Raw genomic sequence first — 57,336 nt, 5'->3', positions numbered from 1 at the left:
CGGCCGGCATCAGCAGGGTGGACGGATCCGGGTCGGGCACCCGTGCGCCCGCTGCCAGGGCCCGGGTGAAGAAGGCATTGAAGCTGGGATAGGCGCGCGGGTCCGGCTCGGCCGCCTCGCCCATGTCGACCCCGAACCGGGCGATCACCGCATCGATCAGGCGCTGCTTGAGCCAGGGCGTGCGCGCGTAGGCCAGGCGTCGCGCCAGGCCGGACAGGGCCCGGTGCGGCAGGACGTGGGTGAGGGTGGTGGCCAGGCTCATGGCGCGGTGCTCTCGGTCAGCAGTTGCAGGTCGTGGGCGATGCGGTCGGCCGACAGCGGCGGATGCACGTGCCCGGCCAGGCGTCCGTCGGGGTCGATCAGCGGCAGGGTGTCGGCCGGCTCGACCGGGCAGTCGCCGCGGGTGTCGCCGCCGGCATCGCTCAGGCGCAGCCCCAGTGCGGCGGCGAAACGCTCCAGCGCCGGGCGGTCCGCCCCGGCGGCCAGGGTGTCGCGGTGGAAGCGGTGCGCGTACTCGCCGGCGCGCGAGGGGCTGTCCAGGCCCTGGGCGACCGACACGAACAGCACCTGCGGGCGCAGCGAATCGGCGATCGGCATCCATTCGTCCTGGGCGCGCGCCAGCAGCGCCAGCGGCGGCTGGCAGCGCGCATCCGCGCCGGGCATGCCCATCACCACCAGGGTCCAGTGGCCGCGCAGCTCGCCGGGCACCAGCGCGGTGCCGTCGGACTGGCGCAGGCTGAAGTCGGGCAGCGGCTGCGCCGGCACCTGCCGGGTCACCGCGTGCAGCGGCGGCGTGGGGCGCGGCGGGCGCACGAGCAGCCAGCGGCCGGCGTAGCAGGCCACGGCCGCCAGCAGCGCCACCGCCAGCACGGTCCAGGTGGAGCGGTTGAACATGTCGATTTCCGGTGCAACGGCCGCTCATGATAACGGGCGACCTCCTATAATCGTGGGCCGCCCCACGCTCGCCCACGCCATGACTGCCGCCGCGGCCACCGAACTGTCCACGATCATCGACCTGATCCGCTACGGCGCCAGCCGCTTCAATGGCGCCGGCCTGACCTTCGGCCATTCCTACGACAACGCCCTGGACGAGGCCACCCAGCTGGTGCTGCACGCGCTGCACCTGCCGCACGACCTGGGGCCGGCCTACGGCCAGGCGCGCCTGCTGGCCGAGGAGAAGGCGCAGGTGCTGGCGCTGTTCCAGCGCCGCATCGACGAGCGCGTGCCCGCCGCCTACCTGACCGGCGAGGCGTGGTTCGCCGGGCTCAACTTCAAGAGCGACCGCCGCGCGCTGGTGCCGCGCTCGCCGATCGCCGAGCTGATCGAGGCCGGCTTCGAGCCGTGGCTGGCCGGGCGCCCGGTGCAGCGCGCACTGGACCTGTGCACCGGCTCGGGCTGCATCGCGATAGCCACCGCGCACTACAACCCGGAGTGGCAGGTCGATGCGGTGGACATCAGCGACGACGCGCTGGCGCTGGCGGCGGAGAACAAGCAGCGCCTGCTCGCCCACAACGTGGAGCTGGTCAAGTCCGACCTGTTCGACGGCCTGGCCGGGCGCGTGTACGAGCTGATCGTCAGCAACCCGCCCTACGTCACCGACGCGGAGACCGACGCGCTGCCGCGCGAGTACGGCTACGAGCCCGAACTGGGCCTGCGCGCCGGCCCCGACGGCCTGGACCTGGTGCTGAAGATCCTGCGCGACGCCCCCGACCACCTGAGCGAGGACGGCCTGCTGATCTGCGAGGTCGGCGAGGCCGAGCAGGCGCTGGTGGCGCTGCTGCCGCAGGTGGACTTCGCCTGGATCGAGTTCCGCGTCGGCCAGATGGGCGTGTTCGCGGTGGAGGCCCACGAACTGCGCGCCCACCACGACCGCATCGCCGCGCTGGCCGCGGCACGCTGACCGCCATGGGCGCCAACAGCTTCGGCCGCCTGCTCACGGTCACCACCTTCGGCGAGAGCCACGGTCCGGCGATCGGCTGCGTGGTCGACGGCTGCCCGCCCGGGCTGGAGATCGCGCCGGAGGAGTTCGCCCACGACCTGGGCCGCCGCGCCACCGGCAAGAGCCGCCACACCTCGGCCCGGCGCGAGGCCGACGACGTGGAGATCCTCTCCGGCGTCTACGAGGGCCGCACCACCGGCACCCCGATCGCGCTGCTGATCCGCAACACCGACCAGCGCAGCAAGGACTACGCCGCCATCGCCCGCCAGTTCCGCCCGGGCCATGCCGACTACAGCTACTGGCAGAAGTACGGCATCCGCGACCCGCGCGGCGGCGGCCGTTCCTCCGCGCGCGAGACGACGACGCGCGTGGCCGCCGGGGTGATCGCCAAGAAGTGGCTGGCGCAGCGCTACGGCGTGACCGTGCGCGGCTACCTGTCGCAGCTGGGCGAGATCCGCCCGGCCGGCTTCGACTGGGACACGGTGGAAACCAACCCGTTCTTCTGGCCGCATGCCGCGCAGGTGGCGGAGCTGGAGGCCTACATGGACGCGCTGCGCAAGTCCGGCGACTCGGTCGGCGCGCGCGTGGAGGTGGTCGCCGACAACGTGCCGCCGGGCTGGGGCGAGCCGATCTACGGCAAGCTCGACGGCGAACTGGCGGCCGCGCTGATGAGCATCAACGCCGTGCGCGGGGTGGAGATCGGCGACGGCTTCGCCGCCGCGGCGCAGAAGGGCACCGAGCACCGCGACCTGATGACGCCGCAAGGATTCCTGTCCAACCATGCCGGCGGTATCCTCGGCGGCATCTCCACCGGCCAGCCGGTCGTTGCCTCCATCGTGCTCAAGCCCACCTCCAGCCTGCGACTGCCCGGCGCCACCGTGGACGTGGACGGCAACGCCGTGGAGGTGGTCACCACCGGCCGCCACGATCCCTGTGTGGGCATCCGCGCCACCCCGATCGCCGAGGCGATGGTGGCGCTGGTGCTGATGGACCAGGCGCTGCGCCACCGTGCCCAGTGCGGCGACGTGGGCACGGTCTCCCCGCGCATCCCGGGCGCCGCCGATGGCTGAGCCGCGGCCGCGGGTGTGGGTGAGCCAGCCGACGTTCGACGACATCGTCGCGCGGCTGGGCGAGTACTTCGAGGTCGATGCCGCCACCGAGGTGAGCCAGCACGCGCCGGCGGAGATCGCCGCCAGGCTGGCCCGGGTGGACGGGGCGCTGGTCACCCTCAACGAGAAGATCGGGCCGGCGCAGCTGGCCGGTGCCTCGCGCCTGCGCGTGGTCTCCAACCTCGGCGTGGGCTACAACAACCTGGACATCGCGGCGCTGGACGCGCGCGGCGTGCTGGCGACCAATACCCCGGGCGTGCTCACCGAAACCACCGCCGAGCTGGGATTCGCCCTGCTGATGGCGGCGGCGCGGCGGGTGGCCGAGGGCGACCGCCTGGTGCGCGCCGGCGGCTGGAGCGGCTGGTCGTTCACCCAGCTGCTGGGCACCGACCTGTACGGCAAGACCCTGGGCATCCTCGGCATGGGCCGCATCGGCCAGGCCATCGCCCGCCGCGGCCACCACGGCTTCGGCATGCCGGTGGTCTACCACAACCGCTCGCGCCTGCCGCAGGACGAGGAGGCCGCGGTCGGCGCGCGCTACATCGATTTCGACACCCTGCTGGCGCAGGCCGACCACCTGGTGCTGGTGGTGCCCTACAGCGCGCAGACCCACCACGTGATAGATGCGGTGGCGTTGGCGAAGATGAAGCCCACCGCCACCCTGGTGAACATCGCCCGCGGCGGCATCGTCGACGAGCTGGCCCTGGCCGACGCGCTGGCGCACGGGCGCCTGGCCGCGGCCGGGCTGGACGTGTTCGAGGGCGAGCCGCACGTGCGCCCGGAGCTGCTGGCCCTGTCCAACGCGGTGCTGACCCCCCACATCGGCAGCGCCAGCCTGGCCACGCGCCGGGCGATGGCCGCGATGGCGGTGGACAACCTGGTCGCCGGGCTCGGCTTCGGCCCGCACGCCGGCCATCCGCCGGCGCCGATCAACGCGGACGCGCTGGCCACCGCCGCGGCCGGCAAAGACGGCGCCAAACGATAGGGAACCTCCACGGCGGCCCCGTCCGGAGGTTCCCCGAACATGGCCCGTCCGCGTCCCGCGTTTTCCCCCTTTGCACAAGAATCCCATTCCATGAATACCCAGACCCGTCGCTTCAACGTTGCCGTCGTCGGTGCCACCGGCGCGGTCGGCGAGACCATGCTGGCCATCCTGGCCGAGCGCCAGTTCCCCATCGCCCAGATCCATGCCCTGGCCTCCGAGCGCTCGGCCGGCAGCAAGGTGGATTTCGACGGCCGCAAGCTGGTGGTCGAGGACCTGGCCACGTTCGACCCGGCCGGCATCGACATCGCCCTGTTCTCGGCCGGCGGTTCGGTCAGCAAGGAATACGCGCCGAAGTTCGCCGCGGCCGGCGCGGTGGTGATCGACAACTCCTCCACCTTCCGCTACGACGACGACGTGCCGCTGGTGGTGTCCGAGGTCAACCCGGAGGCGGCGCGCGAGCGTCCGCGCGGGATCATCGCCAACCCCAACTGCTCGACCATGCAGCTGATGCCGGTGCTGGCGCCGATCCACCGCGAATACGGCATCGAGCGCATCAACGTGGCCACCTACCAGTCGGTGTCCGGCGGTGGCCGCTCGGCGATGGAGGAGCTGGGCCGGCAGACCGCCGAGATCCTGAACTTCCAGGAGATCGCGCCGAAGAAGTTCCCGGTGCAGATCGCCTTCAATCTGATCCCGCACATCGACGAGTTCCAGCCCAACGGCTACACCAAGGAAGAGATGAAGCTGGTGTGGGAGACGCAGAAGATCCTGGGCGATACGAGCATCCAGGTGAACCCGACCGCGGTGCGCGTGCCGGTGTTCTACGGCCATTCCGAGGCGGTCAACGTCGAGACCCGGAAGAAGATCACCCCCGAGCAGGCGCGCACGCTGCTGGCCGCCGCGCCGGGCGTGGTGGTGGTGGACGAACCCAGGGCCGGCGGCTACCCGACCCCGGTCACCCATGCCTCGGGTACCGACCCGGTGTACGTGGGCCGCATCCGCGAGGACTTCTCGCACCCGCGCGCGCTGAACCTGTGGGTGGTGGCCGACAACATCCGCAAGGGCGCCGCGCTCAACGCGGTGCAGCTGGCCGAGCTGGTCGCCGCCGAGCAGGCCTGACGGCAGGGCGGCGGTGCGCGGGCAGTCGCCTGCGCGCCGCCGGCCAGCGGCTCACCGGAAGCGCGTGACCGCCGGGCGCGCGAAGCAATCCGGTTGCGTGGGCGCCGGGCGGATGTCCGAGCGCGCATCCATCGGCGGATCGCAGGTGGTGCGCGGCACCAGCTCGTAGCGTTCCTGCACGCGGCCGCCGATTCGTCCGAAGCGGGTGATGGCGAAGCCATCCAGTCCATATCCCGGCGTGCCCGGCACCTGCAGCGCGGCGAGGCGGGCGACCACGTAGCGGTCGCCGAGCACGCCGCCGGGCATGCGTACCTGCGCACCCGGGTCGCGCAGCGTCCCCGCGGCGGCCACCGGCAAGGCGTAGAACACGAATCCGTCCTCCACCGGGCTCCAGCCGGTGCCGCGGCGGCGTGCGCGCAGGAAGGTCTGCACCGCGACCGGATGCGGCGCGATGCCGGGCGCGCGGGCCAGTTCCTGGGCCAGGGCCAGCGCACTGTCGCCGGTGAGATCGTGCACGCCCCACAGCAGCAGCGTGCATCCGCCCGCATCGGCGTTCCGCGCGCGCGCGGCCAGCAGGCGCGAAAGCGCCGGCTGCGGATGGCGCCCGCTCAGCTCGGCGGGCAGCCATGCCGAGATCGGCGTGCCCGCGGCGGCGTAGTGGCCGTAGAAGTCGCGGCTCGCCAGTTCCCGGTAGGCCGGCGTGGCCGGGCCGAACTTGTAGGGCAGCATGACCGGCACCGGCTGGTGCGCGCAGCCCGGCAGGGCGGCGACGAAGCGTGCCGAGTCGCGCCAGGCCTCGTTGCGCTCCAGGCCGCGCCCGCGCAGCATCGGCAGGTTGCTGGCGACCAGCACCAGCAACGCGCATACGGCCAGCGCGCGCCAGCGCGTGCCGGTGTCGGGCGGGCCGGCCACGTCGTAGAGCCAGGCCAGCAGCAGCCAGGCGAACGGCGCGGCGACCAGCAGGTTGCGGGACGAATAGGACGGCGCGATCGCATAGCTGATCGCGATGCCGGCACCGGCGATGCCGGCCAGCACCCAGACCGCCAGCAGGCCCGCGCGGCGGCGCGCATCCGGTCCGGCCGGCGCCCGGCCGCGGCGGACGGCGCGCCAGACCAGGGCCAGCAGCAGGGCCGCCACCGCGAACCGGCTGCCGTTGGAGAGCAGGCTGCGCAGCGCGATGGCGGTCTGCTGGCGGAAGAAGCGCGCGCCGAGCCCGAACCACAGGTCGTGCAGGTCCTGGGTGGTGGAGTGCAGCAGCAGGCGCACGTAGGCCAGGTTGACGGCGAGCACGACCAGCCCGGCCAGGACCACGCCCGCGCGCATGCGCCAGCCCGGCTGGGTCAGCAGCAGCCAGGCCAGCACCATGCCGGTGACCAGCAGCAGGTAGGCATGCACCAGGCTGGCGAACAGGCCCAGCACCGCCAGGGCCAGCAGCCACGGCCAGCGGCGGCTGCCGTCGCGGCGCCGGTCCAGCGCCAGGGTCAAGCCGAGCAGGCCGGCCGAGCACGACATCGCCAGCGCGTAGCTGCGCGCGTTCTGCGCGTTCTCGAACCAGAACAGCGACAGCGCGCCGACCGCCAGGGCGAAGGCGACCGCGGTCGGGGTGAAGCGCCGCCGCAGCGCCAGCGCGGTGGTGGCGATGGCCGCCACCGCGCACAGCGCGCTGGGCAGGCGCAGCCAGGCCTCGCCGAGGCCGCCGATCCGGCTCCAGCCGTACAGCAGGAAGTAGTACAGCGGCGGATGGGTATCGGTCAGCGCGCGCTGCAGGACCTCGCCCAGGCCGCCGTCGTGGTGGATGAGGTGGACGGTGAACAGCTCGTCCGTCCAGAAGTTGCTGCGTCCCAGGCCGACGAAGGCGAAGGCGACGGCGGCCAGGACCAGGATCCAGAAGGCCGCCGCCGGCCAGCGCGCGGTACGTGCGGGCTCAGTCGTTGCGGGGCGGGCGCGGCGGCACGGCGACGGTGCCGGCAGCGCCGGCCGGGGCCTGCCGGTCGCGCCAGGTGGTGCGCCTGGCCAGATGGTAATTCCATACCCCGGCCAGGATCGCGCCGCCGGCCCCGGCGGCCAGGGAACCGACCCCGGCGCCGGCCAGCGCCAGCGCCACGGCCTCGCTGATGATCGCCCCGCTCAGGCAGGCGGCATAGAACATCGCCAGGCCCTGCAGGGCGTCCAGGCCGTGCAGCCTGCGGTCGCGGAAGGTGAGCAGGTTGTTGAGCAGGAAGTTGCAGGTCATCGCCAGCCAGATCGCCAGCATCTGGCCCAGCCACAGCGGCCATCCCAGCCCCCGGGTCGCCAGCGCGAGCGTGGCCACGTGCGCGACCAGCCCGCTCATGCCCACCGCGAAGAACATCGCCATGCGCGCGGACACCAGGCCGCGGCTGGCCTTCTCCACCAGCTGCGCGCCCAGGTCGAGCACCACCTTCAGGTCGAGCTTGGAGCGCCCGCCGTGGCGTTCGCGCAGGCAGGCGGGGACCTGGGCCAGGCGCGGCGCCTGCGCGCCGCCGGCCAGCACGTCGATCAGGATCTTGAAGCCGGGCGTCTTCAGGCGCGGGCGCACCTGCTCGAACCAGGCCCGGGTCATCAGGAAGCAGCCGCTCATCGGGTCGGCGATGCGGATGCCGAGCAGCCAGCGCGTGGCCAGCACCGCGACGCGGCTGCCCAGGTGGCGGACGCGCCCCAGCCCGGATTCGGCCGACTGCAGGTAGCGGCTGGCGACGACCACGTCGCACCCGCCCTCGCGCTGGGCCTGGAGCATGCGCGCCAGCAACGCCGGGTCGTGCTGGCCGTCGCCGTCCATCAGCGCCAGCAGGCGTCCGCGCGCGGCCTCCCAGCCGCGGGTGGCGGCGGTGCCCAGCCCGCGCTCGTTCCAGCGCTTGACCAGGCGCACCCCGGGATGCGCCTGCGCGTAGGCCAGCACCCGGTCGCCGGTGCGCATGTCGGTGGAGTCGTCGACGACGATGATCTCGCGCGCGCAGCCGGGCAGCGCCGCGTCGATCTCGGCGAGAACGCCGGCGATGGCCTCGTGCTCGTTGAGGGTGCAGATGACGATGGAAATTTCCGGGTCGTCGTCCGGCCGGGGGGAGGACGCATCTCGCATCGTGGCTCCGCTGTCCGTGGGGAAAGGCGGGCATCCGGGCGGCGTCCGGGATCGGGCGCGGCCGGCTGCCAGGGCCTGCGCATGCTAGGAACGCGGTTCGACCTGGCTATGCGCGCACTGACACGGGGCTGACACAGGACGGGACACGGCGACGCGCGTTGGGCATCGATACAGGCTGGCGCGCCGCCGGCCGGCATGCGTGGCGAGCGCTGCGTGGAACGGCGGCGAACGGCTATATTGGCGGGATGAGAACAAGGGACAGGCGCGTCCGGCGCGCGATCCAGGGGTTGGGGGCATTGACGCTGGCGCTGTGCAGCGGGGCGTCGCTCGCGCTCGGCCTGGGCGACATCCGCGTGCTGTCACGGCCGGGCCAGCCGTTGCTGGCCGAGATCCCGGTCATTTCCAACGAGCCGGGCGAACTGGACGATGCCCGGGTGGCGCTGGCCAGTCCCGACACCTTCGCCCGGGTCGGCCTGGAGCGGCCGCAGGGCCTGGTCGAGAACCTGCACTTCGAGTTCGCCCAGGACCGGCAGGGGCACGCGGTCATCCGCGTGACCAGCGCCGCGCCGGTGGACGCGCCGGCGCTGAGCTTCCTGATCGAGGTCGACTGGGGCCAGGGGCGGCTGGTGCGCGAGTACTCGGCGCTGGTGGACGCGCCGCAGTCGGCGGTGACTTCCGCGGCCGCGATCCAGGCGCCGCAGGCCCTGCCTTCGGACCGTATCGCCGCACCGCCGGAAGACCTGCCCGGGCCGGCATCGGCATCGGCGCCATCGGCCGTGCCGGACGAGGACACCGCCGCGCCGCCGCCGCCGCCGGCACCGCGGCCGGCCCGCGTCGCCATCGGGGCCGGTGCGGACGGCGCCCTGCCGCCGGTGCGCGCGGGCCAGACCCTGTCGGAGATCGCGCTCGGGCTGGCGCGCGGCAGCGGCCACGGCCTGGACCAGACGATGATGGCGCTGCTGCAGGCCAATCCGCAGGCCTTCATCGGCGGCAACATCAACCGCCTGCGCCAGGGCGCGATCCTGCGCACCCCGCGCCAGGACGAACTGGCGCGCATCGGTGCGGCCGAGGCCCGGGCGATGGTGCGCGAGCAGGCGGCGCAGTGGCGCCAGGCCCGTGCCGCCATCCCGCAACCGGCGGTCGACGGCAACGCCGCCCCGGCCGCCGCCGCGGCGGGCACGACGGCGGCCGGTGCGCGGCTGGAAATCGCGCCGGCGGTGGCCGGCGGCGGCAAGGGCGAGGCGGGGGCCGCGAGCGGCACCACGCCCGGAGGAGAGGGAGACATGGCGGACAACGCCGAACTGCGCCAGACCCGCGAGGACCTGGCCACGCGCGATGCCGAGCTGCAGGAACTGCGCACGCGCGTCGGCGAGCTGGAAAAGCTGCAGAAGAAGCAGCAGGACCTGATCGCGCTCAAGGACACCGAGCTGGCCAGCGCCAACAAGCGCCTGGCCGAGAGCAACGCCGGGACCGGCGCGGCCGGGGGCTGGCTGTGGGGCGGGCTGGTGCTGGTGCTGGCCGCGGCCGGCGCCTGGGTGCTGTCGCGCCGGCGCAAGCCCTCGCCGTTGCCGCCGCTGCGCGAGATCGATCCGCAGGCCCTGGCCGCGGCAGTGCCGGCGCCGGTGCAGCCGGCGGCCGAGGCCGATGCCGATGTCGATGCCGAAGCCTGGGCGGCGGCGCATGCCGCCAGCGAGGTTCCCGGGCCCGAGGCCGGCCCGGCCGCGGAGGAGACCGCTGCCGACGATATCGCGGCCGCCACCGGACACGACCAGGCGCCGGTGCGCGAGGTCCCGCTGCTGCCGGTGCCGCCGCCCGGCGACGGCCCGGATGCGGCCGAACTGGCACCGCTCAATCCCGCCCCGGCCGGCCGCGAGCGGCTGGAACTGGCCGTGGCCTACATGGACCTGGGCGACACCGAGACCGCGCGCAGCCTGCTGTCCGAGGTGGCGCACGGCAACGATCCGCAGGCGCGGGCCGAGGCCATCGACCTGCTGGACCGGCTCGGCTGAGCGCGCCCGGCGCCGGGCGCGGTGCCGGACAAACGAACGGATGGCGACGATGCGCTACGCCCTGGGCGTGGAATACGACGGCAGCGAATTCCTCGGCTGGCAGCAGCTCGGCGAGGGCGGCCCGAGCGTGCAGGCGGCCCTGCAGGACGCACTGTCCTCGGTGGCCGACGCGCCGGTGACGGTGGTCTGTGCCGGGCGTACCGACGCCGGCGTGCACGGCCACTGCCAGGTGGTGCACTTCGACTCGGCGGCACCGCGGACCCTGCGCGGCTGGCTGCTGGGCACCACCGCGCGCCTGCCGCCAGCGGTGTCGCTGCGCTGGTGCGTGCCGGTCGCGCCGGACTTCAACGCGCGCTTCTCCGCGCGCGCGCGCCGCTACCGCTACCGCCTGCTCAACCGCGCCACCCGCCCGGGCCTGTACCGGCAGACGCTGAGCTGGGAGCGGCGCGCGCTGGACGCCGGGGCGATGCACCGCGCCGCGCAGGCGCTGCTGGGGGAGAACGACTTCTCCGCCTTCCGCAGCGTGCACTGCCAGGCCCGCCATGCGCGCCGCGAGCTGCAGGCGATCAGCGTCACCCGCGAGGGCGAGATCGTCGAGGTCGCGGTGCAGGCCAACGCCTTCCTTCACCACATGGTGCGCAACATCGTCGGCTCGCTGCTGATGGTCGGCGCCGGCGAGCGCGCGGAAGACTGGATCGGCGCGCTGCTGGCCGGGCGCGACCGCACCCTGGCCGGCCCGACCGCGCCGCCGCAGGGGCTGGTGTTCGTCGGCCCGCTGTACCCTTCGCACTGGAACCTGCCTGCCGAGGTCACGCTATGAACCGCACCCTCTACCGCACCCGGATCAAGTTCTGCGGCATGACCCGCAGCGGCGACGTGCGCCTGGCCGGCGAGCTGGGCGTGGACGCGGTCGGCTTCGTGTTCGCCGCCGGCAGCCCGCGCCGGGTGGCCCCGGCCGAGGCGCGCGCCATGCGCCAGGCGGTGGCGCCGATGGTGGACGTGGTGGCGCTGTTCCGCGACAACCCGCGCGAGGAAGTGCGCGAGGTGCTGCGCACGGTGCGGCCGACCCTGCTGCAGTTCCACGGCGAGGAGGACGATGCCTTCTGCCGCAGCTTCAACCTGCCGTACCTGAAGGCGGTGCCGATGGGCGGCAGCGAGGCGGTCAACGCACGCAGCCTGCAGCTGGCCTATCCCAACGCGGCCGGGTTCCTGTTCGACAGCCACGCCCCGGGCGCGGCCGGCGGCAGCGGCCAGACCTTCGACTGGTCGCGCCTGCCCACCGGCCTGCACCGGCCGTTCCTGCTGGCCGGCGGCATCACCCCGCAGAACGTGTTCGACGCGATCATCGCCACGCTGCCGTGGGGGGTGGACGTGTCCAGCGGCATCGAGAGCGAGCCGGGCATCAAGGACGGCCACCGCATGCGCCTGTTCGTCGAGGAAGCGCGGCGCGCGGACTGCTACGAACTGGCCTGAGCGGCCGGCGCCAGTTCGCGGCGCAGCCAGTCGGCCAGGGCGCGCAGACGCGGTTCGTCGCGGTGCGCGGCGGTGGCCAGGATCCAGCGCCCGTCGGTCGGGACGAAGCCCCACGGCGCCAGCAGGCGCCCGGCGGCGAGGTCCTCGCGCACCAGCGGTTCGGGGGCGATGGCCACGCCCAGGCCGGCACCGGCCGCTTCCAGCAGGTAGTACAGGTGGTCGAACCGGGCGGTGTAGCGCTCGGGCGGCGCGACGCCGGCGGCGCGGCTCCACTGCGCCCAGGCCTGCGGCCGCGAGGCGACCTGCAGCAGGGGCGCCGCGGCCAGCGCCGCGGGCGGCGCGCCGCGGAGCGTGTCCGCCAGCGGGTGGCGCGGGCTGAGGACCGGGCCGATCCGCTCCTCGGTCAGCACGGTGGCCTGCCAGGCCGGCGGCCAGGTGGGGCCGGCCAGCAGCAGGGCCGCGTCCAGGCCACCGAGGGCGGCATCTGGCATGTCGTCCTGCGCGGCCAGGTGCAGGCGCAGCGCCGGCAGGTCGGCCTGCAGCCGGGCCATGCGCGGGATCACCCAGCGCGCCAGCACGCTGCCGGAGCAACCGAGCACCAGCGGGCCCTGGCGGCCTTCGCGCTGCAGCGCCTGCCAGCTGGCGTGCAGCCCGGCGAAGGCTTCGCCGGCGACGGCGGCCAGGCGCTGGCCGGCCGCGGTCGGCACCACGCCGCGGCCGTGGCGTTCCAGCAGGGGCTGGCCGGCGGCCTGCTCCAGGGCGCGCAGGTGGCGGCTGACCGCGCCGTGGGTGACGTGCAGCTCGGCGGCGGCGCGGGTCAGGCTGCCGAGCCGCGCGGTGGCCTCGAAGGCGCGTAGGGCGGTGAGGGGCGGGAGATCGGCCATATGTTAGGAATACTCACAGGTCCGGGCGCGATTGTCGATTCTCCCGGGGCGTTGCCTGCGCTAGATTGTCGGCCATCAAGGCCCGTCGGGTGCGGGCCGGCTTCGGTGAGAGCGATGACGACTTCCTCCATTCGTGACTTTTACGCGTATCCGGACGCTTCCGGCCACTTCGGCCGCTACGGCGGCCGCTTCGTCGCCGAGACCCTGATCGGGCCGCTGGAGGAGCTGGCCGCCGCCTACGACGCCGCGCGCGTGGATCCGGCCTTCGTGGCCGCCTTCGACAAGGACCTCAAGCACTACGTCGGCCGGCCCAGCCCGATCTACCACTGCGAGCGGCTGAGCCGCGAGGTCGGCGGCGCGCAGATCCTGCTCAAGCGCGAGGACCTCAACCACACCGGCGCGCACAAGATCAACAACACCATCGGCCAGGCGCTGCTGGCCGCGCGCATGGGCAAGAAGCGCATCATCGCCGAGACCGGCGCCGGCCAGCACGGCGTGGCCAGCGCCACGGTGGCCGCGCGCCTGGGCCTGGAGTGCGTGGTGTACATGGGCGCCACCGACATCGAGCGGCAGAAGATCAACGTCTACCGGATGAAGCTGCTCGGCGCGCAGGTGGTGCCGGTGACTTCCGGCTCGGCCACCCTCAAGGACGCGCTCAACGAGGCCATGCGCGACTGGGTGACCAACGTGCGCGACACCTTCTACATCATCGGCACGGTCGCCGGCCCGGACCCGTACCCGCGCATGGTGCGCGACTTCAACGCCGTGGTCGGGCGCGAGGCGCGGGCGCAGATGCTGGAGGATTTCGGCCGCCTGCCGGACGTGATCACCGCCTGCGTCGGCGGCGGCAGCAACGCCATCGGCCTGTTCCATGCCTTCCTCAACGACCCGTCGGTGCGCATGGTCGGCGCCGAGGCCGCCGGCCACGGCCTGTCCAGCGGCGAGCATGCCGCCTCGCTGGCGGCGGGCCGGCCCGGCGTACTGCACGGCAACCGGACCTACGTGCTGTGCGACGACGACGGCCAGATCATCGAGACCCACTCCATCTCCGCCGGCCTGGACTACCCGGGCGTGGGACCGGAGCACGCCTTCCTCAAGGACACCGGCCGTGCCGAGTACGTCGGGGTGAGCGACGAGGAGGCGCTGGCCGCCTTCCACCGGCTGTGCCTGACCGAGGGCATCATGCCGGCGCTGGAGTCCAGCCACGCCGTGGCCGAGGCGATCAAGCTGGCGCGCGAGCTGCCGAAGGACGCGCTGGTGCTGTGCAACCTGTCCGGCCGCGGCGACAAGGACGTGCATACCATCGCCGCGCGCGAGGGGGTGACGGTATGAGTCGCGCCGTCGCCGCCCGGCCATGGATGGACGGCCAGGGCATCCGCAGCCGCTATGCCGCGCCAGGGATGGCCGCCATCGCTTTCCAGGGATTCCGTCAATGAGCCGTATCGCAGACACCTTCGCCCAGCTCCAGGCGCACTCGCGCAAGGCCCTGATCCCCTTCGTCACCGCCGGCGATCCCTCGCTGGAGGCGACCGTGCCGGTCATGCACGCGCTGGTGGCCGCCGGCGCCGACGTGATCGAGCTGGGCGTGCCGTTCTCCGACCCGATGGCCGACGGCCCGACCATCCAGCGCAGCTCCGAGCGCGCGCTGGCCCGCGGCGCCGGGCTGGGCCGGGTGCTGGCCGCGGTGTCCGAATTCCGCCGCGACAACCGAACCACCCCGGTGGTGCTGATGGGCTACCTCAACCCGGTGGAGATCCACGGCGCCGCGGCCTTCGCCCGCGAGGCGGTGGCCGCCGGCGTGGACGGCGTGCTGCTGGTGGACCTGCCGCCGGAGGAGGCCGCCGATACCCGCGCGCTGTTCGACGCGGCCGGCCTGGACCTGATCGTGCTGGCCTCGCCGACCACCACCGACGCGCGCCTGCCGCTGCTGTGCGACGACGCGCGCGGCTACCTGTACTACGTCAGCTTCGCCGGGGTGACCGGCGCCGACCGGCTCGACGTCGGCGCCGCCGGCGACCGCCTGCGCCACATCCGCGCCCGTGCCCGGGTGCCGGTGGTGGCCGGGTTCGGCATCAAGGACGCGGCCAGTGCGGCGGCGATGGCCGCCGATGCCGACGGCGTGGTGGTCGGCAGCGCGCTGGTCGCCGCCCTGGCCGAGTCCGCCGACGCCGAGCAGGCGGTGCGCCGCGCCGAGGCGTTCCTGCGCCCGCTGCGCCAGGCGCTGGACGCCGGCTGAGTCGCACCGCCTGGTGGCCCGGGCGCGGCGCGGGCCGCGCCATACGCCGGCGTGCTGCGGTGCGGGGCAGGGGGTCCGCTAGAATGCAGCCGTTGCGGCCCGGCGGCCGCGTACCGGAAACGCACCACGCATGAGCTGGCTCAGCAAACTGATGCCCTCGGGCATCCGCACCGACCACACCACCACCCGCAAGCGCAACATTCCCGAGGGGCTGTGGGAGAAGTGCGACCACTGCGGCGCGGCCCTGTACCGCCCGGAGCTGGAGGAGAACCTCAACGTCTGCCCCAAGTGCGGCCACCACATGGCGATCCGCGCCCGTGCGCGGCTGGCGGCGCTGTTCGATGCCGGCAGCACCCGCGAGATCGCCGCCGAGCTGGCGCCGGTGGACGTGCTCAAGTTCAGGGACTCCAAGCGCTACGCCGACCGCATCAAGTCCACCCAGAAGGCCACCGGCGAGTACGACGCGCTGGTGGCCATGCAGGGCACCCTGAAGGGGCGGGCGCTGGTCGCCTCGGCCTTCGACTTCGCCTTCATGGGCGGCTCGATGGGCTCGGTGGTCGGCGAACGCTTCACCCGCGCCGCCGAGACCGCGCTGGAGGTGGGCGCGCCGTTCGTCAACTTCTCCGCCTCCGGCGGCGCGCGCATGCAGGAAGGCCTGTTCTCGCTGTTGCAGATGGCCAAGACCTCCGCCGCGCTGGGCCGCCTGCGCGCGGCCGGGCTGCCGTACATCTCGGTGCTCACCCATCCGACCACCGGCGGCGTGTCGGCCAGCTTCGCCATGCTCGGCGACCTGAACATCGCCGAGCCGCACGCGCTGATCGGCTTCGCCGGCCCGCGAGTGATCGAGCAGACCGTGCGCGAGAAGCTGCCCGAGGGCTTCCAGCGTTCGGAGTTCCTGCTCGAGCACGGCGCCATCGACCAGATCTGCGACCGTCGCGAGCTGCGCGACCGCCTCGCCGACCTGCTGGCGATGATGATGGGCCAGCCCGCCCCCGGCGAGGCCGACGCGGCATGAGCGAGCGCAAGTACTTCGGCACCGACGGCATCCGCGGCCGCGTCGGCCAGGGCGTGATCTCGGCCGATTTCGTGCTGCGCCTGGGCAACGCGCTGGGGCGCACGCTGGCGCGCGGCGGCCACCGCCCGGTGGTGGTGATCGGCAAGGACACGCGGATCTCCGGCTACATGTTCGAGTCGGCGCTGGAGGCCGGCCTGGTCGCCGCCGGTGCCGACGTGCAGCTGCTCGGGCCGATGCCGACCCCGGCGGTGGCGTTCCTGACCCACACGCTCGGCGCCGATGCCGGCATCGTCATCAGTGCCTCGCACAACCCGCACTACGACAACGGCATCAAGTTCTTCTCGGCCGAGGGCGAGAAGCTGGACGACGCCACCGAGGAGGCCATCGAGGTCGCGGTGGACCAGCCCTTCGCCACGGTGGAATCGGAGAACCTGGGCAAGGCGGTGCGTGCGCGCGACGCGGTCGGCCGCTACATCGAATTCTGCAAGGCCAGCGTGCCGCGCGGCTTCGAGCTGCGCGGGCTGAAGGTGGTGCTCGACTGCGCGCATGGCGCCACCTACCACATCGCCCCGCTGCTGTTCCGCGAGCTGGGCGCGAAGGTCACCGCGATCGGCGCCGCGCCGGACGGGCTGAACATCAATGCCGGCGTCGGCTCGATGCACATCGACAACCTCGCCGCCCAGGTGCGCCAGGCCGGGGCCGACCTGGGCATCGCCTTCGACGGCGACGGCGACCGGGTGCTGATGGTCGACGATGCCGGCACCCCGGTGGACGGCGACGACCTGCTCTATATCCTGGCGCGCGACTGGCAGGCCAGCGGCCGCCTGGCCGGCCCGGTGGTCGGCACGCTGATGACCAACCACGGCCTGGAGAAGGCCCTGGCCGGGCTGGACATCCCGTTCGTGCGCGCCAAGGTCGGCGACCGCTACGTGCACCAGCAACTGGTCGAGCGCCACGGCGTGCTGGGCGGGGAAGCCTCCGGCCACATCCTGTGCCTGGATCGCGCCACCACCGGCGACGGCATCGTCAGCGCCCTGCAGGTGCTGGAAGTCCTGCGCCGCAACGGCCTGAGCCTGCGCCAGGCGCTGGCCGGCCTGGACAAGGTGCCGCAGCGCACGGTCAACGTGCGTCTCGCCGGCGATGCCAAGGCGGTGGTCGCCGCGCCGGCGGTGCAGCAGGCGCTGCAGGCGGCGCAGGCCGCGGTGCAGGGCAGGGGGCGTGCGTTCCTGCGTCCGTCCGGCACCGAGCCGGTAGTGCGGGTGACGGTCGAGCTGGCCGACGAGGCAGTGCTGCAGGCCACGCTCGACAGCCTGGCCGGAGCGGTGAAGGCCGCGGCCTGAGCGCGGGCGGGAAACCGCCGCCGCCCGCGCGCGGCCCGGCGGACCGCCCGGGAAGGCGGCGCCCTGTCCGAGGGTGGGGGCGCCGTCATCGCCAATGCGGGCACTCCCGGAAGGCGGGAGTGCCGCCCATCGTTTGCGGGCAAGGCACGGCGCGTGGCGCCGGGTTCCGGTTTCCCTGTGCCCGCGGCGAAGGATCGGGCCGCAAGTCCGGTGCCGGTGGATGCACGATCTCCGGCGTCCGCGGCGGTCCGCTCCCGCGTGACCGCTGCGCACCCGCGGCCTGGCGGGCCTGCAGGCGCGCCGCGGCGTACGCCGGTCCTGGATGGCCTGCCGACAACGCAATCCGCGTGCTCCCTGAATGCCGGGGCCATCGCGCCGGCGGCGGAGGCTGTGGGAAAATGAACGCTTTCCCAGACCGCTTCAGCAGGAGTTCCCGGTGAGCCGCATCCCCGTCCTCGACATCACCCGGTTCGACACCGATCGCGACGCCTTCGTCGCCGACCTCGGTGCGGCCTACCGCGAATGGGGCTTCGCCGGCATCCGCAACCACGGCATCCCGCAGGCCGACATCGATGCCGCCTACGATGCCTTCAAGGCCTTCTTCGCGCTGCCCGACGAGGTGAAGAGGCAGTACCACGTGGCCGGCGGCGGCGGTGCGCGCGGCTATACCCCGTTCGGCGTGGAGACGGCCAAGGATTCCAAGTACTTCGACCTCAAGGAGTTCTGGCACATCGGCCGCGAGATCCCGGACGACTCCCCGTACCGCGCGGTGATGCCGGCCAACCAGTGGCCGGCCGAGGTGCCCGCGTTCCGGACCGCCGGCTACGGCCTGTACCAGGCGCTGGACCAGCTCGGCGCCAAGGTGCTGGCGGCGCTGGCCCTGCACATCGGCCTGCCGGAGCACTGGTTCGCCGACAAGACCGACAGCGGCAACTCGATCCTGCGCCCGATCCACTACCCGCCGATCACCGCCGACGACATCCCCAACGTGCGCGCCGGCGCGCACGAGGACATCAACCTGATCACCCTGCTGGTCGGCGCCAGCGCCGCCGGCCTGGAGGTGCGCTCGCACGAGGGCGAGTGGGTGCCGTTCACCGCCGACGCCGACACCATCGTGGTCAACATCGGCGACATGCTGCAGCGCCTGACCAACCACGTGTATCCGTCCACCACCCACCGCGTGGTCAACCCGCCGGGCGAGCAGGCGCGCCAGCCGCGCTACTCGGTGCCGTTCTTCCTGCACCCGAACCCGGATTTCCTGATCGACGTGCTGCCCGGCTGCGTCGGCCCGGACAACCCGAGCCGCTACCCCGAGCCGATCACCGCCCAGGGTTACCTCGACCAGCGCCTGCGCGAGATCAAGCTCAAGTAAGGCGCCTGCACTCGTGCGCCCGGCAACCCGGGCCGCGAGGGGCGGGGCACATGAACGGCGGGGCGGCACCGGCCCGGGCACGGGTACCGGGCTGTCCGGTCCGGGGCTTTGTTTAGAATGTCCCGGTTTTTCCGACACACAAGGGAATGCCATGCGTCCACGCATCGTCGCCGGCAACTGGAAACTGCACGGCAGCCGCGAATTCGCCACCCAGCTCGTGGCCCGCATCGCCGCGGGCGTGCCCGACGGCGCGGAAGTGGTGATCCTGCCGCCGCTGCCGTACCTGGGCGACCTGGTCGAGGACTTCGAGGACACCCGCCTGGAGTTCGGCGCGCAGGACGTGAGCAGCAACCAGGAAGGCGCCTATACCGGCGAGGTGTCGGCGCGGATGCTGGTGGAGGTCGGGGCGCACTTCGGCCTGGTCGGCCACTCCGAGCGGCGCCAGTACCACGGCGAGACCAGCGAGCACGTGGCCCGCAAGTTCCTGGCCGCGGTCAACGCCAACCTGCGCCCGATCCTGTGCGTGGGCGAGTCGCTGCAGCAGCGCGAGGCCGGCACGACCTGGGATACCCTCGCCGCGCAACTGCGGCCGGTGCTGGACCTGGTCGGGCCGGCCGCCTTCGCCGACGCGGTGGTGGCCTACGAGCCGGTGTGGGCGATCGGGACCGGCCGGACCGCCACGCCGGAGCAGGCGCAGGAGGTCCATGCCTTCATCCGTGGCGAGGTCGCCGCGCGGGATGCTAAAATCGCCGACTCGCTGCCCATCCTCTACGGTGGCAGCGTCAAGCCCGACAATGCCGCCGCGCTGTTTGCCCAGCCCGACGTCGATGGCGGGCTGGTGGGCGGCGCCTCGCTGGTGGCCGCCGATTTCCTGGCCATCGCGCAGGCGGCGGCCGGCCACCGCTGAACGCAACGCGCGGGACGAACCGAAATGTTGATGACCATCCTTAACGTGATCTACGTGCTCGTCGCCATCGCGATGATCGCCCTGATCCTGATGCAGCGCGGCGCCGGTGCGGCGGCGGGCTCGGGCTTCGGCGCCGGCGCGTCCGGCACCGTGTTCGGTGCCCGCGGCGCTTCCAACTTCCTGTCCAAGAGCACCAAGTGGCTGGCGGTGGTGTTCTTCGCCATCAGCCTGTTCATGGCGTGGTATGCCACCCACAACGCGCGGCCGACCGCCCAGGTCGACCTGGGCGTGATGTCGCAGGCGGCAGCGCCGGCCCCGGCCGCCGCCAAGCCCCAGCCGGCCCCGGCCGAGGTGCCGGCGGCCACCGTGCCGCAGGCGCCGGTGGATGCGTCGGGCGAAGAAAAATCCGCGGGCGAGCCCTCGCAGAAGCACTGAACGCGGTTACAATACGCCGCGCACTGGAAGCCCGGTGCGCGACAAGCCCAGGTGGCGGAATTGGTAGACGCACTACCTTGAGGTGGTAGCGACTTAGGTCGTAGGGGTTCGAGTCCCCTCTTGGGCACCACAGTTTGGCTGCGGCCCCGCGTAAGCCCTAGCGGCCAGACGCGGGGCGCCTATCCCCCATGCCCCTGCGCCTTCCCGGCGCGTGGGGCAGAGGCAAGAGAGAATTGCTGTGCTGGCCGAATATCTACCTGCTCTGCTGTTCCTGGTCGTAGCCGCCGGCATCGGCATCTCGCTCATGGTGATCGGACGGCTGGTCGGCCCGCATCGGCCCGACGCCGAGAAGCTGTCCGCCTACGAGTGCGGCTTCGAGGCCTTCGAGGACGCGCGCATGAAGTTCGACGTGCGCTACTACCTCATCGCCATCCAGTTCATCGTCTTCGACCTGGAAATCATCTTCATCGTCCCCTGGACCCAGGTGTTCATGGAGATCGGCCCGCGTTCGCTGATCACCATGGGCCTGTTCGTGGGCATGCTGTTCCTCGGGTTCATCTACGTCTGGAAGAAGGGAGCGCTGGAATGGGAGTGATTCAGACCCTCGATCGTCTGATGACCAACCCGATCCCGGAAGGTCGGGTCGACGACATCCTGCGACCGGAAGGCGAGAACCCGCTGCTGGAGAAGGGCTACGTCACCACCAGCGTCGATGCGCTGCTGAACTGGGCCTCGACCGGTTCGATGTGGCCGATGACCTTCGGCCTGGCCTGCTGCGCGGTGGAGATGATGCACGCCGGCGCCGCGCGCCTGGACCTGGACCGCTACGGCGTGGTGTTCCGCCCGTCGCCGCGCCAGTCCGACGTGATGATCGTGGCCGGCACCCTGGTCAACAAGATGGCCCCGGCGCTGCGCAAGGTCTACGACCAGATGCCCGACCCCAAGTGGGTGATCTCGATGGGCAGCTGCGCCAACGGCGGCGGCTACTACCACTATTCCTATTCGGTCGTGCGCGGTTGCGACCGCGTGGTGCCGGTGGACGTCTACGTCCCGGGCTGCCCGCCGACCGCCGAGGCGCTGGTCTACGGCATCCTGCAGCTGCAGAAGAAGATCTGGCGTACCCGGACCCTCTCCCGCTGATCCTCCCCCTTTCCGGAGCACGCCAAGCCCCATGGCAGAGCAAGCATCCCTGAGTGATCGACTGAGCGCGCGTTTTGCCGGCGCGCAGGTCCATGTGGCGCAGCCGCGCGGCGAAGTCACCCTGGTCGTGCCGGCGCCGGAGTGGCATGCCACCTGCCAGGCGCTGCGCGACGAGTTCGGCTTCGACCAGCTGTCGGACCTGTGCGGCATCGACTACATGGGCTACGGCAGCGACGAGTGGGACACCTCGGACGTGTCCTCCAAGGGCTTCAGCCGCGGCGTGGAAGGCAAGGGCGTGGGCCGGTTCGCCTGGGGCGAGGCGCCGAGCGAGGAGGCCGCGCAGGGCATCGAGCCGATGCCGGTGCCCAAGGCCCGCTTCGGCGTGGTCGCGCAGCTGCGTTCCTATGCACACAACCTGATGCTGCGCGTGCGTTGCCATGCGCCGGACGACGACCTGCCGGTGGTGGCCTCGGTCACCGACCTGTGGCCGGGCGCCAACTGGTTCGAGCGCGAGGCGTTCGACCTGTACGGCGTGGTGTTCGCCGGCCATCCGGACCTGCGCCGCATCCTCACCGACTACGGCTTCGTCGGCCATCCGTTCCGCAAGGATTTCCCGTTGATCGGCAACGTGGAGGTCCGCTACGACGAAGAGAAGAAGCGCGTGGTGTACGAGCCGGTGACCTCGGTCGAGCCGCGTGTCGGCGTGCCGCGCGTGATGCGCCACGACGCGCGCTACCAGACCGCCGCCGGCGAAGCCGCGCACAGGGAGTCCGCCAAGTGAGCGAGCTGCAGGCCCACGAGTACGAACCGGCCCACCAGGCCTTCGCGAGCAATCCCGCCGAGGCCCGGCAGGAGATCCGCAACTACACGATGAACTTCGGTCCCCAGCATCCGGCCGCGCACGGCGTGCTGCGCCTGATCCTGGAGATGGACGGCGAGACCGTGGTGCGCGCCGACCCGCACGTCGGCCTGCTGCACCGGGGCACCGAGAAGCTGGCCGAGTCCAAGCCGTTCAACCAGTCGATCGGCTACATGGATCGCCTGGACTACGTGTCGATGATGTGCAACGAGCATGCCTACGTGCGCGCGATCGAGACCCTGATGGGGATCGAGGCGCCCGAGCGCGCTCAGTACATCCGCACCATGTTCGACGAGATCACCCGCATCCTGAACCACCTGATGTGGGTCGGCTCCAACGCGCTCGACCTGGGCGCGATGGCGGTGATGCTGTACGCGTTCCGCGAGCGCGAGGAGCTGATGGACTGCTACGAGGCGGTCAGCGGCGCGCGCATGCACGCGACGTACTACCGGCCCGGCGGCGTCTACCGCGACCTGCCCGACCACATGCCCAAGTACAAGGAGTCGCGCTGGCACAAGGGCAAGGCGCTCAAGCGCCTGAACGAGTCCCGCGAAGGCTCGATGCTCGACTTCCTCGAGGACTTCACCAACACCTTCCCGGGGCGGGTGGACGAGTACGAGACCCTGCTCACCGACAACCGCATCTGGAAGCAGCGCACCGTCGGCATCGGCGTGGTGACGCCGGAGCTGGCCAAGGCCTGGGGCATGACCGGGGTCATGCTGCGCGGCTCGGGCATCGAGTGGGACCTGCGCAAGAAGCGGCCCTACGCCAAGTACGACGCGGTGGATTTCGACATCCCGGTCGGCCGCGAGGGTGACTGCTACGACCGCTACCTGTGCCGCGTGGCCGAGATGCGCCAGTCCAACCGCATCATCAGGCAGTGCGTGGACTGGCTGAAGGCCAACCCCGGCCCGGTGATCGTGCGCAACTTCAAGGTCGCCCCTCCGCACCGCGCGGAGATGAAGGACGACATGGAAGCGCTGATCCACCACTTCAAGCTGTTCTCCGAGGGCTACTGCGTGCCGGCCGGCGAGACCTATGCCGCGGTGGAGGCGCCCAAGGGCGAATTCGGTTGCTACCTGGTGTCCGACGGTGCCAACAAGCCGTTCCGCGTGCACCTGCGCGCGCCGGGCTTCGCGCATCTGTCCTCCATCGACGCGATCGCGCGCGGACACCTGCTGGCCGACGTCGTGGCGATGATCGGCACTTACGATTTGGTATTCGGTGAGGTCGACCGATGAAGGCGACAGGCAATTTCGAGGCGGCGCGCAACGTCGACCCGATGGTGGTGCTGAGCGATGCGACGCGCGCCCACATCGACCATTGGCTGGGCAAGTTCCCGGCAGACCGCAAGCGTTCGGCGGTGCTGCAGGGCCTGCACGCGGCGCAGGAGCAGAACCGGGGCTGGCTGTCGGACGAGCTGATCGCCGCGGTGGCCAAGTACCTGGACATCCCGCCGGTGTGGGCCTACGAGGTCGCCAGCTTCTACTCGATGTTCGAGACCGAGCCGGTCGGCCGCCACAACGTGGCCTTCTGCACCAACATCAGCTGCTGGCTCAACGGCGGCGAGGAACTGGCGCAGTACGCCGAGCACAAGCTCGGCTGCAAGCGCGGCCAGTCCACCGCCGACGGCCGCGTCTACCTCAAGCGCGAGGAGGAGTGCCTGGCCGCCTGCGCCCATGCGCCGATGATGGTCATCGACGGTCACTACCACGAGCACCTGACCAAGGAAAAGGTCGACGAACTGCTGGACGGGCTGGAGTAACGGCATGGCAGACCATCACGAATCCCGCGGCCCGGTCGGGCCGGCGCCGCAGCCGCACCAGGTGGTCTACACCACCCTGCATTTCGACACGCCCTGGTCCTACGAGAGCTACCTGAAGACCGGCGGCTACCAGGCGCTGCGCAAGATCCTGGAAGAGAAGATCCCGCCCGAGCAGGTGGTGGAGATGGTCAAGCAGTCCGGCCTGCGCGGCCGCGGCGGCGCGGGCTTCCCCACCGGCCTGAAGTGGTCGTTCATGCCCAAGGGCGCGCCGGTCAAGTACATGCTGTGCAACTCGGACGAGTCCGAGCCGGGCACCTGCAAGGACCGCGACATCCTGCGCTACAACCCGCACTCGGTGATCGAGGGCATGGCCATCGGTTGCTATGCCACCGGCAGCCGCTACGGCTACAACTACATGCGCGGCGAGTTCCACCACGAGCCGTTCGAGCACTTCGAGCAGGCGCTCAGGGATGCCTATGCCAACGGCTGGCTGGGCGAGAACATCCTCGGCAGCGGCGTGGACATCGACATCTACGCCGCGCTCGGCGCCGGCGCCTACATCTGCGGCGAAGAGACCGCGCTGATGGAGTCGCTGGAAGGCAAGAAGGGCCAGCCGCGGTTCAAGCCGCCGTTCCCGGCCAACTTCGGCCTGTACGGCAAGCCGACCACCATCAACAACACCGAGACCTACGCCTCGGTGCCGGCGATCGTGCGCAACGGCGCGGAGTGGTTCAAGGGCCTGAGCAAGACCGCCAACGGCGGCCCGAAGATCTTCTCGGTGTCCGGCTGCGTGCAGAAGGGCGGCAACTTCGAGGTGCCGCTGGGCACCACCTTCGACGAGCTGCTGGAGATGGCCGGCGGCCTGCGTCCCGGCCGCAAGCTCAAGGCCGCGGTCCCGGGCGGCGTGTCGATGCCGGTGCTCAAGGCCGAGCAGCTCAAGGGGCTGCAGATGGACTACGACACCCTGCGCGCGCTCGGCACCGGCCTGGGCTCGGGCGCGATCGTGGTGCTGGACGACAGCGTCTGCTGCGTGCGCTTCGCCTGCCGCATCTCGCAGTTCTTCCACAAGGAATCGTGCGGCCAGTGCACGCCGTGCCGCGAGGGCACCGGCTGGATGCACCGCGTGCTCGAGCGCATCGTCGCCGGCAAGGCCACGATGGAGGACCTGCACCAGCTCAAGAACATCGCCGGGCAGATCGAGGGCCACACCATCTGTGCCTTCGGTGAGGCCGCGGCGTGGCCGATCCAGGGCTTCCTGCGCCAGTTCTGGGACGAATTCGAGTACTACATCGTCAACGGCCATTCGATCGTCGACGCGCAACTGGGAGTGGCCGCATGAGCGCGCAGCCCGTGAACCCCGACGTGCCACCGGACCACGTCGCCATCGAGATCGACGGCCAGCGCCTGGTCGTGCCGAAGAACTCGATGATCATCCAGGCCGCCGACAAGGCCGGCATCCCGATCCCGCGCTTCTGCTACCACGAGAAGCTGCCGATCGCCGCCAACTGCCGCATGTGCCTGGTGGACACCGAGGTCGGCGGGCGCTCGGCGCCCAAGCCGTCGCCGGCCTGCGCCACGCCGGTGATGGACGGCATGAAGGTGTTCACGCGCAACGAGAAGGCGCTGAACTACCAGCGCCACGTGATGGAATTCCTGCTCATCAACCACCCGCTGGACTGCCCGATCTGCGACCAGGGCGGCGAGTGCGAGCTGCAGGACGTCTCGCTCGGCTACGGCCGTTCGGTCAGCCGCTTCAACGAGCGCAAGCGCGTGGTGCCAGACGAGGACATTGGTCCGCTGGTCGCCACCGAGATGACCCGCTGCATCCAGTGCACCCGTTGCGTGCGCTTCACCGCGGAAGTGGCCGGCACTTACGAGCTGGGCGGCATGTACCGCGGCGAGAACCTGCAGATCGGTACCTACGACGGCAAGCCGTTGACCACCGAGCTGTCGGGCAACGTCATCGACGTGTGCCCGGTCGGCGCGCTGACCAACAAGGTGTTCCAGTTCCGCGCCCGTCCGTGGGAGCTGCAGGCGCGCGAGTCGCTGGGCTACCACGACGCGATGGGCTCCAACCTGTTCCTGCACGTGCGCCGGGGCGAGGTGCTGCGCACCGTGCCGCGCGACAACGAGGCGGTCAACGAGTGCTGGCTGTCCGACCGCGACCGCTATTCGCACCAGGGCCTGTACGCGGAGGACCGCGCCGTGCGTCCGCTGCAGAAGGTGGACGGGCAGTGGCGCGAGGTGTCCTGGGCCGAGGCCCTGGCCGCCGCCACCGAGCTCCTCGGCGCCGCCCGCGGCGACGACCTCGGCGTACTGGTGCACCCGGCCACCTCCAACGAGGAAGGCGAGCTGCTGGCGCGCCTGGCCGCGGGCCTGGGCAGCGGCAACATCGACCACCGCATCGGCAACCGCGACTTCTCCGATGGCGCCGTGGCCGAGCCGTTCGCGCTGCCGCTGGCCGAGATCGAGCAGGCCGACGTGATCGTGGTGGTGGGCAGCAACGTGCGCCACGAGCTGCCGCTGCTGCATGCCCGGCTGCGCAAGGCGCAGACCAAGCACGGGGCGAAGATCCATTCGATCAACCCGGTCGATTTCGACTTCGCCTTCGCCCAGGCCGGCAAGCAGATCGTGCCGCCGTCGGGCTACGCCCAGGCCCTGGCCGACGCCGCGCTGGGCGAGGCCGTCAAGGGAGCCACCCGCGCGGTGGTCATCGTCGGGGCGCTGGTGGAGAACCATCCGCAGGCGGCCACGCTGCGCAAGGCGGTGGCCGATTTCGCCGCCGCCACCGGCGCGGCGCTGTGCCGCATCCCGCAGGGCGCCAACGCGGTCGGCCTGGTGCGCCGCGGCGTGCTGCCGGCCGCGCGCGACGTCGCGGCGATGCTCGCCGAGCCGCGCAAGGCCTATGTGCTGTACGGCATCGAGCCGGGCCTGGACTTCGCCGATGCCGCCGGCGCGCGCAAGGCCCTGGCCGGGGCCAAGGTGGTGGCCTTCAGCCAGTTCGCCTGCGCTTCCACCCGCGATGTCGCCGACCTGATCTTGCCGATCGGCGCGCTGCCGGAGATCGAGGCCACGCTGACCAACCTGGACGGCCGCGACCAGGCGGCCCATGCCGGCGCCAAGCTGCCGGTGGAGGCCCGCGAGGGCTGGCGGGTGCTGCGCGCGCTGGGCGCCGAGCTGGCGCTGCCCGGGTTCGATTTCATCGACCTGGCCGGCCTGCGCGGCACGCTCGGGGAGCGCCGGGTGGCGCTTGCGCCTTCCGCCCAGCCGCAGGCCGAAGGGCAGGGGCTGGAGCTGGCGGTGACGCCGGCCATCTACCGCACCGACGCGGTGGTGCGCCGCGCGACCGCGCTGCAGGCCCATCCGCTCAACGTCGGCGCGCGCGTCGTGCTGGCGCCGGCCGATGCCGAGCGCGCCGGGCTCGCCGCCGGGCGCATGGCCAAGGTGGCGGCCGCGGCCGGCACCGCCACGCTGCCGGTGGAAGTGGACGATCGGGTGGCCGCGGGCGCGGCCTGGATCGAGACGGGACATGGTGCGACCGCCCCGCTGGGCGCCGGTCGGGTAACGGTGGTGGCGGCATGAACGAGTTGCTCCTGAACGCGGTCGACCCGCTGCATCAATGGTTTCTCTCGCTCGGTGCCCTCGGCATCGTGCTGTGGATCGTGCTCAAGATCCTGCTGATCGCCGTGCCGATCATCGTGGCGGTGGCCTTCTACGTGGTCTGGGAGCGCAAGCTGATCGGCTGGATGCACGTGCGCCACGGGCCGATGTACGTGGGCCTGGGCGGCCTGCTGCAGGCCTTCGCCGACGTGTTCAAGCTGCTCACCAAGGAGATCATCCGGCCGAGCGGCGCGCACAAGGCCATGTACGTGCTGGCGCCGCTGATCGTGCTCGCCCCGGCGTTCGCGGCGTGGGCGGTGGTGCCGTTCGACTACCGGCTGGTGCTCTCCAACGCCAACGCCGGCCTGCTGTACCTGCTGGCGATGACCTCGCTGGGCGTGTACGGCATCATCCTGGCCGGCTGGGCCTCCAACTCCAAGTACGCCTTCCTCGGCGCGATGCGCTCGGCCGCGCAGGTGGTCAGCTACGAGATCGCCATGGGCTTCGCCCTGGTCGGGGTGATGATCGCCGCCGGCAGCCTCAACCTGACCCAGATCGTGCTGGCCCAGCAGGGCAGCTCCGGCTTCTTCGACTGGTTCCTGCTGCCGCTGTTCCCGCTGTTCATCATCTACTGGGTGTCCGGCGTGGCCGAGACCAACCGCGCGCCGTTCGACGTGGTCGAGGGCGAGTCGGAGATCGTGGCCGGGCACATGGTCGAGTACTCCGGCGGCGCGTTCGCGCTGTTCTTCCTGGCCGAGTACGCCAACATGATCCTGGTCAGCTTCCTGATCTCGATCTTCTTCCTCGGCGGCTGGCTGAGCCCGATCCAGGGCTGGGTGGGCGGCGACGTCTCCCCGTGGATCGACTGGGTGTGGAAGGGCGGCTGGCCGTGGCTGCTGCTCAAGGCGGTGTTCTTCATGAGCGCCTACATCTGGTTCCGTGCCAGCTTCCCGCGCTACCGCTACGACCAGATCATGCGCCTGGGCTGGAAGGTGTTCATCCCGCTGAGCATCGGCTGGATCGCGGTGACGGCGCTGATGGTGTTCTACGGCGTGATCCAGAAGGGCGTCTGATCGATGAACAAGCTCATCCATTTCTTCAAGAGCCTGATGCTGCTGGAACTGCTCGGCGGCCTGTGGCTGACGCTGAAGTACACCTTCAAGCCGAAGTACACCGTGCTGTACCCGATGGAGAAGTTCCCGCAGTCGCCGCGCTTCCGCGGTCTGCATGCGCTGCGCCGCTATCCCAACGGCGAGGAGCGCTGCATCGCCTGCAAGCTGTGCGAGGCGGTGTGCCCGGCCCTGGCGATCACCATCGACTCGACCAAGCGCGAGGACGGCACGCGCCGCACCACCCGCTACGAGATCGACCTGTTCAAGTGCATCTTCTGCGGCTTCTGCGAGGAGAGCTGCCCGGTCGACTCGATCGTGGAGACCCATATCCACGAGTACCACTTCGAGAACCGCGGCGAGAACGTGGTCACCAAGCCGCAGCTGCTGGCGCTGGGCGACCGGCTCGAGGCCGAGATCGCCGAACGTCGCGCCGCCGACGCCGCCTACCGCTGAGGTCACGATGGACTGGGTCAAGATCGCCTTCTACTTCTTCTCCATCACCGCGGTGGCCTCCGCCGCCGCGGTGGTGAGCGTGCGCAACACGGTCTACGCCGTGCTGTGCCTGATCCTCACCTTCTTCTCCGTCGCCTGCGTGTGGCTGCTGGTGGGCGCCGAGTTCCTCGGCGTGGCGCTGGTGCTGGTCTACGTCGGCGCGGTGATGGTGCTGTTCCTGTTCGTGGTGATGATGCTGGACCTGGACATGGAGAAGCTGCGCGAAGGCTGGGTGCGCTACCTGCCGCTCGGCCTGGTCGTGGCCGTGGTGATGCTGGTGCAGATGCTGAGCCTGATCGGCGTCAAGGCGCGCGGCGCCACGCCGTTCCCGGCCGACAACGCCGCCGCGGTGGCCGCCGACAGTTCCAACATCCACTGGCTGGCGCAGAGCCTGTTCACCCGCTACCTGCTGCCGTTCGAGTTCGCCGCGGTGATCCTGACGGTGGCCGTGGTGGCGGCGGTGATGCTGACCCTGCGCCACCGCACCGGCGTCAAGCGCCAGGACGTGGGCGAGCAGGTGCGGGTGCGCGCCGGCGACCGCCTGCGCATGGTGAGCATGGACGTGGAGCGTCCGGCACCCGCCGTCGAACCCGCTGCCGATCCGGAGGCCAAGCCATGATCACCCTCGGCCACATGCTGGCCCTCGGCGCGGTGCTGTTCTGCATCAGCCTGGCGGGCATCTTCCTCAACCGCAAGAACGTGATCGTGCTGCTGATGTCGATCGAACTGCTGCTGCTGGCGGTCAACATCAACTTCGTCGCCTTCTCGCGCCAGCTCGGCGATCCGGCCGGCCAGCTGTTCGTGTTCTTCATCCTGACCGTCGCCGCGGCCGAGGCCGCCATCGGGCTGGCGATCCTGGTGACCCTGTTCCGTACCCGCCACACGATCAACGTGGGCGAAGTCGATTCGCTGAAGGGCTGATCCGAAGATGGAAACCACTCTCTCCAAGGGTCTGCTGATCGCGGTGGTGCTGGCGCCGCTGCTGGGCAGCCTCGTCGCCGGCCTGCTGGGCCGCCAGGTCGGGCGCAAGGGCGCGCAATACGTGACCATCGCCGGCGTGGCGCTCAGCTGCGCGCTGTCGTGCTGGGCGTTCTACCAGCTGGTCTGCCAGGGGGCGGTGCCGTTCAACGAGAACCTGTACACCTTCTTCGACGTCGGCAACTACTCGGCCCATGTCGGCTTCATGGTCGATCGCATGACCGCGATGATGATGGTGGTGGTGACCTTCGTCTCGCTGCTGGTGCACATCTACACGATCGGCTATATGGCCGACGATCCGAGCTACCAGCGTTTCTTCAGCTACATCTCGCTGTTCACCTTCTCCATGCTCACCCTGGTGATGAGCAACAACTTCCTGCAGTTGTTCTTCGGCTGGGAGGCGGTGGGTCTGGTGTCGTACCTGCTGATCGGTTTCTGGTTCAAGCGCCCGACCGCGGTGTTCGCCAACCTGAAGGCGTTCCTGATGAACCGCGTGGGCGACTTCGGCTTCCTGCTGGGCATCGCCGGCGTGCTGCTGTGGTTCGGCACGCTCGACTACGCCACGGTGTTCGCCAACGCGCCGCTGCTGGCCGGTGCGCAGATCCAGCTGTTCGAGGGCCATACCTGGAGCGTGATGACGCTGATCTGCATCTGCCTGTTCATCGGTGCGATGGGCAAGTCGGCGCAGGTGCCGCTGCACGTGTGGTTGCCGGACTCGATGGAAGGCCCGACCCCGATCTCGGCGCTGATCCACGCCGCGACCATGGTCACCGCCGGCATCTTCATGGTGGCGCGCATGTCGCCCCTGTTCGAGCTGTCGCAGACCGCGCTGCACTTCGTGTTGTTCATCGGCGCCACCACCGCGTTCTTCACCGGCCTGATCGGCATCGTGCAGAGCGACATCAAGCGCGTGGTCGCCTACTCGACCCTGTCGCAGCTGGGCTACATGACCGTGGCGCTGGGCGTGTCGGCCTACTCGGCGGCAGTGTTCCACCTGATGACCCACGCCTTCTTCAAGGCGCTGCTGTTCCTCGGCGCCGGCTCGGTGATCATCGCCATGCACCACGAGCAGGACATGCGCAAGATGGGCGGGCTGCGCAAGTACATGCCGGTCACCTTCGCGACCATGTGGATCGGCACGCTGGCGCTGGTCGGCACGCCGTTCTTCTCCGGCTTCTACTCCAAGGACACGATCATCGAGGCCGCGCAGCACCACGCCGAGGTCAGCGGCAGCTGGGTGGCCAGCTACGGCTACTGGGCCGTGCTCGGCGGCGTGCTGGTCACCAGCTTCTACAGCTTCCGCCTGCTGTTCCTGACCTTCCACGGCAAGGAGCGCTTCCGCGACGCGCACGACGGCCACGGCCATGCCGCGCATGCGCATGGCGACGTCGAGCACACCGACGCCGAGGCCCAGGTGCACGCCCATGCCGATGACCATGGCCACGGCGCGCACGAACCGCACGAGTCGCCGTGGGTGGTGACGATCCCGCTGATCCTGCTGGCGATCCCGTCCGTGGCGATCGGTTTCTTCACCATGGGGCCGCTGCTGTTCGGCACCGACTGGGCCGGCCACCACCCCGAGGGCGGGGTGCCGGGGCAGGTGCTGACCTTCTTCAGCGGCATCGTCGATTTCTACGATCCGGCGCGCGATACCGTGGCGTTCCTGGGCCATGAGTTCCACGGGCCGGTGGCCTTCGCCCTGCACGGGCTCACCGGTGCGCCGTTCCTGCTGACCCTGGCCGGCTTCCTGCTGGCGGCGCTGATGTACCTGTGGAAGCCGTCGCTGGCCCCGGCCGCGCGCAAGGCCTTCGCGCCGATCGTGTGGGTGCTGGAGAACAAGTACGGCTTCGACAAGCTGTGGATCAACGGTTTCGGCGGCGGCGGCATCGCGCTGGGCAAGGTGGCCAGCTCGGTCGACCGCGGCCTGATCGACGGCGTGGCGGTCAATGGCACCGCGCGCCTGGTCGACCTGGCGGCCCACGTGCTGCGCCGTACCCAGTCCGGCTACCTCTACCACTACGCCTTCGCGATGATCATCGGTCTGATCGCCCTGCTGGCGGTTCTGATGCACTTCTGGCGTTGACCTTACGGAATTGAAGACGTGTCCAACTGGCCCCTACTGAGTCTGCTGATCTGGCTGCCGATCCTCGGCGGCGCGCTGATCCTCGCCGTGCGCGACGCCCGGCTGGCCCGCTGGGCTGCGCTGGGGGTGGCGCTGGCGACCTTCCTGCTGAGCATCCCCCTGTTCACGCACTTCGACCGCGCCAGCGATGCCATGCAGTTCGTCGAGCAGCATCCGTGGATCCCCTCGTTCGGCATCGGCTACAACCTGGGCGTGGACGGCATCGCCGCGGTGCTGGTGCTGCTGACCACGCTGGTCACGGTGCTGGCGCTGATCGGCGCCTGGACCGCGATCCAGAAGCGGGTCAACCAGTACGTGGCGGCCTTCCTGATCCTGGAGGGCGTCACCGTCGGCATCTTCGCCGCCACCGACGCGATGCTGTTCTACGTGTTCTTCGAGGCGATGCTGGTGCCGATGTTCCTGATCATCGGCGTGTGGGGCGGTCCGCGGCGCATCTACGCGGCGCTGAAGTTCTTCCTGTACACCTTCCTCGGCTCGCTGTTCATGCTGGTCGGGCTGATCTACCTGTACCTGAAGAGCGGCAGCTTCCAGCTGGCCGACCTGTACCAGCTGCAGCTCACCTCCCGCGAGCAGACCTGGCTGTTCTTCGCCTTCCTGCTCGCGTTCGCGGTCAAGGTGCCGATGTTCCCGGTGCACACCTGGCTGCCCGACGCGCACGTGGAGGCGCCGACCGCCGGTTCGGTGATCCTGGCGGCGATCGCGCTGAAGATCGGCGGCTACGGCTTCCTGCGCTTCAACCTGCCGATCGTGCCCGATGCCAGCCACGACTTCGCCTGGCTGGTGATCGCGCTGTCGCTGATCGCGGTGATCTACGTCGGCCTGGTCGCGCTGGTCCAGGAGGACATGAAGAAGCTGGTCGCGTATTCCTCGATCGCGCACATGGGCTTCGTGACCCTGGGCTGCTTCATCGCCTTCACCCTGGTGCGCGACTACGGCAGCGTCGATGCCGCGCGCCTGGGCCTGCAGGGCGCGATGGTGCAGATGGTCTCGCACGGTTTCGTCTCCGGCGCGATGTTCTCGTGCATCGGCGTGCTGTACGACCGCATGCACACCCGCCGCATCGCCGACTACGGCGGCGTGGCCAACGTGATGCCCTGGTTCGCCGCCTTCGCCATGCTGTTCTACATGGCCAACTGCGGCCTGCCGGGCACCAGCGGCTTCGTCGGCGAGTTCATGGTGATCCTGGCCGCCTTCCAGGAGCATCCGCTGGTGGCGCTGGCCGCGGCGAGCACGCTGATCATCGGCGCGGCCTATACCCTGTGGCTGTACAAGCGCGTGTTCTTCGGCGAGGTGGCCAACGCGCACGTGGCGGCATTGAAGGACATCAACGGGCGCGAGGTGCTGGTGCTGGGCGTGTTCGCCATCGGCGTGCTGGTGCTGGGCTTCTATCCCAAGCCGTTGACCGACCTGATGGAACCGTCGATCGCCAAGCTCGCCGCGCAGATCGCCGTCACCAAGCTGTGACCGGGCAAGAACCGATTTTCCAGGACTAGATTGATGACCACGCCGACGTCCCTGCCGTTGTCCGCCGCCGATGTAGCACCGCTCGTTCCCGAGCTGGTGGTGATCGGGGGCGCCTTCGCCCTGCTGATCCTGGACCTGTTCATCAGCCAGAAGAACAAGCTCTGGACGCATGTCCTGTCGGTGGCGGTCCTGCTCGCGGCCCTGGTCCTGCTCGTCGCCGGAGCGGGTGGGCAGGGGACGGTGTTCAGCGGCATGTTCGTGCGCGACGCCGCCTCGGACGTGATGAGCACGGTGGTGGTGCTGCTCGGCCTGCTGACCCTGCTGTACGGCTGGAGCTACCTGCGCGAGCGCGGGCTCTACCAGGGCGAGGTGCCGGTGCTGCTGCTGTTCGCCACCGCCGGCATGATGATGCTGGTCTCGGCCGGCAGCCTGCTGACCGCCTACCTGGGCCTGGAACTGCTGGCGCTGTGCTCCTATGCGCTGGTCGCCTGCGACCGCGACAGCCGCCTGGCCACCGAAGCGGCGATGAAGTACATCGTGCTCGGCTCGCTGGCCTCGGGCCTGCTGCTGTACGGCATGTCGCTGGTGTACGGCGCCACCGGCACCCTGGAACTGTCGGCCATCCACGACGCCATCGCCGGCTCGCCGGACCGCACCCTGCTGCTGACCGGCACGGTGTTCATGATCGCCGGCGTGGCCTTCAAACTCGGTGCCGCTCCGTTCCACATGTGGCTGCCGGACGTCTACCAGGGCGCACCGGCGCCGGTCGCCCTGTTCATCAGCTCCGCGCCCAAGCTGGCCGCCTTCGGCATGGCCTACCGCCTGCTGGAAGTGGGCATGGGCCCGCTGTACCCGGAGTGGAAGTGGCTGGTCGCCGGCCTGGCGGCGCTGTCGCTGGTGGTCGGCAACCTGATGGCGGTGGCGCAGAGCAATCTCAAGCGCATGCTGGCCTATTCGACCGTCTCGCACATCGGCTTCCTGCTGCTCGGCGTGGCCGGCGGCGGTGCCGACGGGTTCGCGGCGGCGCTGTTCTACGCGATCAGCTATGCGCTGATGTCCACCGCGTCCTTCGGCGCGATCATCGCGCTCTCGCGTGGCGGTTTCGAGGCGCAGGCCATCGACGACTTCAAGGGCCTGAACGCGCGCAATCCGTGGATGGCCGGCCTGGTGCTGCTGATCATGACCTCGCTGGCCGGCGTGCCGCCGCTGCTGGGCTTCTGGGCCAAGCTGGACGTGCTGGCCGCGGCCGTGCACGGCGGGCTGCTGTGGCTGGCCATCGTCGGCGTGGTGTGCGCGGTGGTCGGCGCGTTCTACTACCTGCGCGTGGTCAAGGTGATGTACTTCGACGAGCCGGTGGGCGAGCCGTTGCCGGCCAACCACGACCGCCTGCTGGGCGTCTTGCTGGGCGTGAACGCGCTGCTGCTGCTGGTGGCGCCGCTGTTCCTGAACCGCATCGTGGCCTGGTGCCAGGCCGCGTTCGTGCAGATCCCCTGATAATCGTGAATAGGGGTTGCACTTTCCGCCGGCATACCCCATAATCTCATTCCTCTGCTGCGGGGTGGAGCAGTCTGGCAGCTCGTCGGGCTCATAACCCGAAGGTCGCAGGTTCAAATCCTGCCCCCGCTACCACATTCATCTGCAATTGCAGATGCAGCAGATAGAACGGCAGCCCTCGGGTTGCCGTTCTTGTTTTTGGCTTGCGGGCGCAAATCCCGCAAGCCTATAATCGCGGTGCTCATTGGCAAGCATGGTCCGGTTCGATGCATCCGGTCGATGGCTTGCCAGCGGATTTCGGCGACAGGCCAGCGGCTTCGCCGACGGCCAGGCGGAGGATTGTTCTTCCCTCCGCGCCGGAATCTGACCGGAGAACGACCGGACAAGGGCCCTCGGGGCCCTTTGTCGTTTTCGGCATGTGCAATGTTTCGCATCGGCGGTCGGCGCGTGCCGGCTGTCTTCCCTCTGGAATCGTGGACAACGTGACCGACAAGGCGACCGAAATCTCGACTTTGCTGGCCCCCACCGTGCAGGCGCTGGGGCTGGAACTGCTGGGCGTGGAATATCTTCCCGCGCCGGGTGGGGCCACCTTGCGCCTGTACATCGACGTGCCGCCGGCCGAGTGGGCCGAGCGCGCGGTCGATATCGACGACTGCGAGCGGGTGAGCCGCGAGGTGTCCGCGCAGCTGGACGTGGAGGACCCGATCAGCGGCAACTACACCCTGGAGGTGTCCTCGCCGGGCGTGGACCGGCCGCTGTTCACCGCCGCGCAGTTCGCCCGCCATGCCGGCGAGTCGGCCAAGGTCGTCCTGAAGCTGCCGCAGGACGGGCGCCGCCGCCTGCAGGGCGAGATCCTGCGGGTGGGGGAGGACGCCGTCATCGCCTTCCGCGTCGACGGTGCCGAGATCGCCGTCGCCTTCGACAACATCGACAAGGCCCGCCTGATCCCCGACTGGGAAGCGCTGGGCCTGGCCCCGAGCAAGCCCGGCAAGGGCACGGGCGGCCGTTCCGGCAAGCGCCCCGCGCCTGCCGGCGGCAAGAACACGCAACCTTCCAACGAGCCTGCGGCCGACAAGCCGCGCCCGGAGTAACTGAATGAGCAAGGAACTTCTGCTGGTAGTGGATGCGGTCGCCAACGAGAAGGGCGTCCCGCGCGAGGTGATCTTCGAGGCGATCGAGGCCGCGCTGGCTTCGGCGGCCAAGAAGCGCTACCCCGACCAGGACGTGCTGACCCGCGTATCGATCGACCACAAGGACGGCACCTACGAGACCTTCCGCCGCTGGGAAGTGGTGCCCGACGACGTGGTGATGGAATCGCCCGACCGCCAGATCCGGCTGATGGACGCGGTCGACGAGGCCGACGGCGTGGACGTCGGCGACTACATCGAGGAACAGATCGAGAACCCCGACTTCGGCCGCATCGCCGCGCAGGCCGCCAAGCAGGTGATCGTGCAGCGCGTGCGCGAGGCCGAGCGCCAGCAGGTCGTGGACGCCTGGAAGGACCGCGTCGGCGAGCTGGTCACCGGCGTGGTCAAGCGCGTGGAGCGCGGCAATGTCTACGTCGACCTGGGCGGCAACGCCGAGGCGCTGATCCCGAAGGACAAGGCCATCCCGCGCGACATCGTGCGCACCGGCGACCGCGTGCGCGGCTACCTGTACGACGTGCGCAACGAGCCGCGCGGCCCGCAGCTGTTCATCAGCCGCGCCGCCCCGGAATTCATGATCGAGCTGTTCAAGCTCGAGGTGCCGGAAGTGGGCCAGGGCCTGGTCGAGATCAAGGCCTGCGCCCGCGATCCGGGCGACCGCGCCAAGATCGCGGTGATCGCCCACGACACCCGCACCGATCCGATCGGCGCCTGCATCGGCATGCGCGGCTCGCGCGTGCAGGCGGTGTCCAACGAGCTCAACGGCGAGCGCGTGGACATCGTGCTGTGGAACGAGAACCCGGCCAACTTCGTCATCAACGCGATGGCGCCGGCCGAGGTGCAGTCGATCATCGTCGATGAAGAGAAGCATTCGATGGACCTGGCCGTGGCCGAGGACCGGCTGGCCCAGGCGATCGGCAAGGGCGGCCAGAACGTGCGCCTGGCCAGCCGCCTGACCGGCTGGCAGCTCAACGTGATGACCGCCGACCAGGTGCAGGCCAAGAGCGAGGCCGAGCAGGCCGCCGCCCGCCATCTGTTCATGGAGAAGCTGGAGGTGGACGAGGAAATCGCCGGCATCCTGGTGGCCGAGGGCTTCGGCACCGTCGAGGAGATCGCCTACGTGCCGGTCGGCGAGCTGCTGGCGGTGGAAGGCTTCGACGAGGACATCGTCGAGGAGCTGCGTGCCCGCGCCCGCGACGCGCTGCTCAACGAGGCGCTGGCGGAGGAAGAGGAACACGGCCCGACCGAGGACCTGCTGGCCCTGGACGGCATGGACGAGGCCACCGCGCACGCGCTCGCCGAGCATGGCGTGCGCACCGCCGAGGACCTGTCCGACCTGGCCGCCGACGAGGTCGCCGAATTCGGCATCGAAGGCCTGGATGACGAGCGCGCCGCCGCGCTGATCCTGGCCGCCCGTGCCGAGGAGATCGCCCGCCTGGAGCGCGGCGAATGATCCGGCGATGAACAGCGCCCTGAGCCGCTCAGGGCTTGGAACCCGCGCCACCTTCGCATGGGAGGGGGCGCCCAGAACACCATAGGATCCGAATGTCGCAGCAAACCACCATCCGCAAGCTTGCCGAGCTGGTCAACACGCCGGTCGAGAAACTGCTGGAACAGCTGGCCGAGGCCGGCATGAAGTTCAGCGGTCCCGACCAGGTCGTGACCAGCACCGAAAAGATGAAGCTGCTCGGCTTCCTGCGTCGCACCCACGGCAAGGCGGAAGCGCCGGTCGAGGCGGTGGCGGCCCCGAAGAAGATCACGCTCAACCGCCGCAAGTTGCAGGAAGTGACGGTGAACGCGGGGCGCAGCAAGACCACGGTGAACGTCGAGGTCCGGCAGAAGCGCACCTACGTCAAGGCCGAGCATGCCCCCGAGGCGGCGACATCCGGAAGCGCCCCCCGCCGCGCCTCGCCGCCCGCCGGCCCGGTGGACGACGAGCGCGCCGAGATCCTGCGCAAGCTCGAGGAGTCGCGCCAGCGCAACCTCGAGGAGCAGCAGCGCCTGGCCGAGCAGGACCGCCAGCGCGCCGAGGAGCTCGAGCGCAAGCGCAAGGAAGAGGAAGCCGAGAAGGCGCGCCTGGAGGCCGAGCGCAAGGCCGCCGAGGGCGTGGCCGCGGCGGTGGAGCAGGCCGAGGAGGCCGCCCCGCGCAGTGCCCGTCCCGCGGCGCCTGCCGCCCCGCGCCCGGCGGCGCCTGCGCGTACCGACACCCATGGCCGCCATCGCCGCGGCCAGGAAGAAGAGGACAACGGCAGCCGGTTCGGCGGCAAGCTGCACCTGTCGGCGGCCGACCGTGCCCGCCGCGGCAGCGGTGCCAACGCCCGCGGCAAGGGCCGCCCGGGTGCGCCGCGCCGCCAGTCCGACAACGGTCGCGCCGGCAGCCACGGCTTCGAGCGCCCGACCGCGCCGGTGGTGCGCGAAGTCGCCATCGGCGACTCGATCACCGTCGCCGATCTCGCCCAGAAGCTGGCGATGAAGGGCGGCGACGTGGTCAAGGCGCTGTTCAAGATGGGCGTCATGGCGACGATCACCCAGAGCATCGACTACGACACCGCGGTGCTGGTCACCGAGGAACTCGGGCACAAGGCCGTGCGCGCGGACAGCAACGACGTCGAGGACGTGCTGCTGGCCCAGATCGAGGAGTCGCAGGGCGAGCCCACGCCGCGTTCGCCGGTGGTCACCATCATGGGCCACGTCGACCACGGCAAGACCTCGCTGCTGGACTACATCCGCCGCACCAAGGTGGCCACCGGCGAGGCCGGCGGCATCACCCAGCACATCGGCGCCTACCGGGTGAAGACCTCGCGCGGGGAGATCAGCTTCCTCGATACCCCCGGCCATGCCGCCTTCACCTCGATGCGCGCGCGCGGCGCCAAGATCACCGACATCGTGGTCCTGGTGGTGGCCGCCGACGACGGCGTGATGCCGCAGACCAAGGAAGCCGTGCACCATGCACGCGCGGCCGGCGTGCCGCTGATCGTGGCGATCAACAAGGTCGACAAGTCCGACGCCGACCCGATGCGGGTCAAGAACGAGCTGCTCGGCGAGGACGTGGTGGCCGAGGAATTCGGCGGCGACACCCAGTTCGTCGAGGTCTCGGCCAAGACCGGCCAGGGCGTGGACGACCTGCTGGACGCGATCTCGCTGCAGGCCGAGGTGCTCGAGCTCAAGGCGATCCCGGACGGGCGCGCCAGCGGCACGGTCATCGAGTCCTCGCTGGACAAGGGCCGCGGCCCGGTGGCCACGGTGCTGGTGCAGCAGGGCCGCCTGAGCAAGGGCGACTTCCTGGTGTGCGGTACCCAGTACGGCCGCGTGCGCGCGCTGTTCGACGAGACCGGCGGGCAGCCGGAGTCGGCCGGCCCGTCCACGCCGGTGCAGGTGCTCGGCCTGTCGGGCGTGCCCGACGCCGGCGACGACTTCGTCGTGGTCGACGACGAGCGCCTGGCCAAGAGCGTGGCCCAGCAGCGCGATGTCAAGCGCCGCGAGTCGCGCCTGGTGCAGTCGGCCGGCAACCGCATGGAGGACATCCTGGCGCAGATGGGCAAGGGCGAGGGCCAGCAGGTGCTCAACCTGCTGATCAAGGCCGACGTGCAGGGTTCGGTGGAAGCGCTCAGGCAGGCGCTGGTGGCGCTGTCCAACGACGAGATCCGCATCAACGTGATCCACGCCGGCGTCGGCGGCATCACCGAGTCCGACGCGAACTCGGCGGTGGCGTCCAAGGCCACGGTGATCGGCTTCAACGTCCGTGCCGACGCCTCGGCGCGCAAGATCATCGAGTCCAGCGGCGTGGACCTGCGCTACTTCTCGATCATCTACGACGTGATCGACCAGGTGAAGCAGGTCGCTTCGGGCCTGCTCGGCGTGGAGATCCGCGAGGAGATCATCGGTATCGCCGAGGTGCGCGACGTGTTCCGCAGCTCCAAGTTCGGCGCGGTGGCCGGCTGCATGGTCACCGAGGGCGTGGTCAGGAAGAACAAGCCCATCCGCGTGCTGCGCGACAACACCGTGGTGTTCGAGGGCGAGCTGGAATCGCTGCGCCGCTTCAAGGACAACGTCGAGGAAGTGCGCAGCGGTACCGAGTGCGGCATCGGCGTTAAGGCCTACAACGACGTGCAGCCCGGCGACCAGATCGAGTGCTTCGAGCGCATCGAGGTCCAGCGCACGCTGTGACCGGTGGTTCACGGCCGGGTGGCCCATGATGTCCATGGACGCCCGGTCCGGTTGTAGGAGGAGATCAAGATGCCCGCCAAGTCATTCCAGCGTACCGACCGCGTTTCCGCCGAACTCCGCCGCGAGCTCGGCATCCTGGTGCACAACGCCGTGCGCGAGCACGGCCTGCCCTCGGTGAGCGTGTCCGACGTGGAGGTCACCCGCGACCTGGCCCATGCCAAGGTGTTCGTGACCGCGCTGCAGCCGGAGCGCTCGGTCGAGGCGATCCGCGGCCTCAAGGACCTGGGGCGCGAGCTGCGCATGCAGCTGGCCCATGCGGTCAAGATGCGCCACGTGCCCGAGCTGCATTTCCAGTACGACGATTCGGTCGACCGCGGCGAGCGCATCGAGGCGCTGCTGCGCGAATCGCCCGACGCCACCGCCAAGGACTGACACCCGCGGCCGGTCCCGCCGGCCCGGCCCGCGGAACCGGACCGGGCCCTGCTTTCGCTGCATGAACCCGAAGACTTCATCACGCCCGCGCATCGCGTTCCGGCGGCTCGACGGCCTGCTGCTGCTCGACAAGCCCGGTGGCATGAGTTCCAACCAGGCCCTGCAGGAGGCGCGCCGGCTGCTGCGTGCCGACAAGGGCGGCCATACCGGCAGCCTGGATCCGCTGGCCACCGGCATGCTGCCGCTGTGCTTCGGCGAGGCGACCAAGATCGCCGGCCAGTTGCTCGGCGCGGACAAGGCCTACCTGGCCGATGTCGTGCTGGGCGCGACCACCGATACCGACGATGCCGACGGCCAGGTGCTGCGCCAGCGGCCGGTGCTGGCGCTCGACGTGGCCACGGTGCAGGCGGCGCTGGTGCCGCTGACCGGCCACATCCGCCAGCGCGCGCCGGTCTACTCGGCCCTCAAGCAGGGCGGCGAGCCGCTGTACGCCAAGGCCCGGCGCGGGGAGGCGATCGAGGCCCCCGAGCGCGAGGTCCAGGTCCACGCCGTCGAGGTGCTCGAGCACGCCGGCGAACGCCTGCGCCTGCACGTCACCTGCGGCTCCGGTACCTACATCCGCAGCCTGGCGCGCGACCTGGGCGAGGCCCTGGGCTGCGGCGCGCACATCGCCGGCCTGCGGCGGCTGTGGGTGGATCCATTCCGGACGGCGCGCATGGTCACGCTGGACGAGCTGCGGGCCGCGGTCGCTGCGGGCGACGACGCACTGGCCGGCTGCCTGCTGCCGCTGGCCGCCGGCCTGGCCGGATTCCCGCGGCTGGTGCTGGACCCGGACCGCGCCGTGCGTTTCCGCCAGGGCCAGCGCCTGTGGGAGCCGGCGGTGGGCGCCGGCCTGTGGGCGGTGTTCGAGGCGTCCGGCGCGCCGCTGGGGCTGGCCCGCGGCGAGGCGAGCGGGCGCTTGTCGCCGCAGCGCCTGTTCAATCCTTCCCCGGCCACGCCGGCGGGGCATGACTGAACGTCCGGGGGCCGTCGGCGCCCGAACTTGTCCGGACCCGGCCGGATCGGTACAATTTGCCCGCCTTTGCAGGCATCCGGCGCGTTCGGCGCCACTTCCCAGAGCTAGCGGCGGGCCACGCGGTGCGTACACACGTTCCTGCGGGCCGCGCATCCATTGAGAGCATTCCCATGAGCATCGACACCCAGAAGATCATTGCCGACAACGCGCGCGGCACCAACGACACCGGTTCGCCGGAAGTGCAGGTCGCCCTGCTGACCGCGCGCATCGAGCAGCTGACCGAGCACTTCAAGATCCACAAGAAGGACCACCACAGCCGGCGCGGCCTGCTGCAGCTGGTCAACCAGCGCCGCAGCCTGCTCGACTACCTCAAGCGCAAGGACGTCGAGCGTTACAAGGCCCTGATCGAGAAGCTCGGTCTGCGCCGCTGACCGTTCTCCACCGCCGCGGCGCAGTAATGCGCCGCGGCGTCGTTTTGGCCGCTGCCCGCAGCGGTACCGCATTCCGGCCGGATCCTCCCGGCCAGCCGCTTCCGGCAAGGGCCGGGGACGGTTCCACGCAATGCAGGCATCATCCAAGGAAACCCCCGTGGCAAAAATCACCAAAACCTTCCAGTACGGCAAACATACCGTCACCCTGGAGACGGGCGAAGTCGCCCGTCAGGCCAGCGGTGCCGTCATCGTCAAGATGGACGACACCGTACTGCTGGTCACCGCCGTCGCCGCCAAGAGCGCGCGCGAGGGCCAGGACTTCTTCCCGCTGACCGTGGACTACCAGGAGAAGTTCTACGCCGGTGGTCGCATCCCGGGTGGCTTCTTCAAGCGCGAGGGCCGCGCGACCGAGCACGAGACGCTGATCTCGCGCCTGATCGACCGTCCGATCCGCCCGCTGTTCCCCGAGGACTACAAGAACGAGATCCAGATCATCGCCACGGTGATGTCGCTGAATCCGGAGATCCCGGGCGACATCCCGGCGCTGATCGGCGCCTCGGCCGCCCTGGCGCTGGCCGGCACCCCGTTCCAGGGCCCGATCGGCGCGGCCAAGGTCGGCTACAAGGACGGCCAGTACATCCTCAACCCGACCACCTCCGAGCTGAAGGAATCGCAGCTGGAGCTGGTCGTGGCCGGTACCGCCAACGCGGTGCTGATGGTGGAGTCGGAAGCCCAGCTGCTGAGCGAGGACGTGATGCTCGGCGCGGTGATGTTCGGCCACCGCGAGATGCAGGTGGTGATCAACGCCATCAACGAGCTGACCGTCGAAGCCGGCACCAAGCCGTCCGAGTGGTCCGCCCCGGCCAAGAACGAGGCGCTGATCGCGGCGCTGAAGGACGCCGTCGGCGGCAAGCTGGCCGAGGCCTTCCAGATCCGCGACAAGCTGCAGCGCCGCGACGCCATCGCCGCAATCAAGGCCGACGTGGTCGAGTCGCTGGCCGGCCGCATCGAGGCCGAGGGCTGGGACAAGGCCGAGCTGTCCAAGGAATTCGGCGAGCTCGAGTACCACACCATGCGCGACGCGGTGCTGGACACCAAGGTCCGCATCGACGGCCGCACCCTGGACCAGGTCCGCCCGATCACCGTGAAGGCCGGCGTGCTGCCGCGCACCCACGGCTCGGCCATGTTCACCCGCGGCGAGACCCAGGCCATCGTGGTCACCACGCTGGGCACCGCCCGCGACGGCCAGATCATCGACGCCGTCTCCGGCGAATACCGCGAGAACTTCCTGTTCCACTACAACTTCCCGCCCTACTCGGTCGGCGAGTGCGGCCGCTTCGGCGCGCCCAAGCGCCGCGAGATCGGCCACGGCCGCCTGGCCAAGCGCGGCGTGCTGGCGGTGATGCCGTCGCTGGAGGAGTTCCCGTACACGATCCGCGTGGTCTCGGAGATCACCGAGTCCAACGGTTCCTCGTCGATGGCCTCGGTGTGCGGCTCCTCGCTGTCGCTGATGGACGCCGGCGTGCCGGTGAAGGCGCCGGTGGCGGGCATCGCCATGGGCCTGGTGAAGGAAGGCGAGCGCTTCGTCGTGCTCAGCGACATCCTCGGCGACGAGGACCACCTGGGCGACATGGACTTCAAGGTCGCCGGTACCTCCGAGGGCGTGTCCGCCCTGCAGATGGACATCAAGATCGACGGCATCACCGAGGAGATCATGAAGGTCGCCCTGGCGCAGGCCAAGCAGGGCCGCCTGCACATCCTCGGCGAGATGAGCAAGGCGCTGACCGCGCCGCGTTCGGAGCTGAGCGACTACGCGCCGCGCCTGCTGACCGTGAAGATCCACCCGGACAAGATCCGCGAAGTGATCGGCAAGGGCGGTTCGACCATCCAGGCGATCACCAAGGAGACCGGCACCCAGATCGACATCCAGGACGACGGCACGATCGTCATCGCCTCGGTCAACAACGCCTCGGCGCAGGAAGCCAAGCGCCGCATCGAGCAGATCACCTCGGACGTCGAGCCGGGCCGGATCTACGAGGGCAAGGTCGCCAAGATCATGGACTTCGGTGCGTTCGTGACCATCCTGCCCGGCAAGGACGGCCTGGTGCACGTCTCGCAGATCTCCGCCGAGCGCGTGGAGCGGGTCGGCGACGTGCTCAAGGAAGGCGACCTGGTCAAGGTCAAGGTGCTGGAAGTGGACAAGCAGGGCCGTATCCGCCTGTCCATGAAGGCCGTGGAAGAAGGCGAGGGCGTATCGACCGCCGAGTGATCGGCCTTCGTCCCACGCTGCAAAGAAAGCGGGCTTCGGCCCGCTTTCTTTTTGCCTCCCTGTAAAGCGGCGAACCGGGCCAGCGGCCGCGTGGCGATGCGCGGAGCTCTGTGCACCCGAAACACGGGGCGAAGACCGCTGGGCGCGTGGACTGCGAGCCGACAGGGCGCGCCGAGGTCACGCGCGCCTCTCGCGCACGGCGTCGGGAAGCGATAGGCACTGCACGGGGGCTTCTCCGCCAGCCACCGGATGCGCAAGCGGGTGGACGCGATCCGGTGGGCTTGCCCTGGTCGACCTGCGGAAGCCTGTTCTTTGCAGGCGGTGCGTCCCGGCGGGGCGGTTTCGCCCAGATCGACTTCGCCCCGGACCTGGGCTTCACCAACGTGGTCGACACCACGCTCGGCGCGATCGGGAGTGATGCAGGACATTGGCAGGAAGGCCCTGGCGTCCATTCCCTCACGGCGCAAGCCAGGGAAATTGCCAGCCGTGGGGGCTGGCCACGGCGCATGCCGGGGCGGACGGGCGAGGCGCGGCACCGGGCGCATTCGCTTCACTGCCCGGCCGGATCCTGCCGCCGCGGCCCGGGCCGCTGTCAATGCGCGCGATCGTGCCGGGGGACGGCCGTAGAGCGCGCGCAGTTCGTCCTTGGCGCGCTCCAGGACCTGGCGCTGGCCGGCATCCAGGTGCTTGCCGGCGCGGTTGATGTAGAAGGTCAGCATCGACATCGCCGAGCGGTAGGGTTCGGCCTTGCGGCGCGAGCTGTGCTCGGCCGAGCGCTTGAGCGAGCGGGCGATCGAACGCGGGTCGTCGCGTTCGAATACGCCCGGCACCAGGTCCATGGCGTCGCTGGTCTCGGTGACATGCTGCGACCAGCGCTTGGCCGGCGGCGAGGAACGGGAACGGTTGCGGGTAGGGGTGGCCATGGCGATTTCCTGGAAGGGCGCCGGCAGGGCGGCAGCGGCCGCGCCGGTACGCGGACCCTGGGGATCAGGCGTGCGCATGCGCCCGGGTGTGGGCCGCCTTGCGCGCCGCCGCCGAGCGACCGGCCGCACCCTTGGTGTGCGCCGCCTTCCTGGCCGCGGCGGAGCGCTCGCTGGCGGTGCGCTTGCCGGCGGCCTGCTTCGATTGCCGGGACAGGGCCGACTTCGATGCGGCCGAGGTGCCGGCCTTCTTCAGTGCCTTCTTGGTCGCCGCCGAACGGCTGGCCGAAGGTTTGCCGGGCCTGGAGGCGCTGCTCTCGTCCTTGGCCGCCTTGCGCTTGGTCGCGGCGGAGTCGCCCTTGGACGCGGGCACCTTGACGCCCGCCCGGCGTGCCTTGGACAGGCCGATGGCGATGGCCTGCTTGGTCGACTTGGCACCATGCTTGCCCTCGCGGACGTGCTCGATCTCCTCGTGGACGAATTCGCCGGCCTGGGTACCGGGGGACTTGCCGGCGCGCTTGTCGCGCCGGGCGTGTTCGACGGTCTTCTTCTCGGGCATCGGGCTTCTCCCTGTGATTGGACCTGGAGCGGATTCCGGCCCCGGTGTGGCGGGGGCCACGACCGACGCTAGACGCAAGGACGTAAATGCACCGCCAACGAAGCGGCCGCGCTTCTTCACGCCGACGGGACAATGAACGGACGCCAGCGGTCCGTTCCGCGCCGCCGGTGCGACATTGCCCGGATGGCCGCCAAGCCCCATGTTGCAGGGGTGTCCACGCCCCCGCCAACGCCCGCATCCGTGCTCGAGCGCTTCCATCCGGCGGTCGCCGGCTGGTTCGCGCGCACGTTCGCCGCGCCCACGGCGGCGCAGGCGGCGGCGTGGCCGGCGATCGGCCGCGGCCGGCACGCGCTGGTGGCCGCGCCGACCGGTTCGGGCAAGACCCTCACCGCCTTCCTCAGCGCGATCGACGCGCTGGTGCGCCGCGGCGTGGCCGAGGGCGGGCTGCCCGACCGCACCGAGGTGGTCTACGTCTCGCCGCTGAAGGCGCTGTCCAACGACATCCGCCTCAACCTGGAGACGCCGCTGGCCGGCATCCGCGCCGAACTGGCGGCGCTGGGCCTGGCCGACGTCGAGATCCGCGCCGCGGTGCGCACCGGCGACACCCCGCAGCGCGAGCGCGCGCAGGCGCGCCGGCGGCCGCCGCACATCCTGGTGACCACGCCCGAATCGCTGTACGTGCTGCTGGGCTCGGAATCCGGGCGCGAGTCGCTGCGCCACGTGCGCACGCTGATCGTCGACGAGATCCATGCGGTGGCCGGCAACAAGCGCGGCAGCCACCTGGCGCTGTCGCTGGAGCGTCTGCAGCAGCTGGCGGAGCGGCCCATCGTCCGCATCGGCCTGTCGGCCACGCAGCAGCCGATCGAGGAGGTGGCGCGCTTCCTGGTCGGTGCGAACGCGGTGCGCGCGGACGGCACGCCCGACTGCGAGATCGTCGACATCCCGCTGCAGGGCCGGCGCGACCTGGCGCTGGTGCTGCCGCCCACGTCCCTGGCGCCGGTGATGTCCGGCGACCAGTGGCGGCAGGTCTACGAGCAGGTCGCCGCGCTGGTGCGCGAGCACCGCACCACGCTGGTGTTCGTCAACACCCGGCGCATGGCCGAGCGCGCGGCGCGGCACCTGGGCGAGCTGCTGGGCAAGGACGCGGTGGCCGCCCACCACGGCAGCCTGGCGCGCGATGCGCGGCTGCTGGCCGAGCAGCGGCTCAAGGCCGGCGAGCTGAAGGTGCTGGTGGCCACCGCCTCGCTGGAACTGGGCCTGGACATCGGCGAGGTCGACCTGGTGTGCCAGCTCGGCTCGCCGCGCTCGATCTCGGCATTCCTGCAGCGCGCCGGCCGCGCCGGCCATCATGTCGGCGGCGTGCCCAAGGCGCGGCTGTTCCCGCAGACCCGCGACGAACTGGTCGAATGCGCGGCGCTGCTCGACTGCGTGCGCCGCGGCGAACTGGACACGCTGCACGTCCCCGAGGCGCCGGCCGACGTGTTGGCGCAGCAGATCGTCGCCGAGGTCGCCTGCCAGGAGTGGGGCGAGGACGCCCTGTACGAACTGGTGCGCCGCGCCTGGCCGTATGCGCGGCTGCCGCGCGCCGAATTCGATGCGGTGGTGAAGATGCTGTCCGAGGGCTTCGCCACCCGCCATGGCCAGCGCGCCGGCTACCTGCACCGCGACGCCGTGCACCGCCGCCTGCGTGCGCGCCGCGGCGCGCGCATGGCCGCGCTCACCTCCGGCGGCACCATCCCCGAGACCGGCGACTACACCGTGGTGCTGGAGCCGCAGGCCGAGGTGATCGGCACGGTCAACGAGGACTTCGCGGTGGAAAGCCTCACCGGCGACGTGTTCCAGCTCGGCAACGCCAGCTACCGCATCCTGCGGGTCGAGGCCGGGCGCATGCGCGTGGAGGACGCCAAGGGGCTGCCGCCCAACATCCCGTTCTGGATGGGCGAGGCGCCGGGCCGCAGCGATGCGCTGTCGGCCGGCCTGTCGCGGCTGCGCGAGGAGATCGCCAAGCGGGCGCAGGCCGAGGGCCGCGACGGCGCGCAGGCTTGGCTGACCGGCGTGCTCGGCCTGGATGACGAATCCGCGCGCCAGCTGCTCGACCACCTGCTGCGCGGCGCCGCCGAACTCGGCGCCATGCCGACCCGGCAGTGCATCGTGCTGGAGCGCTTCTTCGACGCCAGCGGCGGCATGCAGCTGGTGATCCACAGTCCCTACGGCAGCCGCCTCAACCGCGCCTGGGGGCTGGCGCTGCGCAAGCGCTTCTGCCGCACCTTCAACTTCGAGCTGCAGGCGGCGGCCACCGAGGACGCCATCGTGCTGTCGCTGTCCACCAGCCACAGCTTCCCGCTGGCGGACGTGGCCCGCTACCTGCATTCGTCCTCGGCGCGCGAGGTGCTGGTGCAGGCGCTGCTGGATGCGCCGCTGTTCGGCGCGCGCTGGCGCTGGAACGCCACCAACGCGCTGGCGCTGGAACGCCACCAACGCGCTGGCGCTGCCGCGCTTTTCCGGCGGCCGCAAGGTCGCCCCGCAGCTGCAGCGGATGAAATCCGAGGACCTGCTGGCCAGTGTGTTCCCCGACCAGGTGGCGTGCCTGGAGAACATCGTCGGCGAGCGCGAGGTGCCCGACCACCCGCTGGTGGCGCAGACGCTGCGCGACTGCCTGGACGAAGCCATGGACACGCAGGGCTGGCTGCGCCTGCTGCGCGGCATCGAGTCCGGCGAGGTGCGGGTCGAGGCGCGCGACCTGGCCGCGCCGTCGGCGCTGGCGGCCGAGGCGCTGCAGGCGCGCCCCTACGCCTTCCTCGACGACGCTCCGCTGGAGGAGCGCCGTACCCAGGCGGTGCAGTCGCGCCGCGTCGATCCGCAGAGCGCCGACGATCTAGGCCGCCTGGACCCGGCCGCCATCGATGCGGTACGCGAGCAGGCCTGGCCGCAGGTGCGCGACGCCGACGAGATGCACGAAGCGCTGTCCGGGCTGGGCGTGATCACCGCCACCGAGGCCGCCGCCGGGCCGGACTGGCCGCAATGGCTGGCGCAGCTGGCGGCCGACCGGCGCGCCGCACGTCTGGTCGAGGCGGGTCCGACCGAGGCCGGCCTAGCCGAACCCGGCGGCGAGGACCTGTGGATCGCCGCCGAACGCCTGGATCAGTTCGCGCCGCTGTACCCGCAGCGTCGCCTGCAGCCACCGATCCAGGCACCCGCCGATTGCGCCGTGCCGGACTGGCAGCGCGAGCCGGCGGTGCGCGAGCTAGTGCGCGCGCGCCTGTCCGGCCTGGGGCCGACCACGCTGGCGGTGCTGGCCCACTCGCTGCAGCTGCCGCGCGGGGAGATCGCCGCCGCGCTGCTGGCGCTGCAGCAGGAAGGCTACGTGATGCAGGGCCGTTTCAGCGCCGATGCCGCCGAGGACGAGTGGTGCGAGCGCCACCTGCTGGCGCGCATCCACCGCTACACGCTGGGCCGGCTGCGGCGCGAGATCGAGCCGGTCAGCGCACGTGACTACGCGCGCTTCCTGTTCGCCTGGCAGCGCCTGGACGAGGACAGCCGCGCCAGCGGTGCCGAGGCGCTGGGTGGCGTGCTGGGCCAGCTGGAAGGCTACGAGGCACCGGCCGTCGCCTGGGAGTCGGAACTGCTGGCCGCCCGCGTACGCGACTACCAGCCGGGCTGGCTGGACGAGGAATGCAGTGCCGGCCGCACCCTGTGGACGCGCCTGCGGCCTTCGGCGACGGGCGCGGGCGGCCCGGCCTCGTTGCGTTCCACGCCCATCCTGCTGCTGCCGCGGCGCAGTGCCGGGCCATGGACGCGGCTGGCGGCGAGGGACGATGCCGACGCGGCCGACGACGCGCTGGGTTCGCGCGCGCGCAAGGTGCTCGACTACCTGGCCGGCAACGGTGCCAGCTTCTTCGACGAGATCGCCGACGGCACCCGGTTGCTGGCGACCGAGCTGGAGACTGCGCTGGCCGAGCTGGTCGGCCGCGGCCGCATCCATTGCGACAGCTACAGCGGCCTGCGCGCGTTGCTGGTGCCGGCCTCCAAGCGGCTGACGGCGCCATCGCGTCGACGCGGCCGCATGCCGCTGTACGGCATCCGCGATGCGGGCCGCTGGACGCTGTTGCGCCGGCCGGCCGAGGTGGCGCCGGAACAGGCGGCCGCCGCGCGCCGCGAGGCCGTCGAGCATGTCGCGCGCACGCTGCTGCGGCGCTACGGCGTGGTCGGCTGGCGCATCCTCGAGCGCGAGGCGGCCTGGCTGCCGCCGTGGCGCGAGCTGTCGCGCGTCTACCACCGGCTGGAGGCGCGCGGCGAGATCCGCGGCGGGCGCTTCGTCGACGGCCTGTCCGGCGAACAGTTCGCCCTTCCGGAAGCCATCGGCCTGCTGCGCGAGACCCGCCGCCGGCCGCACGACGGCCGCCTGCTCGTGATCGCTGCCAGCGACCCGGCCAACCTGCTCGGCACCGTGCTGGCGGGCGAACGCATCGCGCGCGTGCCGGGCAACCGCGTGCTGTACCGCGACGGCCTGCCGATCGCCTGCCGCGTGGCCGAGCGCTTCCAGCCGCTGCTGGAACTGGATGCCGGCGAACTGGCGCGGGCGGGGCAGCTGCTGGCCGAAGGCGCGCCACGGGGAACCGCTGCCCGCGCCGTGGTCACCGCCGCACCCGTTTAGGACGTGGCGCCAGCGCCCGGGCATGCGACGGCCTGCCGAGCGCGTGCGATCCCCGCCGCGTGTCTGCCGAGCGCTTCCAACCACTGCTGGAATTGGATGCCGGCGAACTGGCGCGGGAAGGGCAGCTGCTGGCCGATGGCGCGTCACGGCGAACCGGTGCGGGGCGGTCCGCCGCCGCGGATGGCCGGCGGCCTACCGCGCCTGCGCGTCGGCCGTCAGCGTCCTGGCCACCTTGCCGTCTTCGTCGAGGAACTCGATCGCGGCCCGGCCATCGTCGCCGACCCGCATCTTCAGGCGCGGCCGGCCCGCGGCGTCGGCGAGCAGGACGGCCGATTCACGGCTCTGGTCCGACTTGCCCAGGAACAGGCGCGTCGGTGCCGGCAGGGCACCCAGTTCTTCCGCCCGTTTCCGGAATTCGGCCCCCGAAAGCGCTTTCATTTCGTCCAGGTGGGCGACGAACGGTTCGATGGACTTGGTCGGGCGGTCGTTGATCGTCAGGCCCGCGAAGCGCGCCCCGTCGAATTCGCGCTGGTCCAGGCTGACCACCTGGTCGTTCTCGTAGGGATCGAAGCTGAGGTGGCCGTAGCTGGCGATCCTGCCGTCCTTGTCGCGGGAGCCGGCGAAGGTCAGCCCGCCGTTCTCGGTGCCTTCCTCGTTGTAGAAGATCATGCCGGCGGACCGGCGGTCGTGCGCATACTCGTGCCCCTTGAAGATGTACCCGGGGAACTGCTTCTGGTTGGAGATCACCATGCGCAAGGTGCCGTCGGGCTCGCGCAGGTTGATGCGTTGCACGTCGATCTGTTCGTAGCTGGCATGCCGGCCCGGCGATACGGCGGCCGTGGTGAAGAGCACGGCGACGGCGGCGGTGAGCACGCCGGAATAGAGCGTCAGCAGCCGGATGGCGGTTTCCTGCTTCATCGCATTTCCTCCCAGACGAATCGAGATTGGATGGCCGGCGCGGCCGCAGGGCTGCGCCATGCATCGGCACCGCAGGACACGGCGTTGCGGATGTGTCCCGCGATAGCCGTCGCGCGGGTGCTGCTCCGATCCCTCGCGACGGAGTCGCACGGGCGGCAGCGCCGGGCGTGGAGGAAACCCGGCACTGGCGGCGATTCTAGGAAATGGGATGTGCCGGATACCGCGTGCCAAAGGTCATGGGACGATGCCGGCGGGCAGCCGATCGCTCAAATCGCGATCCGGGTCACGGGGCGGGACCGACATGGCGCTCGATGCGCACGAACCGGATCCGGCGATGCCGTTCGGGCGTACCAGGCGGGACGGCCCGGGCCGCGACTGCCGTCGGGTTCGGTCCGCGTATCGCGCGGCATGGCAACGGATGCAGGATGGCTGCAAAGGCAAGCTTCCGGGCAAGTGTTCCTGCCGCGCCGCACCGGCGCGCCAGGCCGGTGCTTCCGGGGCATGGCGGTTCGGCGGGAGGACAGGACGTCTGCCGTCGGCCCAAAGAAAAACAGCGCGCCGCACCGCAGGTGCAACGCGCTGTCTCGAATAGTGGTGGAGCCAGGGAGGATCGAACTCCCGACCTCGTCATTGCGAACGACGCGCTCTCCCAGCTGAGCTATGGCCCCACATGCTGGATCCCGCGGTGCCGGCGGCACTGCCTCCCGCCCCGCGAGCGGCGCATTCTACGCGCATGCGCATCGCTCGCCAAGGGGGATGGCGCCGGGTCCGGAAGCGGGACGCGCTCGGCGGCCCCGCGCGGATGTCCGGCGCCCGCGGCGATCACTCGCGGTACAGCGGGAACTTCAGTTCCGGATGGCGGGCCTTCCATTCCTTGTAGGCGGCGGTGCCTTCCCAGGCGGCGAAGGACTTCGGCGTGCGGCCGCGGCCGGTCCAGGTCTCGCCGGTATGCGGCAGCTGGTACTTCGGCTTGACGGTGCCCTGGCTGGCCTTGCTGCCCTTGGACTTGGCCGGGACATGCGCGGCGGTACCGCCGACCAGCGCGGCGATGTCGGCGCGCTGCTTGGCGCTGAAGAACCCGCCGAACTGCTCGAGCAGGGAAATGATCGTGGAATGGGCGGAAGCGGCTTCGCTGGCGCGTTCGTTCTTTTCCTGTTCTTCCAGCTTCTGCAGTTCTTCCAGGAGCTTGGCCTTGGCCTGGGCGATGGAGTCGAGCTTGGTGTTTTCGGTCACGGCGTTTGCCTTTTTTATTGCGTCGTATTGCGGGGAGAAATAATCGAGGGGCATGAAAACCCGCGGGGATTATCGCATCGGCCGCGGACGAGGGCCACCCGCATGCCCGGGAAAGGGCGGGAATCCGCGGTTTTATCGCTCCGGAAAACCGGTGTTTTTATTTTCCATTCATTCGATGCCCGGCGCTTGGAATAACCGCTGGCCGGCGCCGGCGCCTTATCCGCCTTTTTGCGCGAGCAGGGGCGCCAGCACCGGTTCCAGCTCGCGACGTCGCCAGCCCGACAGCGCGGCCGGCCATTGCCCGCTTTCCAGCAGCGCCTCCAGGTGCTTGCGCGAGGCCAGCAGCCCGTCGGCCAGGCCCAGTGCCTGGCTGCGCCCGGCCACGGCCTGCTGCAGGCGCTTGAGCGCGGCCTTGCCGCTTTCGTCGGCGGCCACGGCCAGCGGTGCGTCGGCCTCGTCCGGCAGGGGCGCGTGCAGCACCTTCAGCACGCTGTCGGCCAGCTTGCGGGGCGCCTTGGGGAAGCGGTCGAACACGCGCTGCAGCGCGGCCAGGTCGACCGGCGGGGTGCGCGCGAGCACGGCGGCCAGTTCGTTGTCGAGGATCCAGCTGCGCGGGCGGTCGCTGTCGCGGGCCTGGCGCTCGCGCCAGCGCAGCAGGCGCAGCAGCCGGTGCTGGGCGGGGGGCTCCATGAACTGGGCCGCGCGCAGGCCCAGGTGCGGCCAGCGCTCGCCTTCGTCGTGGTCCGTCCCGTCGAGCAGGCGGGCGGCATCCTCGTCCAGCCAGGCGCGGCGGCCGAGTGCCTGCAGCCTGGCTTCCAGCGCATCGTGCAGCGCGAACAGGTGGCGCACGTCGTCGGCGGCGTACTGCAGTTGCGCGGGCGAGAGCGGGCGGCGCAGCCAGTCCGAGCGGGTCTCGCCCTTATCCACCTGGGCGCCGACCACGTCCATCACCAGCTTCTGGTAGCCCAGGCCGGCGCCCAGGCCGGCCATGGCCGCGGCGATCTGGGTGTCGAACAGCGGTCGCGGCACCACGCCGCAGGTATGGCGGAAGGCGACCAGGTCCTCGCTGGCGCTGTGCATGATCTTGAGGATGGACGGGTCGGTCAGCCAGGGCACCAGGGCCTCGGCCATGCCCGGCACCAGCGGGTCGATCAGCAGGATCTCCTCGCCGACCGCCATCTGCACCAGCGCCAGGCGCGGCCAGTAGGTGCGTTCGCGGATGAATTCGGTATCCAGTCCGATGCGGGCCGGATGGCGTTCGAGGCGGGAGGCCAGGTCTGCGGGGTGGTCGATCCAGAGGGGCACGGGCGATGGCCGGTTTGCGGGGGCGGGCGAGGATAGCCTAACGTCGTCGCCCCGATCGGTTGCGAGGACACGCGCGTGCGCAAGAGCGCCCGGCCTGGCTGGATGATGCTGGCGCTGCTGGTGGCGGCGTGCGCACGCACGCCCGGCCCGGACGCGGCGCCGGTGCCGGCGCCGGACGCAGCGGGGACGCCGGCGCCAGCGGCTGTGCCGCTGCGGCGGCCGCAGGTGAGCGTGCGCGAGGAAGGCGGGGATTCGGTGCAGCGCTGGGAACCGCCGGCGGTGGACCTGGCCGGACGCGCGCCGGCCACGGTGCGCCGCCAGGCCCGGCAGGCGCTGGCCCGGGATGCGTTGTTCGACGGCCCGGAGACGGCCATTCCCCTGTATCTGGCGCTGCTGCGGCGCGATCCCGGCGATGGCGTCGCCGCGCGCGGGCTCGAGCAGGCCGTGCGCCGGGTCGTGGAGCGCGGGAACGCGCACCTGGAACAGGCGCAGACCGCCGCCGATGGCGACGAGGCGGCGCTCGCCGACGCCGCGCGGGAGGCGCTGGTGGCGCTCAGCGTGGCGCCGGACGATCCGGCCACGCGGCGCCTGCAGCGGCAGGTCGAGCTGGCCCAGCGCGTGGACGGCCTGGTCCGCGACGGCGAGGCCGAGCTGGGTGCCGGCCATGTCGAGGGCGAGGGCGCGGCGGCCGCCTTCGCCGAGGCATTACAGCTGGCGCCGGACGATCCGCGCGCACGCCAGGGCCGCGCCGCGGTCGAGAGTGCCCTGATCGCCCGCGCCGAGGCGGCCGCGCAGGCCGAGGATTTCGAGCAGGCCGCGACCTGGCTGGCGCGTGCCGACGACGTGCGCCCGCCGTCGCCCGCGGTGGCCGATGCGCGCCTGCGCGTGCAGGCGGTGCGCCGGGCCCGGGTCGCCGCCCTGAACGAGGCCGCCGTGCACGCGCTGCTCGCGCCGACCGGGCTGCGCGCGGCGCAGGACGGGCTGGCCCATGCGCTGCGCATCGCCGAACCGGGCGATCCGGTGGCCGCGCGCCTGCAGGCGCGCGTGGACCGGGCGCTGCGCTACGGCGCGTTCCGCGCCGGGCAAGTGTTCACCGATGCGCTGGCCGACGGCAGCCGCGGGCCGCAGATGGTGGTGGTGCCCTACGGCGCCTTCGTCATGGGAGCGGGCGCGGACGAGGACGATGCCGCCGATGCCGAGCGGCCGGCGCACTACGTGCGTTTCGAGCGCGGTTTCGCCATGTCGATCACCGAGGTCACGGTGGCCGAGTTCGCGCGCTACGTCGCCGCCAGCGGCGCCCGCCCGCGCGCCACCCGGCGCGGCCATTCGGTGGTCTACGACGTGCGCAGCGGCAACTTCGTGCGCAGCAGCGGGGCGGACTGGCGCTCCGGCTACGACGGCCATCCGGCGGCGCCGGGCGATCCGGTGATGCACGTGAGCGTGCGCGATGCCGAAGCCTACGCGCGCTGGCTGAGCGAGCAGACCGGCCGCCACTACCGCCTGCCCAGCGAATCGGAATTCGAATACGCCCTGCGCGCCGGCCAGGCCGGCCGCTATGCCTGGGGCGACGCGGCCACGCCGCCGCCGGCGTCGGGCAACTACACCGGCGCGCTCGACGTCTCGCCCAGCGGGCGCCATTGGGACAACGCCTTCCCCGGCTATGGCGACGGCTACTGGGGGCCGTCGCCGGCCGGGCGGTTCGCCGCGAACGCCTGGGGCCTGCGCGACATGGCCGGCAACCTCAGCGAATGGGTTGCCGACTGCTGGCATGCCAGCTACCGGCGCGCGCCGGCCGACGGCGCGGCCTGGTACAACCCGGGTTGCCGCCAGCGGGTGGTGCGCGGCGGCGGCTGGTCCACCTCGCCGGAGCAGACCCGCGCGGCCTGGCGCATGTCCCAGGATTCGGACGTGACCAGCGCCCGCATCGGCTTCCGCCTGGTACGCGGCATTTGACGCGCGCCGCCGAGCCGGCAAACTGGCGCTCCGCCCGCGCCGGAACGCGGGACCGAGGACATTGCCCGATGAACGATCAGAGCCGGGTGCGCCGCACCGGCGGCATCCGCTGGGTGGTACTGCTGGCGTTCGCCGCCTACGCCGCCTACTACTGGTTCAGCAACCGCACCGAGGATCCGTACACCGGGCAGAAGGTGCTGATCGACCACCGCCTCGACGCCGGCCAGGAGCAGGCGCTGGGCCTGCAGGCCTACCAGCAGATCCTCTCGCAGGAACCGGCGCTGCCGGCCGATTCGCCGCAGACCCAGGAGGTGCGCGCGATCGCCAAGCGCCTGATCGCCCGCGTCGGCGACGTGGAGGACACGCTGGCCGCCGAGCATGGCGCCACGCCGCAGCACTTCGCCAGCGGCTTCCAGTGGGACGTCAACGTGCTGCAGTCCGACCAGGCCAATGCCTTCTGCCTGCCCGGCGGCAAGATGGCGGTGTACACCGGGCTGTTCCCGGTGGCGCAGAACGAGGACGCGATGGCGGTGGTGATGGGCCACGAGATCGCCCACGCGCTGCTGCGCCACGGCGCCCAGCGCATGGCCCAGCAGAAGCTGGTGCAGATCGGCCAGACCGCCACCGCGCTCGGCGGCATGGATCCGCAGCAACAGCAGATGGCGATGTCGGCGATGGGCTACGGCTACCTGTTGCCGTACGCGCGCGAGCACGAGACCCAGGCCGACGAGGTCGGCCTGCTGCTGGCGGCGGCGGCCTGCTTCGATCCGCGCCAGGCGATCCCGCTGTGGCAGCGCATGGAGCAGAACGGCGGCCAGCGCGCGCCGGAATTCACCTCCACCCACCCCGATCCGGGCCGCCGCATCCAGAACCTGCAGGCGCTGATGCCCAAGGCGCTGGAATACCGCCAGCGCTTCTGCGGGCAGGCGGCGCAATGAGCGAATCGATCGCCACCGGACGCACCGAGCCTGCGCTCGCGCCGGAGATGCCGCCCGCCGTGCCCGTGGCGGCGGCCGCCGGCCAGGGCGTGCTGGCCGCCGATGTCGGCGGCACCCACGCGCGCCTGGCCTGGGCCACGCGCGATGCCGACGGCGTGCTGCGCCTGCAGCGGGTGCAGCGCTACGCCTGTGCCGAGCACGCCGGGCTGGGGGCGATCCTGGCCGATTACGTGGCCGGCCTGGCCCATGCCGGCGTGGCCGGCGGCCCGCTGCCGGCGGTGGTCGCCATCGCCGGCGTCGCCGATGGCGATGCCTGGCTCAACGCCAACCTGCCGTGGCCGGTGTCGCGCGCGCGCACCCGCGCCGAGGCGGGACTGGCCTCGCTGGAGCTGCTCAACGATTTCGCCGCCCTGGCCTACGGCATCCCGCT

47 protein-coding genes, 3 tRNA genes and 2 pseudogenes (2 of these 52 only partly in view) are annotated in these 57,336 nt (G+C 71.1%); 41 read left to right on the top strand and 11 right to left on the bottom strand.

The window, feature by feature from the left end; all coding sequences use genetic code 11:
* Nucleotides 1–262 carry the beginning of an archaetidylserine decarboxylase gene (asd, locus tag BN3794_RS09885; protein WP_066096736.1) on the bottom strand. It extends 581 nt beyond the left edge of the window, so 262 of the gene's 843 nt are visible here — the first part of the coding sequence; it begins with the start codon at nucleotides 260–262; its stop codon lies off the left edge, out of view.
* Nucleotides 259–894 carry an SCO family protein gene (locus BN3794_RS09880; RefSeq protein ID WP_066096734.1) on the bottom strand — a complete coding sequence of 212 codons (636 nt, stop codon included), beginning with the start codon at nucleotides 892–894 and terminating at the stop codon, nucleotides 259–261. Before BN3794_RS09880 ends, asd begins: the two co-directional genes overlap by 4 nt.
* Before the next feature lie 79 nt (nucleotides 895–973).
* On the opposite strand from BN3794_RS09880, the gene prmB reads away from it, so the two are divergent.
* From prmB to BN3794_RS09860, 4 genes are all read left to right on the top strand, one after another.
* Nucleotides 974–1,900, top strand: coding sequence for a 50S ribosomal protein L3 N(5)-glutamine methyltransferase (gene prmB / locus BN3794_RS09875; protein ID WP_066096730.1), 927 nt, complete (start codon nucleotides 974–976; stop codon nucleotides 1,898–1,900).
* Between the two features lie 5 nt (nucleotides 1,901–1,905).
* Nucleotides 1,906–3,009, top strand: a complete 1,104-nt coding sequence (gene aroC, locus BN3794_RS09870) for a chorismate synthase (RefSeq protein ID WP_066096728.1) — start codon at nucleotides 1,906–1,908, stop codon at nucleotides 3,007–3,009.
* Entirely contained in the window at nucleotides 3,002–4,033 is a 1,032-nt protein-coding gene (locus tag BN3794_RS09865) for a 2-hydroxyacid dehydrogenase (RefSeq protein ID WP_066096725.1), read from the top strand. Before aroC ends, BN3794_RS09865 begins: the two co-directional genes overlap by 8 nt.
* Before the next feature lie 90 nt (nucleotides 4,034–4,123).
* Nucleotides 4,124–5,152, top strand: a complete 1,029-nt coding sequence (locus BN3794_RS09860) for an aspartate-semialdehyde dehydrogenase (RefSeq protein WP_066096718.1) — start codon at nucleotides 4,124–4,126, stop codon at nucleotides 5,150–5,152.
* A gap of 51 nt (nucleotides 5,153–5,203) precedes the next feature.
* Here BN3794_RS09860 and BN3794_RS09855 read toward each other — a convergent pair whose 3' ends face one another.
* Complete coding sequence (locus BN3794_RS09855) at nucleotides 5,204–6,886, bottom strand: hypothetical protein (protein WP_268872079.1); 1,683 nt, start codon at nucleotides 6,884–6,886, stop codon at nucleotides 5,204–5,206.
* Nucleotides 6,887–7,076: 190 nt separating this feature from the next.
* Entirely contained in the window at nucleotides 7,077–8,249 is a 1,173-nt protein-coding gene (locus tag BN3794_RS09850; RefSeq protein ID WP_066096715.1) for a glycosyltransferase, read from the bottom strand.
* Nucleotides 8,250–8,494: 245 nt separating this feature from the next.
* Here BN3794_RS09850 and BN3794_RS09845 point away from each other — a divergent pair, with 245 nt between their 5' ends.
* The 3 genes from BN3794_RS09845 to BN3794_RS09835 are packed head-to-tail and all read left to right on the top strand — an operon-like array spanning nucleotide 8,495 to nucleotide 11,731.
* Entirely contained in the window at nucleotides 8,495–10,258 is a 1,764-nt protein-coding gene (locus tag BN3794_RS09845) for a FimV/HubP family polar landmark protein (protein WP_078059677.1), read from the top strand.
* A gap of 49 nt (nucleotides 10,259–10,307) precedes the next feature.
* Nucleotides 10,308–11,078: a tRNA pseudouridine(38-40) synthase TruA gene (gene truA, locus BN3794_RS09840; RefSeq protein ID WP_066096710.1), complete on the top strand. Its 771-nt coding sequence runs from the start codon at nucleotides 10,308–10,310 to the stop codon at nucleotides 11,076–11,078.
* On the top strand, nucleotides 11,075–11,731 hold the full coding sequence (locus BN3794_RS09835) for a phosphoribosylanthranilate isomerase (protein ID WP_066096707.1): 657 nt from the start codon (nucleotides 11,075–11,077) through the stop codon (nucleotides 11,729–11,731). The genes truA and BN3794_RS09835 overlap by 4 nt, the downstream gene beginning before the upstream one ends.
* Here BN3794_RS09835 and BN3794_RS09830 read toward each other — a convergent pair.
* On the bottom strand, nucleotides 11,716–12,615 hold the full coding sequence (locus tag BN3794_RS09830) for a LysR family transcriptional regulator (RefSeq protein WP_066096705.1): 900 nt from the start codon (nucleotides 12,613–12,615) through the stop codon (nucleotides 11,716–11,718). The two genes, BN3794_RS09835 and BN3794_RS09830, sit on opposite strands and share 16 nt — an antisense overlap.
* A 114-nt stretch (nucleotides 12,616–12,729) precedes the next feature.
* Between BN3794_RS09830 and trpB the strand changes: the two genes are divergently transcribed.
* From trpB to pnp, 30 genes are all read left to right on the top strand, one after another.
* Complete coding sequence (trpB, locus tag BN3794_RS09825) at nucleotides 12,730–13,947, top strand: tryptophan synthase subunit beta (RefSeq protein ID WP_066096703.1); 1,218 nt, start codon at nucleotides 12,730–12,732, stop codon at nucleotides 13,945–13,947.
* Between the two features lie 100 nt (nucleotides 13,948–14,047).
* Complete coding sequence (gene trpA, locus BN3794_RS09820; protein ID WP_066096700.1) at nucleotides 14,048–14,851, top strand: tryptophan synthase subunit alpha; 804 nt, start codon at nucleotides 14,048–14,050, stop codon at nucleotides 14,849–14,851.
* Nucleotides 14,852–14,981: 130 nt separating this feature from the next.
* Complete coding sequence (gene accD, locus BN3794_RS09815) at nucleotides 14,982–15,866, top strand: acetyl-CoA carboxylase, carboxyltransferase subunit beta (RefSeq protein ID WP_066096697.1); 885 nt, start codon at nucleotides 14,982–14,984, stop codon at nucleotides 15,864–15,866.
* Nucleotides 15,863–17,206: a phosphoglucosamine mutase gene (gene glmM / locus BN3794_RS09810; RefSeq protein ID WP_066096694.1), complete on the top strand. Its 1,344-nt coding sequence runs from the start codon at nucleotides 15,863–15,865 to the stop codon at nucleotides 17,204–17,206. The genes accD and glmM overlap by 4 nt, the downstream gene beginning before the upstream one ends.
* Nucleotides 17,207–17,642: 436 nt before the next feature.
* Nucleotides 17,643–18,578 (top strand): isopenicillin N synthase family dioxygenase, encoded by a 936-nt coding sequence (locus BN3794_RS09805; protein ID WP_066096688.1) that lies wholly within the window; start codon nucleotides 17,643–17,645, stop codon nucleotides 18,576–18,578.
* 151 nt (nucleotides 18,579–18,729) lie between these two features.
* Nucleotides 18,730–19,485 (top strand): triose-phosphate isomerase, encoded by a 756-nt coding sequence (tpiA, locus tag BN3794_RS09800; RefSeq protein WP_066096685.1) that lies wholly within the window; start codon nucleotides 18,730–18,732, stop codon nucleotides 19,483–19,485.
* Between the two features lie 24 nt (nucleotides 19,486–19,509).
* Complete coding sequence (gene secG / locus BN3794_RS09795) at nucleotides 19,510–19,920, top strand: preprotein translocase subunit SecG (RefSeq protein WP_066096682.1); 411 nt, start codon at nucleotides 19,510–19,512, stop codon at nucleotides 19,918–19,920.
* Nucleotides 19,921–19,965: 45 nt separating this feature from the next.
* Nucleotides 19,966–20,050, top strand: a tRNA-Leu gene (locus BN3794_RS09790).
* Nucleotides 20,051–20,158: 108 nt separating this feature from the next.
* Nucleotides 20,159–20,515 (top strand): NADH-quinone oxidoreductase subunit A, encoded by a 357-nt coding sequence (locus BN3794_RS09785; protein WP_066096679.1) that lies wholly within the window; start codon nucleotides 20,159–20,161, stop codon nucleotides 20,513–20,515.
* A complete protein-coding gene (locus tag BN3794_RS09780; RefSeq protein ID WP_066096674.1) occupies nucleotides 20,506–21,060 on the top strand; it encodes a NuoB/complex I 20 kDa subunit family protein in 555 nt (184 codons plus the stop codon). Before BN3794_RS09785 ends, BN3794_RS09780 begins: the two co-directional genes overlap by 10 nt.
* 31 nt (nucleotides 21,061–21,091) lie before the next feature.
* A complete protein-coding gene (locus BN3794_RS09775) occupies nucleotides 21,092–21,841 on the top strand; it encodes an NADH-quinone oxidoreductase subunit C (protein WP_066096672.1) in 750 nt (249 codons plus the stop codon).
* Between the two features lie 89 nt (nucleotides 21,842–21,930).
* Nucleotides 21,931–23,160 carry an NADH-quinone oxidoreductase subunit D gene (locus tag BN3794_RS09770; protein WP_236493238.1) on the top strand — a complete coding sequence of 410 codons (1,230 nt, stop codon included), beginning with the start codon at nucleotides 21,931–21,933 and terminating at the stop codon, nucleotides 23,158–23,160.
* Nucleotides 23,157–23,684, top strand: a complete 528-nt coding sequence (gene nuoE, locus BN3794_RS09765; protein ID WP_066096671.1) for an NADH-quinone oxidoreductase subunit NuoE — start codon at nucleotides 23,157–23,159, stop codon at nucleotides 23,682–23,684. The genes BN3794_RS09770 and nuoE overlap by 4 nt, the downstream gene beginning before the upstream one ends.
* A gap of 4 nt (nucleotides 23,685–23,688) precedes the next feature.
* The gene (nuoF, locus tag BN3794_RS09760) at nucleotides 23,689–25,023 is read left to right on the top strand and encodes an NADH-quinone oxidoreductase subunit NuoF (RefSeq protein WP_066096670.1); all 1,335 of its coding nucleotides are present in this window, start codon (nucleotides 23,689–23,691) and stop codon (nucleotides 25,021–25,023) included.
* On the top strand, nucleotides 25,020–27,266 hold the full coding sequence (gene nuoG, locus BN3794_RS09755) for an NADH-quinone oxidoreductase subunit NuoG (protein WP_066096667.1): 2,247 nt from the start codon (nucleotides 25,020–25,022) through the stop codon (nucleotides 27,264–27,266). Before nuoF ends, nuoG begins: the two co-directional genes overlap by 4 nt.
* On the top strand, nucleotides 27,263–28,357 hold the full coding sequence (gene nuoH, locus BN3794_RS09750; protein WP_066096662.1) for an NADH-quinone oxidoreductase subunit NuoH: 1,095 nt from the start codon (nucleotides 27,263–27,265) through the stop codon (nucleotides 28,355–28,357). The genes nuoG and nuoH overlap by 4 nt, the downstream gene beginning before the upstream one ends.
* Nucleotides 28,358–28,360: 3 nt before the next feature.
* The gene (gene nuoI, locus BN3794_RS09745; RefSeq protein ID WP_066096661.1) at nucleotides 28,361–28,849 is read left to right on the top strand and encodes an NADH-quinone oxidoreductase subunit NuoI; all 489 of its coding nucleotides are present in this window, start codon (nucleotides 28,361–28,363) and stop codon (nucleotides 28,847–28,849) included.
* 7 nt (nucleotides 28,850–28,856) lie between these two features.
* Entirely contained in the window at nucleotides 28,857–29,507 is a 651-nt protein-coding gene (locus tag BN3794_RS09740; protein ID WP_066096658.1) for an NADH-quinone oxidoreductase subunit J, read from the top strand.
* The gene (gene nuoK / locus BN3794_RS09735; protein WP_066096656.1) at nucleotides 29,504–29,809 is read left to right on the top strand and encodes an NADH-quinone oxidoreductase subunit NuoK; all 306 of its coding nucleotides are present in this window, start codon (nucleotides 29,504–29,506) and stop codon (nucleotides 29,807–29,809) included. The genes BN3794_RS09740 and nuoK overlap by 4 nt, the downstream gene beginning before the upstream one ends.
* Before the next feature lie 7 nt (nucleotides 29,810–29,816).
* A complete protein-coding gene (gene nuoL / locus BN3794_RS09730) occupies nucleotides 29,817–31,949 on the top strand; it encodes an NADH-quinone oxidoreductase subunit L (RefSeq protein ID WP_066096654.1) in 2,133 nt (710 codons plus the stop codon).
* Between the two features lie 18 nt (nucleotides 31,950–31,967).
* Nucleotides 31,968–33,473: an NADH-quinone oxidoreductase subunit M gene (locus BN3794_RS09725; protein WP_066096651.1), complete on the top strand. Its 1,506-nt coding sequence runs from the start codon at nucleotides 31,968–31,970 to the stop codon at nucleotides 33,471–33,473.
* Nucleotides 33,474–33,506: 33 nt separating this feature from the next.
* The gene (gene nuoN, locus BN3794_RS09720; RefSeq protein WP_066096648.1) at nucleotides 33,507–34,967 is read left to right on the top strand and encodes an NADH-quinone oxidoreductase subunit NuoN; all 1,461 of its coding nucleotides are present in this window, start codon (nucleotides 33,507–33,509) and stop codon (nucleotides 34,965–34,967) included.
* Between the two features lie 58 nt (nucleotides 34,968–35,025).
* Nucleotides 35,026–35,102 (top strand) — tRNA-Met (locus BN3794_RS09715).
* A gap of 347 nt (nucleotides 35,103–35,449) precedes the next feature.
* On the top strand, nucleotides 35,450–36,058 hold the full coding sequence (gene rimP, locus BN3794_RS09710) for a ribosome maturation factor RimP (RefSeq protein WP_066097221.1): 609 nt from the start codon (nucleotides 35,450–35,452) through the stop codon (nucleotides 36,056–36,058).
* Between the two features lie 4 nt (nucleotides 36,059–36,062).
* A complete protein-coding gene (gene nusA / locus BN3794_RS09705; RefSeq protein ID WP_066096645.1) occupies nucleotides 36,063–37,565 on the top strand; it encodes a transcription termination factor NusA in 1,503 nt (500 codons plus the stop codon).
* Nucleotides 37,566–37,657: 92 nt separating this feature from the next.
* On the top strand, nucleotides 37,658–40,279 hold the full coding sequence (infB, locus tag BN3794_RS09700; RefSeq protein WP_066096642.1) for a translation initiation factor IF-2: 2,622 nt from the start codon (nucleotides 37,658–37,660) through the stop codon (nucleotides 40,277–40,279).
* 69 nt (nucleotides 40,280–40,348) lie between these two features.
* Nucleotides 40,349–40,711, top strand: coding sequence for a 30S ribosome-binding factor RbfA (gene rbfA / locus BN3794_RS09695; RefSeq protein ID WP_066096639.1), 363 nt, complete (start codon nucleotides 40,349–40,351; stop codon nucleotides 40,709–40,711).
* A gap of 61 nt (nucleotides 40,712–40,772) precedes the next feature.
* Complete coding sequence (gene truB, locus BN3794_RS09690; RefSeq protein ID WP_066096637.1) at nucleotides 40,773–41,726, top strand: tRNA pseudouridine(55) synthase TruB; 954 nt, start codon at nucleotides 40,773–40,775, stop codon at nucleotides 41,724–41,726.
* Nucleotides 41,727–41,896: 170 nt separating this feature from the next.
* Entirely contained in the window at nucleotides 41,897–42,157 is a 261-nt protein-coding gene (gene rpsO, locus BN3794_RS09685) for a 30S ribosomal protein S15 (protein ID WP_066096634.1), read from the top strand.
* Between the two features lie 157 nt (nucleotides 42,158–42,314).
* On the top strand, nucleotides 42,315–44,426 hold the full coding sequence (gene pnp, locus BN3794_RS09680) for a polyribonucleotide nucleotidyltransferase (RefSeq protein ID WP_066097219.1): 2,112 nt from the start codon (nucleotides 42,315–42,317) through the stop codon (nucleotides 44,424–44,426).
* Nucleotides 44,427–45,055: 629 nt separating this feature from the next.
* Here pnp and BN3794_RS16940 read toward each other — a convergent pair.
* Nucleotides 45,056–45,349 (bottom strand): annotated as a pseudogene (locus tag BN3794_RS16940) (DUF3175 domain-containing protein); the annotation flags it as partial.
* Between the two features lie 64 nt (nucleotides 45,350–45,413).
* Nucleotides 45,414–45,905, bottom strand: coding sequence for a DUF6496 domain-containing protein (locus BN3794_RS09675; RefSeq protein ID WP_066096631.1), 492 nt, complete (start codon nucleotides 45,903–45,905; stop codon nucleotides 45,414–45,416).
* A 183-nt stretch (nucleotides 45,906–46,088) separates the two neighbouring features.
* Here BN3794_RS09675 and BN3794_RS09670 point away from each other — a divergent pair.
* Nucleotides 46,089–50,559, top strand: a pseudogene (locus BN3794_RS09670) (DEAD/DEAH box helicase).
* Nucleotides 50,560–50,751: 192 nt separating this feature from the next.
* On the opposite strand, the gene BN3794_RS09665 reads toward BN3794_RS09670, so the two are convergent.
* From BN3794_RS09665 to rnd, 4 genes are all read right to left on the bottom strand, one after another.
* On the bottom strand, nucleotides 50,752–51,477 hold the full coding sequence (locus BN3794_RS09665; RefSeq protein ID WP_066096628.1) for a hypothetical protein: 726 nt from the start codon (nucleotides 51,475–51,477) through the stop codon (nucleotides 50,752–50,754).
* A 592-nt stretch (nucleotides 51,478–52,069) separates the two neighbouring features.
* A tRNA-Ala gene (locus BN3794_RS09660) sits at nucleotides 52,070–52,145 on the bottom strand.
* Between the two features lie 154 nt (nucleotides 52,146–52,299).
* A complete protein-coding gene (locus BN3794_RS09655; RefSeq protein ID WP_066096625.1) occupies nucleotides 52,300–52,710 on the bottom strand; it encodes an H-NS family nucleoid-associated regulatory protein in 411 nt (136 codons plus the stop codon).
* Between the two features lie 216 nt (nucleotides 52,711–52,926).
* Nucleotides 52,927–54,015 (bottom strand): ribonuclease D, encoded by a 1,089-nt coding sequence (gene rnd / locus BN3794_RS09650; protein WP_066096621.1) that lies wholly within the window; start codon nucleotides 54,013–54,015, stop codon nucleotides 52,927–52,929.
* 102 nt (nucleotides 54,016–54,117) lie between these two features.
* On the opposite strand from rnd, the gene BN3794_RS09645 reads away from it, so the two are divergent.
* The 3 genes from BN3794_RS09645 to BN3794_RS09635 form a co-directional block, all read left to right on the top strand.
* Entirely contained in the window at nucleotides 54,118–55,968 is a 1,851-nt protein-coding gene (locus BN3794_RS09645; protein WP_066096618.1) for a formylglycine-generating enzyme family protein, read from the top strand.
* 68 nt (nucleotides 55,969–56,036) lie between these two features.
* A complete protein-coding gene (locus BN3794_RS09640; protein WP_066096615.1) occupies nucleotides 56,037–56,906 on the top strand; it encodes a M48 family metallopeptidase in 870 nt (289 codons plus the stop codon).
* Between the two features lie 47 nt (nucleotides 56,907–56,953).
* On the top strand, nucleotides 56,954–57,336 hold the beginning of the coding sequence (locus BN3794_RS09635; RefSeq protein ID WP_066097217.1) for a glucokinase. It continues 673 nt past the right edge of the window; only the first 383 of its 1,056 coding nucleotides appear in the window; its start codon is at nucleotides 56,954–56,956; the stop codon falls past the right edge of the window.

The organism is Xanthomonas massiliensis (genome assembly GCF_900018785.1).
Taxonomy (GTDB): domain Bacteria; phylum Pseudomonadota; class Gammaproteobacteria; order Xanthomonadales; family Xanthomonadaceae; genus Xanthomonas_B; species Xanthomonas_B massiliensis.
The sequence above is the reverse complement of the archived record's forward strand: the minus strand, read 5'-3'. Positions and strand labels throughout refer to the sequence as shown.

What these genes read in the sequence shown, in the direction of transcription:
- BN3794_RS09880 (WP_066096734.1), bottom strand. Translation starts at nt 894, where the DNA reads ATGTTCAACCGCTCCACCTGGACCGTGCTGGCGGTGGCGCTGCTGGCG.
- prmB (WP_066096730.1), top strand. Translation starts at nt 974, where the DNA reads ATGACTGCCGCCGCGGCCACCGAACTGTCCACGATCATCGACCTGATC.
- aroC (WP_066096728.1), top strand. Translation starts at nt 1,906, where the DNA reads ATGGGCGCCAACAGCTTCGGCCGCCTGCTCACGGTCACCACCTTCGGC.
- BN3794_RS09865 (WP_066096725.1), top strand. Translation starts at nt 3,002, where the DNA reads ATGGCTGAGCCGCGGCCGCGGGTGTGGGTGAGCCAGCCGACGTTCGAC.
- BN3794_RS09860 (WP_066096718.1), top strand. Translation starts at nt 4,124, where the DNA reads ATGAATACCCAGACCCGTCGCTTCAACGTTGCCGTCGTCGGTGCCACC.
- BN3794_RS09850 (WP_066096715.1), bottom strand. Translation starts at nt 8,249, where the DNA reads ATGCGAGATGCGTCCTCCCCCCGGCCGGACGACGACCCGGAAATTTCC.
- BN3794_RS09845 (WP_078059677.1), top strand. Translation starts at nt 8,495, where the DNA reads ATGAGAACAAGGGACAGGCGCGTCCGGCGCGCGATCCAGGGGTTGGGG.
- truA (WP_066096710.1), top strand. Translation starts at nt 10,308, where the DNA reads ATGCGCTACGCCCTGGGCGTGGAATACGACGGCAGCGAATTCCTCGGC.
- BN3794_RS09835 (WP_066096707.1), top strand. Translation starts at nt 11,075, where the DNA reads ATGAACCGCACCCTCTACCGCACCCGGATCAAGTTCTGCGGCATGACC.
- BN3794_RS09830 (WP_066096705.1), bottom strand. Translation starts at nt 12,615, where the DNA reads ATGGCCGATCTCCCGCCCCTCACCGCCCTACGCGCCTTCGAGGCCACC.
- trpB (WP_066096703.1), top strand. Translation starts at nt 12,730, where the DNA reads ATGACGACTTCCTCCATTCGTGACTTTTACGCGTATCCGGACGCTTCC.
- trpA (WP_066096700.1), top strand. Translation starts at nt 14,048, where the DNA reads ATGAGCCGTATCGCAGACACCTTCGCCCAGCTCCAGGCGCACTCGCGC.
- accD (WP_066096697.1), top strand. Translation starts at nt 14,982, where the DNA reads ATGAGCTGGCTCAGCAAACTGATGCCCTCGGGCATCCGCACCGACCAC.
- glmM (WP_066096694.1), top strand. Translation starts at nt 15,863, where the DNA reads ATGAGCGAGCGCAAGTACTTCGGCACCGACGGCATCCGCGGCCGCGTC.
- tpiA (WP_066096685.1), top strand. Translation starts at nt 18,730, where the DNA reads ATGCGTCCACGCATCGTCGCCGGCAACTGGAAACTGCACGGCAGCCGC.
- secG (WP_066096682.1), top strand. Translation starts at nt 19,510, where the DNA reads ATGTTGATGACCATCCTTAACGTGATCTACGTGCTCGTCGCCATCGCG.
- BN3794_RS09780 (WP_066096674.1), top strand. Translation starts at nt 20,506, where the DNA reads ATGGGAGTGATTCAGACCCTCGATCGTCTGATGACCAACCCGATCCCG.
- BN3794_RS09775 (WP_066096672.1), top strand. Translation starts at nt 21,092, where the DNA reads ATGGCAGAGCAAGCATCCCTGAGTGATCGACTGAGCGCGCGTTTTGCC.
- BN3794_RS09770 (WP_236493238.1), top strand. Translation starts at nt 21,931, where the DNA reads ATGAACTTCGGTCCCCAGCATCCGGCCGCGCACGGCGTGCTGCGCCTG.
- nuoE (WP_066096671.1), top strand. Translation starts at nt 23,157, where the DNA reads ATGAAGGCGACAGGCAATTTCGAGGCGGCGCGCAACGTCGACCCGATG.
- nuoF (WP_066096670.1), top strand. Translation starts at nt 23,689, where the DNA reads ATGGCAGACCATCACGAATCCCGCGGCCCGGTCGGGCCGGCGCCGCAG.
- nuoG (WP_066096667.1), top strand. Translation starts at nt 25,020, where the DNA reads ATGAGCGCGCAGCCCGTGAACCCCGACGTGCCACCGGACCACGTCGCC.
- nuoH (WP_066096662.1), top strand. Translation starts at nt 27,263, where the DNA reads ATGAACGAGTTGCTCCTGAACGCGGTCGACCCGCTGCATCAATGGTTT.
- nuoI (WP_066096661.1), top strand. Translation starts at nt 28,361, where the DNA reads ATGAACAAGCTCATCCATTTCTTCAAGAGCCTGATGCTGCTGGAACTG.
- BN3794_RS09740 (WP_066096658.1), top strand. Translation starts at nt 28,857, where the DNA reads ATGGACTGGGTCAAGATCGCCTTCTACTTCTTCTCCATCACCGCGGTG.
- nuoK (WP_066096656.1), top strand. Translation starts at nt 29,504, where the DNA reads ATGATCACCCTCGGCCACATGCTGGCCCTCGGCGCGGTGCTGTTCTGC.
- nuoL (WP_066096654.1), top strand. Translation starts at nt 29,817, where the DNA reads ATGGAAACCACTCTCTCCAAGGGTCTGCTGATCGCGGTGGTGCTGGCG.
- nuoN (WP_066096648.1), top strand. Translation starts at nt 33,507, where the DNA reads ATGACCACGCCGACGTCCCTGCCGTTGTCCGCCGCCGATGTAGCACCG.
- nusA (WP_066096645.1), top strand. Translation starts at nt 36,063, where the DNA reads ATGAGCAAGGAACTTCTGCTGGTAGTGGATGCGGTCGCCAACGAGAAG.
- infB (WP_066096642.1), top strand. Translation starts at nt 37,658, where the DNA reads ATGTCGCAGCAAACCACCATCCGCAAGCTTGCCGAGCTGGTCAACACG.
- rbfA (WP_066096639.1), top strand. Translation starts at nt 40,349, where the DNA reads ATGCCCGCCAAGTCATTCCAGCGTACCGACCGCGTTTCCGCCGAACTC.
- truB (WP_066096637.1), top strand. Translation starts at nt 40,773, where the DNA reads ATGAACCCGAAGACTTCATCACGCCCGCGCATCGCGTTCCGGCGGCTC.
- rpsO (WP_066096634.1), top strand. Translation starts at nt 41,897, where the DNA reads ATGAGCATCGACACCCAGAAGATCATTGCCGACAACGCGCGCGGCACC.
- BN3794_RS09675 (WP_066096631.1), bottom strand. Translation starts at nt 45,905, where the DNA reads ATGCCCGAGAAGAAGACCGTCGAACACGCCCGGCGCGACAAGCGCGCC.
- BN3794_RS09665 (WP_066096628.1), bottom strand. Translation starts at nt 51,477, where the DNA reads ATGAAGCAGGAAACCGCCATCCGGCTGCTGACGCTCTATTCCGGCGTG.
- BN3794_RS09645 (WP_066096618.1), top strand. Translation starts at nt 54,118, where the DNA reads ATGATGCTGGCGCTGCTGGTGGCGGCGTGCGCACGCACGCCCGGCCCG.
- BN3794_RS09640 (WP_066096615.1), top strand. Translation starts at nt 56,037, where the DNA reads ATGAACGATCAGAGCCGGGTGCGCCGCACCGGCGGCATCCGCTGGGTG.